General features: G+C 72.8%; 52 protein-coding genes, 1 tRNA gene, 1 other RNA gene and 1 pseudogene (1 of these 55 running past the window's edge). 27 read left to right on the forward strand and 28 right to left on the reverse strand.

The window, feature by feature from the left end; all coding sequences use genetic code 11:
• Positions 1-405: 405 nt before the first annotated feature.
• From BMY04_RS13520 to BMY04_RS23695, 5 genes and pseudogenes are all read left to right on the forward strand, one after another.
• Positions 406-1,176 (forward strand): GAF and ANTAR domain-containing protein, encoded by a 771-nt coding sequence (locus BMY04_RS13520; RefSeq protein WP_091181350.1) that lies wholly within the window; start codon positions 406-408, stop codon positions 1,174-1,176.
• Positions 1,177-1,264: 88 nt separating this feature from the next.
• On the forward strand, positions 1,265-1,972 hold the full coding sequence (locus BMY04_RS13525) for a GAF and ANTAR domain-containing protein (protein WP_091181354.1): 708 nt from the start codon (positions 1,265-1,267) through the stop codon (positions 1,970-1,972).
• A 61-nt stretch (positions 1,973-2,033) separates the two neighbouring features.
• Positions 2,034-2,786 carry a GAF and ANTAR domain-containing protein gene (locus BMY04_RS13530; protein WP_091181357.1) on the forward strand — a complete coding sequence of 251 codons (753 nt, stop codon included), beginning with the start codon at positions 2,034-2,036 and terminating at the stop codon, positions 2,784-2,786.
• 442 nt (positions 2,787-3,228) lie between these two features.
• Entirely contained in the window at positions 3,229-3,375 is a 147-nt protein-coding gene (locus BMY04_RS22800; protein WP_170854132.1) for a hypothetical protein, read from the forward strand.
• Positions 3,341-3,496 (forward strand): annotated as a pseudogene (locus BMY04_RS23695) (WhiB family transcriptional regulator); the annotation flags it as partial. The gene BMY04_RS22800 and the pseudogene BMY04_RS23695, both read left to right, overlap by 35 nt.
• A 276-nt stretch (positions 3,497-3,772) precedes the next feature.
• On the opposite strand, the gene ssrA reads toward BMY04_RS23695, so the two are convergent.
• Positions 3,773-4,139: a transfer-messenger RNA gene (gene ssrA, locus BMY04_RS13540) on the reverse strand.
• Between the two features lie 146 nt (positions 4,140-4,285).
• Entirely contained in the window at positions 4,286-4,900 is a 615-nt protein-coding gene (locus tag BMY04_RS13545; protein ID WP_091181359.1) for a DUF1707 and DUF4870 domain-containing protein, read from the reverse strand.
• A 282-nt stretch (positions 4,901-5,182) separates the two neighbouring features.
• Between BMY04_RS13545 and BMY04_RS13550 the strand changes: the two genes are divergently transcribed.
• Complete coding sequence (locus BMY04_RS13550; RefSeq protein WP_091181362.1) at positions 5,183-5,554, forward strand: FKBP-type peptidyl-prolyl cis-trans isomerase; 372 nt, start codon at positions 5,183-5,185, stop codon at positions 5,552-5,554.
• 17 nt (positions 5,555-5,571) lie between these two features.
• On the forward strand, positions 5,572-8,076 hold the full coding sequence (locus BMY04_RS13555; protein WP_091181364.1) for an AAA family ATPase: 2,505 nt from the start codon (positions 5,572-5,574) through the stop codon (positions 8,074-8,076).
• 3 nt (positions 8,077-8,079) lie between these two features.
• On the opposite strand, the gene BMY04_RS13560 is transcribed toward BMY04_RS13555, so the two are convergent.
• The 7 genes from BMY04_RS13560 to prfB form a co-directional block, all read right to left on the reverse strand.
• Entirely contained in the window at positions 8,080-9,996 is a 1,917-nt protein-coding gene (locus BMY04_RS13560) for a DUF2207 domain-containing protein (RefSeq protein WP_091181367.1), read from the reverse strand.
• A complete protein-coding gene (smpB, locus tag BMY04_RS13565; RefSeq protein WP_091080053.1) occupies positions 9,993-10,472 on the reverse strand; it encodes an SsrA-binding protein SmpB in 480 nt (159 codons plus the stop codon). Before smpB ends, BMY04_RS13560 begins: the two co-directional genes overlap by 4 nt.
• Positions 10,473-10,559: 87 nt before the next feature.
• On the reverse strand, positions 10,560-11,609 hold the full coding sequence (locus BMY04_RS13570) for an NAD(P)-dependent alcohol dehydrogenase (RefSeq protein ID WP_091181388.1): 1,050 nt from the start codon (positions 11,607-11,609) through the stop codon (positions 10,560-10,562).
• A 318-nt stretch (positions 11,610-11,927) separates the two neighbouring features.
• On the reverse strand, positions 11,928-13,448 hold the full coding sequence (locus tag BMY04_RS13575; protein ID WP_091181405.1) for a M23 family metallopeptidase: 1,521 nt from the start codon (positions 13,446-13,448) through the stop codon (positions 11,928-11,930).
• A 494-nt stretch (positions 13,449-13,942) separates the two neighbouring features.
• Positions 13,943-14,857 (reverse strand): permease-like cell division protein FtsX, encoded by a 915-nt coding sequence (gene ftsX / locus BMY04_RS13580; protein WP_091181412.1) that lies wholly within the window; start codon positions 14,855-14,857, stop codon positions 13,943-13,945.
• A gap of 19 nt (positions 14,858-14,876) precedes the next feature.
• Complete coding sequence (gene ftsE, locus BMY04_RS13585) at positions 14,877-15,563, reverse strand: cell division ATP-binding protein FtsE (protein WP_091181418.1); 687 nt, start codon at positions 15,561-15,563, stop codon at positions 14,877-14,879.
• Between the two features lie 163 nt (positions 15,564-15,726).
• Complete coding sequence (gene prfB / locus BMY04_RS13590; RefSeq protein WP_091181419.1) at positions 15,727-16,839, reverse strand: peptide chain release factor 2; 1,113 nt, start codon at positions 16,837-16,839, stop codon at positions 15,727-15,729.
• Positions 16,840-16,908: 69 nt separating this feature from the next.
• On the opposite strand from prfB, the gene BMY04_RS13595 reads away from it, so the two are divergent.
• Positions 16,909-17,844 carry an ROK family protein gene (locus tag BMY04_RS13595; protein WP_232506391.1) on the forward strand — a complete coding sequence of 312 codons (936 nt, stop codon included), beginning with the start codon at positions 16,909-16,911 and terminating at the stop codon, positions 17,842-17,844.
• Between the two features lie 69 nt (positions 17,845-17,913).
• Here the strand turns inward: BMY04_RS13595 and BMY04_RS13600 are convergent, their stop codons facing one another.
• Positions 17,914-18,357, reverse strand: a complete 444-nt coding sequence (locus tag BMY04_RS13600; protein ID WP_091181423.1) for a hypothetical protein — start codon at positions 18,355-18,357, stop codon at positions 17,914-17,916.
• Positions 18,358-18,382: 25 nt separating this feature from the next.
• Positions 18,383-18,685, reverse strand: a complete 303-nt coding sequence (locus BMY04_RS13605) for a hypothetical protein (protein WP_091181425.1) — start codon at positions 18,683-18,685, stop codon at positions 18,383-18,385.
• Between the two features lie 124 nt (positions 18,686-18,809).
• Here BMY04_RS13605 and BMY04_RS13610 point away from each other — a divergent pair.
• Both BMY04_RS13610 and BMY04_RS13615 read left to right on the forward strand, forming a co-directional pair.
• Positions 18,810-18,883, forward strand: a tRNA-Val gene (locus BMY04_RS13610).
• A 136-nt stretch (positions 18,884-19,019) separates the two neighbouring features.
• On the forward strand, positions 19,020-19,250 hold the full coding sequence (locus BMY04_RS13615; RefSeq protein WP_139209853.1) for a hypothetical protein: 231 nt from the start codon (positions 19,020-19,022) through the stop codon (positions 19,248-19,250).
• Between the two features lie 28 nt (positions 19,251-19,278).
• Here BMY04_RS13615 and BMY04_RS13620 read toward each other — a convergent pair whose 3' ends face one another.
• The 3 genes from BMY04_RS13620 to BMY04_RS13630 are packed head-to-tail and all read right to left on the reverse strand — an operon-like array spanning position 19,279 to position 20,658.
• Positions 19,279-19,722: a nitroreductase family deazaflavin-dependent oxidoreductase gene (locus BMY04_RS13620; protein ID WP_091181442.1), complete on the reverse strand. Its 444-nt coding sequence runs from the start codon at positions 19,720-19,722 to the stop codon at positions 19,279-19,281.
• Positions 19,723-19,754: 32 nt separating this feature from the next.
• Positions 19,755-20,222 carry a redoxin domain-containing protein gene (locus tag BMY04_RS13625; RefSeq protein WP_091181445.1) on the reverse strand — a complete coding sequence of 156 codons (468 nt, stop codon included), beginning with the start codon at positions 20,220-20,222 and terminating at the stop codon, positions 19,755-19,757.
• A 10-nt stretch (positions 20,223-20,232) separates the two neighbouring features.
• On the reverse strand, positions 20,233-20,658 hold the full coding sequence (locus BMY04_RS13630) for a DUF3052 domain-containing protein (protein ID WP_091181459.1): 426 nt from the start codon (positions 20,656-20,658) through the stop codon (positions 20,233-20,235).
• 282 nt (positions 20,659-20,940) lie between these two features.
• Here BMY04_RS13630 and aceE point away from each other — a divergent pair, with 282 nt between their 5' ends.
• Complete coding sequence (aceE, locus tag BMY04_RS13635) at positions 20,941-23,742, forward strand: pyruvate dehydrogenase (acetyl-transferring), homodimeric type (protein ID WP_091181485.1); 2,802 nt, start codon at positions 20,941-20,943, stop codon at positions 23,740-23,742.
• A gap of 240 nt (positions 23,743-23,982) precedes the next feature.
• Here the strand turns inward: aceE and BMY04_RS13640 are convergent, their stop codons facing one another.
• Entirely contained in the window at positions 23,983-24,639 is a 657-nt protein-coding gene (locus tag BMY04_RS13640) for a TetR/AcrR family transcriptional regulator (protein WP_091181487.1), read from the reverse strand.
• Positions 24,640-24,693: 54 nt separating this feature from the next.
• Between BMY04_RS13640 and BMY04_RS13645 the strand changes: the two genes are divergently transcribed.
• Both BMY04_RS13645 and BMY04_RS13650 read left to right on the forward strand, forming a co-directional pair.
• Entirely contained in the window at positions 24,694-25,491 is a 798-nt protein-coding gene (locus BMY04_RS13645; RefSeq protein ID WP_091181489.1) for an SDR family NAD(P)-dependent oxidoreductase, read from the forward strand.
• Between the two features lie 65 nt (positions 25,492-25,556).
• The gene (locus BMY04_RS13650; RefSeq protein WP_091181493.1) at positions 25,557-25,847 is read left to right on the forward strand and encodes a hypothetical protein; all 291 of its coding nucleotides are present in this window, start codon (positions 25,557-25,559) and stop codon (positions 25,845-25,847) included.
• A 34-nt stretch (positions 25,848-25,881) separates the two neighbouring features.
• Here BMY04_RS13650 and BMY04_RS13655 read toward each other — a convergent pair whose 3' ends face one another.
• From BMY04_RS13655 to BMY04_RS13665, 3 genes are read right to left on the reverse strand one after another with little or no spacing between them, the layout of a single operon-like run.
• Positions 25,882-26,541 (reverse strand): class I SAM-dependent methyltransferase, encoded by a 660-nt coding sequence (locus BMY04_RS13655; RefSeq protein ID WP_091181495.1) that lies wholly within the window; start codon positions 26,539-26,541, stop codon positions 25,882-25,884.
• A complete protein-coding gene (locus BMY04_RS13660) occupies positions 26,538-27,320 on the reverse strand; it encodes an inositol monophosphatase family protein (RefSeq protein WP_170854133.1) in 783 nt (260 codons plus the stop codon). Before BMY04_RS13660 ends, BMY04_RS13655 begins: the two co-directional genes overlap by 4 nt.
• A gap of 51 nt (positions 27,321-27,371) precedes the next feature.
• Complete coding sequence (locus BMY04_RS13665) at positions 27,372-28,406, reverse strand: PHP domain-containing protein (RefSeq protein WP_232506392.1); 1,035 nt, start codon at positions 28,404-28,406, stop codon at positions 27,372-27,374.
• 52 nt (positions 28,407-28,458) lie between these two features.
• On the opposite strand from BMY04_RS13665, the gene BMY04_RS13670 reads away from it, so the two are divergent.
• The 11 genes from BMY04_RS13670 to BMY04_RS13720 all read left to right on the forward strand — a co-directional run bounded on the left by BMY04_RS13670 (position 28,459) and on the right by BMY04_RS13720 (position 42,063).
• Entirely contained in the window at positions 28,459-29,664 is a 1,206-nt protein-coding gene (locus tag BMY04_RS13670) for a PucR family transcriptional regulator (RefSeq protein ID WP_091181780.1), read from the forward strand.
• A 127-nt stretch (positions 29,665-29,791) separates the two neighbouring features.
• Positions 29,792-30,829: a LacI family DNA-binding transcriptional regulator gene (locus BMY04_RS13675; RefSeq protein ID WP_198410148.1), complete on the forward strand. Its 1,038-nt coding sequence runs from the start codon at positions 29,792-29,794 to the stop codon at positions 30,827-30,829.
• Between the two features lie 44 nt (positions 30,830-30,873).
• Entirely contained in the window at positions 30,874-32,256 is a 1,383-nt protein-coding gene (locus BMY04_RS13680) for an ABC transporter substrate-binding protein (RefSeq protein WP_091181507.1), read from the forward strand.
• 59 nt (positions 32,257-32,315) lie between these two features.
• Positions 32,316-33,272: a carbohydrate ABC transporter permease gene (locus BMY04_RS13685; protein ID WP_091181509.1), complete on the forward strand. Its 957-nt coding sequence runs from the start codon at positions 32,316-32,318 to the stop codon at positions 33,270-33,272.
• A complete protein-coding gene (locus BMY04_RS13690; protein WP_091181512.1) occupies positions 33,269-34,192 on the forward strand; it encodes a carbohydrate ABC transporter permease in 924 nt (307 codons plus the stop codon). Before BMY04_RS13685 ends, BMY04_RS13690 begins: the two co-directional genes overlap by 4 nt.
• A 54-nt stretch (positions 34,193-34,246) precedes the next feature.
• Positions 34,247-36,373, forward strand: coding sequence for a beta-galactosidase (locus BMY04_RS13695; RefSeq protein ID WP_091181515.1), 2,127 nt, complete (start codon positions 34,247-34,249; stop codon positions 36,371-36,373).
• A gap of 284 nt (positions 36,374-36,657) precedes the next feature.
• Positions 36,658-37,878, forward strand: coding sequence for an acyltransferase domain-containing protein (locus BMY04_RS13700; protein WP_091181532.1), 1,221 nt, complete (start codon positions 36,658-36,660; stop codon positions 37,876-37,878).
• Entirely contained in the window at positions 37,875-38,942 is a 1,068-nt protein-coding gene (locus BMY04_RS13705; protein ID WP_198410164.1) for a beta-ketoacyl-ACP synthase III, read from the forward strand. Before BMY04_RS13700 ends, BMY04_RS13705 begins: the two co-directional genes overlap by 4 nt.
• Positions 38,943-39,009: 67 nt before the next feature.
• Positions 39,010-39,255, forward strand: a complete 246-nt coding sequence (locus BMY04_RS13710; protein WP_091181556.1) for an acyl carrier protein — start codon at positions 39,010-39,012, stop codon at positions 39,253-39,255.
• 97 nt (positions 39,256-39,352) lie between these two features.
• Positions 39,353-40,618, forward strand: a complete 1,266-nt coding sequence (locus BMY04_RS13715) for a beta-ketoacyl-[acyl-carrier-protein] synthase family protein (protein WP_091181559.1) — start codon at positions 39,353-39,355, stop codon at positions 40,616-40,618.
• Positions 40,618-42,063, forward strand: a complete 1,446-nt coding sequence (locus BMY04_RS13720) for an acyl-CoA carboxylase subunit beta (protein WP_091181561.1) — start codon at positions 40,618-40,620, stop codon at positions 42,061-42,063. Before BMY04_RS13715 ends, BMY04_RS13720 begins: the two co-directional genes overlap by 1 nt.
• A 47-nt stretch (positions 42,064-42,110) precedes the next feature.
• Here the strand turns inward: BMY04_RS13720 and BMY04_RS13725 are convergent, their stop codons facing one another.
• Complete coding sequence (locus BMY04_RS13725) at positions 42,111-43,028, reverse strand: helix-turn-helix transcriptional regulator (protein ID WP_232506393.1); 918 nt, start codon at positions 43,026-43,028, stop codon at positions 42,111-42,113.
• Between the two features lie 100 nt (positions 43,029-43,128).
• On the opposite strand from BMY04_RS13725, the gene BMY04_RS13730 reads away from it, so the two are divergent.
• A complete protein-coding gene (locus tag BMY04_RS13730) occupies positions 43,129-43,854 on the forward strand; it encodes an SDR family NAD(P)-dependent oxidoreductase (protein ID WP_091181564.1) in 726 nt (241 codons plus the stop codon).
• A 247-nt stretch (positions 43,855-44,101) separates the two neighbouring features.
• Here BMY04_RS13730 and BMY04_RS13735 read toward each other — a convergent pair whose 3' ends face one another.
• The 4 genes from BMY04_RS13735 to BMY04_RS13750 all read right to left on the reverse strand — a co-directional run bounded on the left by BMY04_RS13735 (position 44,102) and on the right by BMY04_RS13750 (position 48,958).
• The gene (locus BMY04_RS13735; protein WP_170854134.1) at positions 44,102-45,484 is read right to left on the reverse strand and encodes a PQQ-dependent sugar dehydrogenase; all 1,383 of its coding nucleotides are present in this window, start codon (positions 45,482-45,484) and stop codon (positions 44,102-44,104) included.
• Between the two features lie 60 nt (positions 45,485-45,544).
• Positions 45,545-46,888 carry a PQQ-dependent sugar dehydrogenase gene (locus BMY04_RS13740; RefSeq protein WP_198410149.1) on the reverse strand — a complete coding sequence of 448 codons (1,344 nt, stop codon included), beginning with the start codon at positions 46,886-46,888 and terminating at the stop codon, positions 45,545-45,547.
• A 42-nt stretch (positions 46,889-46,930) separates the two neighbouring features.
• Positions 46,931-48,310 carry a PQQ-dependent sugar dehydrogenase gene (locus BMY04_RS13745; RefSeq protein ID WP_091181568.1) on the reverse strand — a complete coding sequence of 460 codons (1,380 nt, stop codon included), beginning with the start codon at positions 48,308-48,310 and terminating at the stop codon, positions 46,931-46,933.
• Positions 48,311-48,460: 150 nt separating this feature from the next.
• The gene (locus BMY04_RS13750; protein ID WP_091181571.1) at positions 48,461-48,958 is read right to left on the reverse strand and encodes a DUF3145 domain-containing protein; all 498 of its coding nucleotides are present in this window, start codon (positions 48,956-48,958) and stop codon (positions 48,461-48,463) included.
• Positions 48,959-49,170: 212 nt separating this feature from the next.
• Between BMY04_RS13750 and BMY04_RS13755 the strand changes: the two genes are divergently transcribed.
• Positions 49,171-51,153, forward strand: coding sequence for a prolyl oligopeptidase family serine peptidase (locus BMY04_RS13755; RefSeq protein ID WP_091181573.1), 1,983 nt, complete (start codon positions 49,171-49,173; stop codon positions 51,151-51,153).
• A gap of 117 nt (positions 51,154-51,270) precedes the next feature.
• On the opposite strand, the gene BMY04_RS13760 is transcribed toward BMY04_RS13755, so the two are convergent.
• Both BMY04_RS13760 and BMY04_RS13765 read right to left on the reverse strand, forming a co-directional pair.
• The gene (locus BMY04_RS13760; RefSeq protein ID WP_091181798.1) at positions 51,271-51,969 is read right to left on the reverse strand and encodes a YggS family pyridoxal phosphate-dependent enzyme; all 699 of its coding nucleotides are present in this window, start codon (positions 51,967-51,969) and stop codon (positions 51,271-51,273) included.
• A 12-nt stretch (positions 51,970-51,981) separates the two neighbouring features.
• Complete coding sequence (locus BMY04_RS13765) at positions 51,982-53,100, reverse strand: SDR family oxidoreductase (protein WP_170854135.1); 1,119 nt, start codon at positions 53,098-53,100, stop codon at positions 51,982-51,984.
• A gap of 122 nt (positions 53,101-53,222) precedes the next feature.
• Here BMY04_RS13765 and BMY04_RS13770 point away from each other — a divergent pair, with 122 nt between their 5' ends.
• Positions 53,223-53,936 carry a GAF and ANTAR domain-containing protein gene (locus BMY04_RS13770; RefSeq protein WP_198410150.1) on the forward strand — a complete coding sequence of 238 codons (714 nt, stop codon included), beginning with the start codon at positions 53,223-53,225 and terminating at the stop codon, positions 53,934-53,936.
• On the opposite strand, the gene BMY04_RS13775 is transcribed toward BMY04_RS13770, so the two are convergent.
• The 3 genes in view from BMY04_RS13775 to BMY04_RS13785 are tightly spaced (at most 29 nt apart) and all read right to left on the reverse strand, a layout consistent with a single transcriptional unit that may run on beyond the window.
• Positions 53,933-54,895, reverse strand: coding sequence for a VWA domain-containing protein (locus BMY04_RS13775; protein WP_198410165.1), 963 nt, complete (start codon positions 54,893-54,895; stop codon positions 53,933-53,935). The two genes, BMY04_RS13770 and BMY04_RS13775, sit on opposite strands and share 4 nt — an antisense overlap.
• A gap of 29 nt (positions 54,896-54,924) precedes the next feature.
• Positions 54,925-55,941, reverse strand: a complete 1,017-nt coding sequence (locus BMY04_RS13780) for a VWA domain-containing protein (RefSeq protein ID WP_232506394.1) — start codon at positions 55,939-55,941, stop codon at positions 54,925-54,927.
• A protein-coding gene (locus tag BMY04_RS13785; RefSeq protein WP_091181576.1) for a DUF58 domain-containing protein crosses the window boundary here: on the reverse strand, positions 55,938-56,021 show its final stretch. 996 nt of this gene lie beyond the right edge of the window; the window shows 84 of its 1,080 coding nt (coding positions 997-1,080); the start codon falls outside the window, past its right edge; its stop codon occupies positions 55,938-55,940. The genes BMY04_RS13780 and BMY04_RS13785 overlap by 4 nt, the downstream gene beginning before the upstream one ends.

The raw sequence follows: 56,021 nt of genomic DNA on the forward strand, positions 1-56,021 counted from the left end.
GGCGACGCGCGCGCGGCTCCTGACGCGCGGTCTCTCCGCCGAGGACCCGCCGGCAGCGTCACGATCCGCCTGGTCTGTCATCCGGTCTCCGGCATCTCGTTGTGTCCCCCTGTGCTGCATCCGAGGTGATCGTCGCGGAAGATCGCCGGTGCCGGCAACAGCCCGCCACTCGTGCGGGAGCCCCGCGACCGTGCGCAGAACTCCAGACGGTCCTCCTCGAGTCCCTCACACCGACGTGCGCCGGTCCGGGCGCATCCTTCCGGCCAAGGGATGGCATGATGGGCGCCACGGGTCAAACAGCGGCTCGTCCGGTCGTTCGCGCACCAATGACGGCGGGACTGCAGCCTCACCTCCTGGACGGCACCGCCCCGCAGGTCGCGCGCAGCCCGGGAAGGCGGCACGACGATGACCGACGCCCACCACTCCAGCCCCCAGGGCGAGCCGTCTGCAGAGGACCACGGGACTGCGATCACCAACGTGCTCGCCGACCGCCTGGGCGGGCTCGCTCGGCAGCTCGAGGCCGAGGACGACCCGAGCAGGATGCTCGACGAGCTGGTCACCGCGGCTGTTGCGATCATCCCCGGTGTGGAGCACGCCTCGCTGAGCATGGTCTACGCACGGCGAGAGGTCCGGTCGGAGCACCCGTCGAGCGACCTCCCGGCCGAGGTCGACGCCATCCAGAACACGGTCGGAGAGGGACCCTGCCTGGACGCGATCTACCGGGAGCAGACCGTCCGGGTGCCCGACATGCTCCATGAGCCACGCTGGCCCCTGTTCGCGAAGCGGGCCCACGACGCGGGGGCGGGCAGCATGTTGTCGTTCCAGCTCTACGTCCAGGACGACAACCTCGGCTCGCTGAACCTGTACAACAGCCGCGCGAACGGTTTCGACGACGAGTCGGAGCAGGTCGGTCTGCTCTTCGCCAGCCACGCGGCGGTCGCGTACGCGGACGCCAAGAAGATCTCCGGCCTGACTCGCGCCCTGGCCAGCCGGGACCTGATCGGTCAGGCGAAGGGGATGCTGATGGAGCGCTACCGCCTCGACGCGGACCAGGCATTCGGCGTCCTGACCCGGGTCAGCCAGTCGACCCACCGGCCTCTCCGGGAGGTCGCCGACGAGCTCGTCAGCAGCGGCCGCCTCCCCGAGCTCGGGCTGGGGCAGCAGGCCGAGAGATGAGCGTGCGGGCGAGCACTCCTGGGTCGCCGGTGATCCGACATGGTGCCCGCCGCCTGGCGGTCCGCGCCCCGCGCGTGGCCGGCGCGTGATGTCGATCGAGGCCTCCCTCGTCCAGGCGCTGGACGGCGGACGCGGGGCGGATGCGGCTGATCGGCTGTGCGAGGCGTGCGTCGCCCTGCTGTCGGTCGACGCAGCCGCGATCTCCCTCGTCTTCGACGGCGTCAACTCGGCCACCCTGGGCGGTAGCAGCGACGAGGCGCGGTTGTTCGACGAGCTGCAGTTCACCTTCGGGGAGGGCCCCTGCCTCGAGTCGGTGGCGACCCGTGCGCCGGTGCTCGCGCTGGACCTCGGCGCCGAGGTGGTCGCCGGCCGGTGGCCCGCGTACGGGCCCGCGCTCCTCGACCAGGGCATCGCCGGCGTGTTCGCGATCCCGGTGCTCATCGCCGGGGAGTACGTCGGGGCGCTCGACCTCTTCCGCCGCCAGGTGGTGGCGCTGGACGGCCAGGACCTCTCGGGCGCGCTGGTGGCGGCCGAGCTGGCGGAGATGCCGCTGCTGGACCTGATCGCCGCGACCGAGCAGGACCCGCTCGAACCGGGGACGCCCGCGTGGACGGAGCTCGACAAGATCACCCGCGACGAGGTGAGCCAGGCCACCGGCATGCTCGTGGCCCAGCTCGACGTCGACCCCGCCCAGGCGCTCGTCCGGCTGCGGGCGCACGCGTACGCCACCAACCGCTCCGTGACCGCGGTCGCGCGGGACGTCCTCGACCGCCGGCTCCGGCTCGGTGCCGGATGACTGCACGCACCCCGCGTCTGGCCCCCGGCCGGCCCCACCTCCGCCCCGAAGGGACTTCCTGATGGCCGACGATGCTCGTGAAGCACGCGTGCTCGGCGCCGTGGTCACCCTGGTCGACAACCTGCTGCAGGACTTCGACGTCGTCGAGCTGCTCACCGACCTCACCGAGCAGTGCGCGAACCTGCTCGATGTGTCCTCGGCCGGGCTGCTGCTGGCCGACGCGCGTGGCGGGCTGCACCTGATGGCCGCCACCTCCGACCGCACCGAGGAGATCGAGCTGCTGCAGCTGCAGGCCGACGAGGGACCCTGCCTGGACTGCTACGCGACCGCGCAGCCCGTGTCGATCGCCGACCTCTCCGTCGTGGGCGGACGCTGGCCGCGGTTCGTCCCCGCCGCTCGCGAGGCCGGATTCGCGTCGGTGCACGCCGTGCCCATGACGGCGGCCGGCAGCGCGCTCGGAGCCCTGGGCCTCTTCGGCACCCGACCCGGGGCGCTCAACGAGTCCGACCTCCTGGTCGCCCGCAGCCTCGCGCACGTCGCCAGCGTCGCCATCGTGCAGGGACACCCACCCACCCCGGAGACCGTCCTGCCGCGACTGCGGGCCGCACTGGCCAGCCACGTGGTGGTCGAGCAGGCCAAGGGCTTCCTCCGCGAGCGCCTCGACGTGACCGTCACCGAGGCCTTCGCCCTGCTCCGTCGCTACGCCCGCGAGCACGACACGCACGCGTCCGAGGTGGCGCGCCGGCTCATGTCGGAGCCGGCGGCACGGCCCCTGATCGTCGAGGCCATCGTCAGGCTGACCGCCGCCGTGTGAGCGGTCGGGTCGGCTGCACGGCCCGTCGGTAATCAGCTGCTCGGGCGAGCGTCGTCCGCTGTCCCCTCGACCTCGTGGTCAGCCCCTCGACCTCGTGGTCAGGGCCTCGACGCTCCCGCGACGGTCGAGCCCGACCGTGTCGACCCGCTGTTCGTTCCGTCGCGCACCCGTCGTCACCCCCGCGGGGGTGACGTGATGTGTGCTGCCAGTCGGCCGAAGTGGGGATCGAGGCGCCGCCATCCGAGCCGCGTCCTGCCGATCGAGCGCTCACGACCAACCCAGCGCCCGTCGTGACGGAGCCCCTGTGCCCCACCTCTCTGACGTCCTACCCGTCGGTCCGTCCGCTCCCGGGATCCGGCCTGCCGTCCGGGACCACGAAGCGTCCGAAGCAGCCCGACGACTGCCGCGAGGCGGTCACCCTGACGTCGCGTGCTCGCCGCCGATGCAGATCACCAGGGAGCGCTGGTGGTTGTTCGAGCCGGAGCCCGCCGAGGACGACCTCATGCAGCGCGTCTTCGTCGCATCGGCGGCGCAGCGTTACCGGCTGGACCGCGATGCCGCGACCGCCTCGCCCACGGAGGTGCTCTGACGGGTGGGTCGCTGAGGCGAAGCGCATCGGCGGCGGGTGCGCGGTGCGCACCTCCTGCCTGGAGTGGGTCCTGCGCAGCGGAGCCGCCCACGGGGTCTTCGGCGGGCTCGACGCGGGAGAACGCACGTCGCTACGGCCGGCTCGCAGACGGCGCCGACCGGCACGGTGCACGTCAGCACGACGTCGGCGTAGGTGCGGGCGGTGCGGATGGTGGACCAGCGGCGTCCAGCACGAGGAACCCGTCGAGGGACACACCTCGATCTCGGTGCCGGGAGCGGCCGGACGAGGCTCCGGCAGGCAGGAACGAGCCCCCACGACCAACGGCCGTGAGGGCTCTCATCTCTGTCAGGTCGCCGTCGACAGCTCGCGACGACCTCAGGGGTGGGGAGGGTGGGGTGGGTGGAGGTGGCGGGAATCGAACCCGCGTCCTTGGACAGCGAACCAGGTCTTCTCCGGGCGCAGCTGGCTAGTCGTCTTCTCGGTCCCTGCGCTCGCGCCAGCACGTCGCAGACAGACCCAGTCTCAGAAAAGTCCCGGACGCACCCTGAGACACGGTGCGGCCAGCAAGTCCTCTAGATGAGGCCAGGTTCCGGGGCGAGGACAGCCTCGGTCTGACCCTTCGATCACTGTTTAGACAGCGAGAGCGAAGTCAGTGCGCTTAGAGTTGGCACTTGTTGGTTTCCAAGGGACATTAACGAGTTGACCTTGGATTCTCGGCCCGCTTCTCCTGGGACTACCGACCCAAGTCGAAACCGATCACCCCCTGTTGAGTTGTCCACCCCCTCGGCCGCGGACGGCTTCGGGAGCAAGGAGCCATCCTACCCGTGGGGCGGAGGATTCTGCCAAGGGTAACGCGGACCGGCCGAGAACATTCCCGGCCGGTCAGGCATCCACGGCCTGCGGCGTGCCCCTACTTCTCGGACAGCACCTGCAGCTTGAGCACCCGGGTCACCGGGTTGCGCCACTCCTCGCCCTGCAGGGCCTTGGCGCCGCCGACGATGGTCAGGATGAACCAGCCGAGCGCCATGAAGCCGAGGACGGGGTCGAACCCGTCGCCGGGGAAGATCGCGGAGGCGATCCCCCCGGCGATCACCAGGAAGAACGACAGCAGCTGGAAGTTGAACGCCTTCGCCGCCTCGCGCCGGGCGTACGAGCCGGGCTGCGAGAGGCCGAAGACCAGCAGCGGGCCGAGCAGCCAGAGGGCGAAGACCGAGAAGTGCGCGAAGCCCGCGGCACCGCGGCCGGCCTGCTGGCGCACCTCCGGGCGGACCAGCGGCTGGTAGGCCGGGTGCAGCCCGACGGCCTGCGAGGTCAGCGGCACCGACACGATCCCGTAGAAGGCCTGGTTGAGCTCCCTCCGGTTGTTCGCCTCGAGGACCTGGCCGAGGCGCCAGTCGAGCTCGCTCTCGCCGATGCGGTCCTCGGCGTACGCCTGCTGCAGCCAGGACACCGCCCGGTCACGCTGCTCGGGGGTCACGGACATCTGCAGGCTGGGGTGCGGGTACTCAAACGGCTGCGCGCTCATGCCGTTCAGGATGGCTCTCAGCAGGGCCTCGCCGCCATCAGGAGCGACCCCGGTCCGACCCCGACCTGCGGATGAGAGCGCGCCCTGAGCCCAACCAGGAGAGCGCTCCCTGAGCCCAACCAGGAGAGCGCTCCCTGAGCTTGTCGAAGGGCCCCGGAGGGGTTGGCGCTCGCGCTTCTCGAGGGCGTTCGTGCCGACCTCTTCGAGGCCCTTCGACAGGCTCGGGGAGCGTTCGCCGGGCAGGCTCAGGGCGGGTGCTCGGCGCCGGGATAGGTTGGAACCATGTCTGAGAAGCCCGAGGTCGACGCACCCGACGGTCCCCCGCCCACCGAGCTGCAGGTCACCGACCTCACCGTCGGTGACGGCACGGAGGCCGGCCCCGGCGACACCGTCAAGGTGCACTACGTGGGCGTGGCCTACAGCACGGGCGAGGAGTTCGACGCGTCCTACAACCGGGGCGCCCCGCTCGACTTCCCGCTCGGTGCCGGCCGCGTCATCCGCGGCTGGGACGAGGGCGTGGCCGGCATGAAGGTCGGCGGCCGCCGCCGGCTCGTCATCCCGCCGCACCTGGCGTACGGGGACCGCGGCGCGGGCGGCGTCATCGCCCCGGGCGAGACGCTGATCTTCGTCGTCGAGCTGGTCGACGTCCGCTGACCCCACCGCAGGACCGGGTGCCCCCGGACCGCATCGAGGTCCGGGGCGCCCGCGAGCACAACCTCCGCGATGTTGACGTCGACCTGCCGCGCGACGCGCTGGTCGCCTTCACGGGGATCTCGGGGTCCGGCAAGTCGTCGCTGGCCTTCGCCACGATCTTCGCGGAGTCGCAGCGCCGCTACCTGGAGTCGGTCGCCCCGTACGCGCGGCGCCTGATCCAGCAGGCCGGGGTGCCGCGCGTCGACTCCGTGAACGGGCTGCCGCCGGCCGTGGCCCTGCAGCAGCAGCGCGGTGTCGGCGGCTCCCGCTCCTCGGTCGGCACGCTGACCACGCTGTCGAACACGCTGCGCATGCTGTTCTCCCGCGTCGGCACCTACCCCGACGGCGCGGAGCGGCTCGACTCCGACTCCTTCTCCGCCAACACCCCGGCGGGTGCCTGCCCCCGCTGCCACGGCGTCGGGCAGGTGTACGCGGTCAGCGAGTCCTCCGTCGTCCCGGACCCGTCGCTGAGCATCCGCCAGGGTGCGGTCGCCGCCTGGCCCGGCGCCTGGCTCGGCAAGAACTTCCGCGACATCCTCGCCACGCTCGGTCACGACATCGACCGCCCGTGGCGCGACCTGCCGCAGGGCGACCGTGACTGGATCCTCTTCACCGACGAGCAGCCCGTCGTCACCGTGCACTCCGAGCGCGAGGCCGGACGCATCCAGCGTCCCTACCAGGGCCGGTGGACCGGCGTCCGCGCGTACGTCCTGGAGACGTTCGCCACGACGCGCTCGGCGCCCATCCGGCGCCGGCTGCGCGCCTACCTGGACGCCAGCCCCTGCCCGGTGTGCGGCGGGCGGCGGTTGCGGCCGGAGGCGCTCGCCGTCACCTTCGCCGGCCACGACATCGCCGACCTCACGGCGCTCCCCCTGGACCGGCTCGTCCCGCTGCTGCGCGACGCCGCGGCGGGGCACGACCCCGACAGCGCGGCGGGCCTGCTGCTGGGCGAGCTGCTGGGCCGCAGCGCCCTCGTGGTCGACCTGGGGCTGGGCTACCTGGCGCTCGACCGCGCCCTGCCGACGCTGTCCTCCGGCGAGGTGCAGCGGCTCCGGCTGGCCACGCAGCTGCGCTCGGGGCTGTTCGGCGTCGTCTACGTGCTCGACGAACCGTCCGCCGGCCTGCACCCGGCCGACACCGCCGCGCTGGCGGAGGTGCTGGTCGGGCTACGCGACGCCGGCAACACCGTGCTCCTCGTCGAGCACGACCTCGACCTGGTCCGGGGGGCCGACTGGCTCGTCGACGTCGGCCCGGGCGCCGGGAGCGCCGGGGGCCGGGTGCTGCACAGCGGCCCCGTGGCCGGACTCGCCGACGTCCCCGAGTCGAAGACGCGCCGCTACCTCGACCCGGCGCACCGTCCGTCCGTCCCGGACGCGCCGCGGACGCCCACCGCGCACCTGCGGCTGGGCGGGGTGGTCACCAACAACCTGGACGCGGTGGACGTCACGCTCCCCCTCGGCACCCTCACGGTGGTCACCGGGGTGTCCGGCGCCGGCAAGTCGAGCCTGCTCGGAGTGCTGGCGGACCTGGTGCGCGACCACCTCGGCGTGCCCGCCGACCTGCCGGACGAAGTCGTCGAGACCGGGGAGGACGCCGACCCGGACGACGAGGCGGGGCCGGGCACCGAGGACGCGCCCGCGCCGGACGAACAGTCCCGCGCCGGCGCCCGCGCGGTCGAGGGCCTCGAGGCGGTCACCCGCCTGGTCGTCGTCGACCAGCGGCCCATCGGCCGGACGCCGCGCTCGAACCTCGCCACGTACACCGGGCTGTTCGACGCGGTGCGCTCGGCCTACGCGCGCACGCCCGAAGCCCGGCGGCGGCGCTGGAGCGCGAGCCGCTTCTCCTTCAACGTGGCGGCCGGACGGTGCCCGACCTGCAAGGGCGAGGGCTTCGTGGCCGTGCGGATGCTCTTCCTGCCGGGGTCCTACTCGCCCTGCCCCACCTGCCACGGGTCGCGCTACGCGGCGGAGACCCTCGAGGTGACCCGCGACGGGCGCAGCATCGCCGACGTGCTCGACCTCGACGTCGAGGAGGCGGTCACCGCGCTGGCCGACATCCCGTCCGCGGTCCGCGGGCTCACGGCGCTGCGCGACGTCGGTCTCGGCTACCTCCGGCTCGGCCAGCCCGCGACGGAGCTGTCGGGTGGCGAGGCGCAGCGCATCAAGCTCGCGACCGAGCTGCAGCGCTCACGGCTCGCCGGGACGCTCTACCTCCTCGACGAGCCCACGACGGGGCTGCACCCCGCCGACGTCGAGCGGCTCCTGCGCCTGCTGCAGGGCCTGGTCGGCGGCGGGAGCACCGTCGTCGTCGTCGAGCACGACGCGGCGGTCGCGCTGGCCGCCGACTGGCTCGTGGACCTCGGGCCGGGCGGGGGCGACGCGGGCGGGCGCGTGGTCGACTCCGGCCGGCCGGCCGACGTCGCGGCCCGGGCGCTGGGGCCGACCGGTACGCACCTCGCGCGCCGGCTCACGCCGACGCGCTGAGCCTCACCAGCTGCTGCTGCCGCCTCCGCCGCCACCACCGCCGGAGAAGCCGCCACCGCCGCCGAAGGAGCTGCCGCCGCCGAAGCCGGTCCCGCTGCTGCCCGAGGTCGACGGCACCGGGGTCGCCGCCGTGCTGAGCGCGCCGGTGAGGAAGCCGGTGTTGAACGAGGCCAGGTTGAGGTTGCCGTAGTACCAGTACGGCGTGGTGTCGGGGATGCGGCCCATCGCCACGAGGTCGCCGCACACCTTGGCCCACCGGTCGGCCAGGCCGAACACGATCGCCCAGGGCAGGTAGCGCGAGAAGATGTCCTCGCCCTCCTCGAAGCGGAGCTGGTCGGCCTCGGCCGTCGCGAGGTACTTCTGGAAGCCCTCGACCTGGTCGGTCCAGGCCCGGCCCTCGGGCGTCCGCTGGCCGCGGCGCATCTTGTGGCGCACCACCGCGACGGTGATGATCACGGGCAGCAGGGCCGCCGCGAGCAGCAGCGCCCAGAGCCCGGCGTGGACGATGCCGAAGAAGACGAGGAACACCAGCCCGAACCCGAGCCCCTTGGTGGCCCGGCCGGTGGGGACCTTCGTGAACCACCCCCGGGCGGCGACCTGCTGGCGCACCGCGGAGTCCAGGTCCTGGTGGGCCTGGAGCATGCTGCCCTGGGAGCCGAGGTCGACGACGGTGCCGGGCGGGTCGCCGCGGAAGATCCCGTTCAGCAGGGCCATCTCGTGCGGTGCCGTCGCGACCCGCGGGTCGAGCAGGTCCACGCGGATGTCGCGCGGGTTCTCGCTGATGATCCGCACCCCGCCGCGCACGGCCAGGTCGACCAGCGTCGCCGCCGTCTCCTTGGTGTCGATCACGCCGTCGACGAGCAGACCGGCCTCGGCGACCGGGATCTTGGGCGGCACGAACGCGACCGGGATCTGCAGGTCGGGGTCGCTCAGGACCGTCTCGACCTGCTGCCCGCCGGCCGGGAACGACCCCGGCGGCAGACCCGCGAAGCGCTGGTCGCGCCCGTTGCGGCGGTAGTAGGCGACGCCGAGCAGCGGGGCAGCGATCGCCGCTCCTCCGACCGCCACGCCCGCACCGACGACCGCAGCCGTCTCGGCCGGGGTCCGGGCGTCCGCCCGCGGCTGCAGGTCCGGCGTCACGACGGCCACCGTCCCGGGCTTGATCTTGACGCCGATCGTCATGTTCTCGCCCGCCGGCAGCTCGTCGGTCTCGAAGACGCCCGCGTCTCCCTGCACGGTCGCGGGCTGGCTGCAGGTGTTCTGCGACGTCACGGAACCGGCGTAGCACCGCAGGTCGCCCTCGTAGGGCCCGTCGGGGACCGACGCCTTCACGCGCACCTGCGTGAAGGCCGGGTTGCCGGTCCCGGTGACGTCCCAGTAGAGCTCGTCGTAGGGCGGGCTGGCGGCCGGCGAGCTGCGCAGCGCGCCCTGGACGTCGTAGCTGATGACGTACGTCGCGGTCGGCGCCGTGACGGTCTCGCTGGCGCTGCCGATCTGCAGGGTCGTGGTGACCTCGCGGCCCTTCTGCGACGGCGTGTCCTCGCGCTGGACGTCGGTGTTCGCTCCGGTGGGGCTGGTGACCTTGATGTTGCTGACGGTGTAGACCGCGTCCTGGTCGGTGTCCTTGCCCTGCTCGGCCCACGGCTCACGGGTGACGAGGAAGCGCTTGATGCCGTGCCGGCCCGAGTCGCTGCCGAACTGCCAGACCCAGGTCTCCTTGACGGTGAGGGTCCCGCTGGGGTTGACCGTGTAGTCGACGTCGAGAGAACGGACCAGGTCCGGCGTGGCCGCGTACGCGGGGCGGGTGCCGACGACGAGGCCGGTGAGGACGGCGCCGCAGGCGAGGAGCAGCGCGAGCAGCAGCCGGCTCGCGCGACCGGGCGTCCTGGTCGGCGCCGCGACCGCCGCCCGCGTGGTCACCGGTTCCGCCGGTTCCGTGCGGCCAGGGCGCGCTCGGCCTCGCGCCGGCCCTCGCGCTCGGCGAGGGCGTGGCGCTTGTCGTACTCGCGCTTGCCGGTGCCCAGGGCCAGCTCGACCTTGGCGTAGCCGTCGTTGAAGTACAGCGACAGCGGGATGAGTGTCGCGGCGCCGGTGGAGCCGAGCTCACGGGCGATCTTGTCGATCTCGCGACGGTTCAGCAGGAGCTTGCGCGTACGCCGGGCCGTGTGGTTGGTCCAGGTGCCGTGGCTGTACTCGGGGATGTTCGCGCCGCGCAGCCACACCTCGCCGTCGTCGAGGGTCGCGTAGGCATCGGTCAGGTTGGCGTGGCCGGCGCGCAGGGACTTGACCTCGGTCCCGCTCAGGACGAGGCCCGCCTCCCACGTGTCGTGGATGGTGTAGTCGTGGCGCGCCTTCTTGTTCGACGCGACGACGCTGCGACCCTTCTCCTTCGGCATGGGACCCATTGTCCCTGCTCGCGGGGTCGCTCGCGGTCCCGCCCCGCCCCCGTCACCGGAGGCGGGGCGAGTGGGCTCAGCCCAGGGTCATGCGCCCAGCGTCGCGGTGTCGATGACGAAGCGGTAGCGGACGTCGCTGGCGACGACCCGGTCCCACGCCTCGTTGACCTTGTCGGCGCTGATGACCTCGATCTCGGCACCCAGGCCGTGCTCGGCGCAGAAGTCGAGCATCTCCTGGGTCTCGGGGATGCCACCGATGCTGGAGCCGGCCAGGCTGCGCCGGCCGGGGAGCAGCGAGAACGCCTTGACCGACATCGGGTGCTCCGGGGCCCCGACCTCGACCAGGGTGCCGTCGACGCGGAGCAGGCTCATGTAGGCATCGAGGTCGAGGTTCGCCGAGACGGTGTTGACGATGAGGTCGAACGAGCCGGCGAGCTGCTCGAAGGTGTCGGGGTCGCTCGTCGCGAAGTAGTGGTCGGCGCCGAGGCGCAGGCCGTCCTCCTGCTTCTTGAGCGACTGGCTGAGCACCGTGACCTCCGCGCCCATGGCGTGGGCGATCTTGACCCCCATGTGGCCGAGGCCGCCGAGCCCGATGATGGCCACCTTCTTGCCGGGGCCCGCCTGCCAGTGGTTCAGCGGCGAGTAGAGGGTGATGCCGGCGCACAGCAGCGGAGCCGCCTCGTCCAGCTCGATGCCCTCGGGGATGCGCAGCGCGAAGTCCTCCTCGACGACGATGTGCGTCGAGTAGCCGCCCGCGGTCGGCTTGCCGTCGCGGCCGACGCCGCCGTAGGTGCCGATGTTGCCGTTGAGGCAGTACTGCTCCAGGCCGCGCTGGCAGCTGTCGCACTCGCGGCAGGAGTCGACGAGGCAGCCGACGCCGACCCGGTCGCCGACCTTGTGCTTGCTGACGTCGGAGCCGACCTCGGCCACGACGCCGGCGATCTCGTGGCCGACGACGATCGGCCAGCCGGCGTCGCCCCACTCGCCGCGCGCGGTGTGGATGTCGGAGTGGCAGATGCCGGCGAACTTGATGTCGATCAGGATCTCGGTGGGGCCGACGTCGCGGCGCTCGATCGTGGTCGGCTGGAGCGGCTCGGTCGCGCTGGGGGCGGCGTAGGCGTGCACGGTCAACGGCATGGAGGTTCTCCTCGTGGCTGCGGGAGGCGACGGACGACGGTCGACGGTGGGTCGACACGTGCGTCGCGCGCTCGTGGCCGGACGACGGCGTCGGTGTCCGGGGCGGGTCGCCGCCTCGAGGCGGCGCCCGGTTCATCGTAGGTGGACGCCCCGGGTGCGCACGGTGCCCGAACGGCCGACCGGCGCCGAGAACCCCGACACGCCGGGGCCGGACCCGCTTCCCCTGCGGTCCGACCCCGGCGTGACGCACCGGGGGGTGATCTGGGGGCCGGGACCTGGGTCCCGGCCGTGTCCGTGGGTGAGCCGGCGGCTCCCGGCTCAGTACCAGCTCATCGGGTTCACCATGCCGCCGTTGAGCCACACCATCAGGTGCAGGTGGCAGCCCGTCGAGTAGCCGGTGGTGCCCACGTAGCCGATGACCTGGCCCTGCCGCACGTGCTGGCCGACGCTGACGACGTAGCGGATCGCGTGGTTGTAGCCGGTGGTGACGTACTTCCCGTCGACCCGACCGTGGTCGATCATCAGCCGGTTGCCGTAGCCCGCGTTGTAGTACTTCTCCGAGACCGTGCCGCTGTAGGCCGCGTGGATCGCCGTGCCGCACCCGGCGCCGAAGTCGGTCCCGTCGTGCAGCTTCCAGACGTGCAGCACGGGGTGGAAGCGCATGCCGTACGGCGACGTGATCGGCGCCGACACCGGGTAGATGAAGCCGTGGTGCGCGCCCGACGACGACGTGCTGGCGCTGCTGGAGGGCCGCGGCGGGGCGGAGACGCGCGGGGCGCTCGACCGGGTCGAGCGCGACGCGGACGAGGACCGCTTCGCCGACTTGGCGGCCTTCGCCTGGCGGGCCGCCTCCTTGGCCGCACGCTCCTGCTGGGCGGCGCGCCGTGCGGCCGCCGCCTTCTCGGCGGCGCGGGCCGCGGCCTTCTCCTTGGCGATCCGCACGGCGATGCGGTGCTCGACCGACGAGCGCTCCGCCGTCAGCTGCGCGTACTGCGCCTTGTCCTGAGCGACGTCCTTGGCGGCGACCTGCTGCGCGGCCTGGCGGGCGGCGACCTCGCCGGCGACGGAGGCCGACGCCGCACGGGCCCGGGCCTCGAGGTCGCGGGTGCGGGCCAGCGAGTCGGCGGCCTCCTTGCGGTCTGAGGCCACCTTGGCCTCGGCCTTGGCGAGATCGGCCTGCTTGGCCTTGAGCTGGGCCTCGAGGGCCAGGAGGTCGTCGATCTTGGACTGGGTCGTGTCGAACATCGTGGTCGCCCACTGCATGCGCGTGGCCAGGTCACCCGTGCTGGGACTGGTCAGGACCGCGATCGGCATGAGGTTCGTCTGCTGCTGGTAGGCGCTGCGCACGATGACGCCGACCATCTGCTTCTTGGCGTCGAGCTGCTCCTGGCAGTCGAGGACGGCCGCCTTCGCCTTGGCGAGGTCGGTCTGCGCCTGCTTGAGCTTCTTGGCCAGCCGCGCGTCCTCGGACCGGGCCGCCGCCAGCTGCGACTCCGCGGCCGCCAGCTGGTCCTGGGCGACGGCGAGACGGCTCTGCGCCTCGTCGAGCCGGACGCCGGCGTTGCTGAGCGCCGCGCTCGACTCGCCGAGGTCGGCCTTGGTCCGGCTGATCTGCTGCTTGAGCTCGCTGCGGCGGTCGGTGAGGTCGTCGGCTTGCGCGGAGGCGACCAGCAAGCCGGCGCTGAGCGCGACGGCGAGGGCTCCGGTCGTCAGGACGGCAGGCAGGCGCCGCGCCCCGAGGGCACGGCTCCGCCGATGGCGGTGGTGCTGACGCTGACCGTGGACGGACAGGTCGTCAGCGTCCGGAGCGTCGGTGACGACGCGGGGAAGGTCCGGCACAGCTGTCTCCCACTCGGGTCCGCCGGGAGCCTTGCTCCGACCGTTCGCGGCGGTCCGAGCAGTGACTCTCGACTTGAGATCGAGATTCTGGGGGGAATCCCGGTGTGTCGGTCGGGGTGACCGGCGGCCCGGATGTTAGGCAGACGTCAGACCCCGGTCGCAAGGCCTGACCCTCGAGTCACAGGCGTCCCAGGCGTGACTGCACATAAAGCCTTCATCGAGACTTCATCGGCGAGGTCGAGGCAGCACTGATCGGCGTTCGCGTCAAGCCCCCACGGTTCGAGAGGCCCGTCGCTGACCCTTCAGACGTGCCCGCGCCGGGTCCTCATGAGCAGCGTCGAGCAGCCCCGGGATCGACCAGTTCCCAGCCGTGCCGGCGTCGCGCCGGCCGGGTGGGACAGGCGCAGGACGACACCAGCCCCACCGCTCGGGAGCGGTGGGGCCGGAACGGGCGTACGTCGGCGGCGGGCCTCAGGGCCGCCGCGGGCGGGGACTCAGACGCGCAGGTACTTGCGGGTGGTGACCAGCGTCGGGATCACGGCCAGCACGAGGCCGACGAGGGCCACGCCGAGCATGGCCAGCCCGGTCTGGCTCCAGCCGATCCACGGGATCGACCGGATGGCGGGCTCGGCCTTCTGCATGACGACGAAGTAGACGCCGGCCCCCAGCGTCGCGCAGGCCAGCGCGGCGCCCACGAGGGCCGAGAACACGGCCTCGAAGAGGAACGGCAGGGTGATGTAGAGGTTGCTCGCCCCGACCAGCCGCATGATGCCGATCTCGCGTCGTCGCGCGAACGCGGCGAGCCGGATCGTGTTGCCGATCTGCAGCGCGGCGGCGATGAGCAGCAGCGCGGAGGCGACGATCGTCCCCCACTGCACGAAGTTGAGCGCCTTGAAGAACGGGTCCAGGTACTGGCGCAGGTCCTGGACCTTCTGCACGCCTCGCAACCCCTGGACCGAGGTGACGACGCCCTGGTACTCCTCGGGGTTCTTGAGCTTGACCCGGAAGGACTCCTGCATCTGGTCGACGGTCAGCGAGTCACGGATCGGGCTGCCGGCGTACGCGCGCTGGAACTCGTCGTACGCCATCTGCTTGGTCTCGAAGTATACGCCGTCGGCGGCCACCTCGGGGTTGGACAGCAGCGTCTGCTGGATGACCTGCTTCTGCGCGTCGGTCGCGTCGGTGCCCGGGTCGCAGTTGTCGCCCGAGACGTCGGCGGTGCACAGGAAGATCGAGATCTCGATCTTGTCGTACCAGCGGCCCTTCATGAGGTCGACCTGCTGGTTGGCCAGCAGCCCCGCGCCGAACAGCGACAGGGACACCCACATGGTCATGATGACCGCGAGGGTCATCGTCAGGTTCTGGCGGAGGCCGGCGCCGGTCTCGGAGAAGATGTGGCGGAAACGCATCAACGGTCCTTACTGGGGCTCACTGGTAGCCGTAGACGCCGCGGCTCTGGTCGCGCACGACCTCGCCGTCGTCGAGCTCGATCACGCGCTTGCGCATCTGGTCGACGATCGTCGAGTCGTGCGTCGCCATGAGGACGGTCGTGTTCGCACGGTTGATGCGGTCGAGCAGCTTCATGATGCCGATGCTCGTGGCCGGGTCGAGGTTTCCGGTCGGCTCGTCGGCGATGAGGATCATCGGCCGGTTGACGAACGCGCGGGCGATCGCGACGCGCTGCTGCTCGCCGCCGGACAGCTCCTCGGGCAGCCGGCCGCCCTTGCCGTCGAGACCGACGAGCTCGAGCACCTCGGGCACGACCCGCTTGATCGTGGACGGGGGCTTGCCGATCACCTGCAGGGCGAACGCGACGTTCTCGGTGACGGTCTTGTTGGGCAGCAGCCGGAAGTCCTGGAACACCGTGCCGATCTGGCGGCGCATGGCGGGGATCTTCCAGCTGTGCAGCTTGCCGAGGTCGCGGCCGGCCACGAAGACCTTGCCGCGGGTGGCGCGCTGCTCGCGAAGGATGAGGCGCAGGAAGGTCGACTTGCCCGACCCTGACGCCCCGACGAGGAAGACGAACTCGCCCTTGTCGATGTCGACGTTGACGCGGTCCAGCGCGGCGCGGCGCTGGCCGTCGTAGGTCTTGGAGACGCTCTCGAAACGGATCACTGGCTGGGTCCCGGCCGGGTAGGAGACTCCGTCCCAGCCTCACGCTGGGCCAGACGGCCGCGTCCACTGTAGGTGAGCGCGAGGCCCGCCCGGCTCAGGCGAGGACGAGGCGCGCCGCCCGGACGGTGTCCGGTCCGGGTGGCGCGGGCGCGGCCGGCCGCGCTCACGCGTCGGCGTGCTCGCGCATCCGCCAGCGGATCCCGGAGTCGATGAAGCCGTCGATGTCGCCGTCGAACACCGCGTCGGGCGAGGAGGTCTCGTAGTCGGTGCGCAGGTCCTTGACCATCTGGTAGGGGTGCAGCACGTACGAGCGCATCTGCGAGCCCCAGCTGTTGCCGCCGTCGCCCTTGAGCGCGTTCATCTCGGCCTCGCGGTCGTGGCGGGCCTTCTCGAGCAGCCGGGACTGCAGGACCCGCAGCGCGGCCGCCTTGTTCTGCAGCTGGGACTTCTCGTTCTGGCAGGAGACCACGATGCCCGTCGGCAGGTGGGTCAGCCGCACGGCCGAGTCGGTCGTGTTGACGCTCTGGCCGCCCGGGCCCGAGGAGCGGAACACGTCGACGCGGATGTCGGCCTCGGGGATGTCGATGTGGTCGGTCGACTCGGTGACCGGCAGCACCTCGACGCCCGCGAACGAGGTCTGGCGGCGCCCCTGGTTGTCGAACGGCGAGATCCGCACCAGCCGGTGCGTGCCCTGCTCGACCGACAGGGTGCCGTACGCGTACGGGGCGCGGACCTGGAAGGTCGTCGACTTGATCCCCGCCTCCTCGGCGTAGGAGGTGTCGAAGACCTCGGTGGCGTACTTGTGACGCTCGGCCCAGCGCAGGTACATCCGCTGCAGCATCTCGGCGAAGTCGGCCGCGTCGACCCCGCCGGCCTCGGAGCGGATGGTCACGAGGGCGTCGCGCTCGTCGTACTCCCCCGCCATCAGCGTGCGCACCTCGAGGGCGTCGATGGTCTTGCGCAGCGCGGCCAGCTCGCTCTCGGCCTCGACCATGCTCGCGTCGTCGCTCTCCTCCTGGCCGAGCTCGACGAGGACCGACAGGTCGTCGAGCCGCTGGCGCAGGTTCGTGACGCGGTCGACGTCGGCCTGCAGCGCGGACAGCCGCGAGGTGACCCGCTGGGCGTTGTCGACGTCGTCCCACAGGTCGGGTGCGGCGACCTGCTCCTCGAGCGCCGCGATCTCGACGCGCTTGCCGGCCGGGTCGAGCACGGCCTCGATGGAGGCGAGCGCGCGCTCGAGCTCGGGGATCGCCACGGAGAAGTCGGTACCAGCCACGACGTGCAAGTCTAGGGCGTCCCGCCCGGACCGTCCCCGGCCCGAGGACCAGCGAAGGAGTGCGTGCCCGTGCCCGAGGTCGTCCTGGCCGTCGACGTCGGCGGCACGAAGATGGCGCTGGCCCTGGTCGACGACGAGGGCACCGTGCTGGCCGAGGAGCTGCGGCCGACGCCCGTCGAGGCGGACCCGCTGCGCGTGGTCGCCCCGCTGCTCGAGGCGGTCGCCGTCCTCACGAGGCGGCTCCCCAGCGGGACCGAGCCCGTCCGCGTCGGCATCTCCTCCGCCGGACCGCTCGACGGCCCCCCCGGCACGGTGTCGCCGGTGAACATCGGCGCCTGGCGCGACTTCCCCCTCGTCGCGCAGGTCCGCGACGCCGTCGTCGAGGCCATCGGCCGCCCGGCCGTCGTCGGCCTCGCCAACGACGGCCACTGCTTCACCCTCGGCGAGCACTGGCTGGGCGCCGGCCGCGACGTCGACTCGATGGTCGGCCTGGTGCTGTCGACGGGCGTCGGCGCGGGCGCGGTGCTCGACGACCGCCTCTTCGGCGGCGCCACCGGCAACGCCGTCCACCTCGGGCACATCAGCGTGAACGCCTGGGGCGAGCGCTGCGTCTGCGGCGGGCACGGGTGCGTGGAGATGTACGCCCGCGGCCCGGCGATGGTCGCCGCCGCCCAGGCCCGGGGCTGGACCGGTGGGGACGACGCCAAGGCGCTGACCGCCGACGCCCGCGCGGGCGACCCGGTGGCCCTGGCCGTGGTGGACGAGGGCATGCGGGCGCTGGCCGCCGGCATCGCCACCACCGCGACCGAGCTCGACGTGACGACCTTCGTGCTGGGCGGCGGCGTGTCGAAGGCCGGCGACGTCGTCTTCGGGCCGCTGCGCCGCCACCTGCCCGAGTTCGCGGTGCTGCCCTACGTCACAAACCTCGAGGTGCGCCCGGCCGTGCTCGAGAACGCCGGCCTGCTCGGCGCGGCCGCGCTCGCGCTCCGGCTCGACCTGCCCTGACCCACGCCTCCCGCGCCGCGGGCAAGGTTCCCTGAGCCGCCAGCCACGTTCCCTGAGCCTGTCGAAGGGTCAGCGCAGCGGGCGGCCGTCCTCCCCGGGTTCGTCGGGCTCGTCGGGCTCCTCGGGCTCCGGCTCGCGGAGCTCCTCGATGCGGACGAAACGTTCCGCCGACGCATCCCTGCGCAGCGGCCGGTCTCCGACCCAGATCAGCACGAAGGCGGCGAACGACAGTCCCAGCGCGAGCACGGGCCCGAAGACGAGGACGAAGACCAGCGCGAGCGCGAGGACGTCCAGGCCGAGCACGACGAGCGCGCCGCGCGGGGTGATGCGGCTGCGCCGGGCCCGCCAGGTGACGTACGCGACCCACGGGACCATCGCCACGAGCGTGACCACGAGCGCGAAGCCCGACATCCCCGCCGAAAAGGCTCCGGCGACCAGCCGCAGCATGGCCACGAGCCCGATCGCCCCCGTCAGGACGCCGAGCGCGGTCCGGACGCCGAGCGTGGTGGTCATGGCGCGTCAGCGTACGGCGAGGGGCTCAGAGGTAGCCGAGCTGCTCCTGCAGCGCGCGCACGCGGGCCAGGTCGTCGGCGAAGCCGTCGGCGGAGACGAGGTCGTGCTCGTCGTCGTCGCTCTTGACCACGTACTCGACGGTCGCGACCACGGCGCGCTGCTGGCGGGCGGTGTACTCGTCCCAGTGCGCGAGGATCCGGGTGAGCCCGGCGTGGGCGGCGAAGGCGCGCTCGATGTCGAGCCGGTCGTTGCCGTGCATCGCGCCCAGGAGCATCGACCGGTGGGCCGACAGGGTCTCGCGCAGCACGACGGCCTCGTCCGTGGTCACGCGTCCAGGCTAGGGGCGCGGGCGCCCGCGCCGACCCTGGTTCGTCCCGGGTTCGCGGGACCGCCGCCGATCGGTGCGAGAATGACGCGCCCGTCGACGACCACCTGGTCCGCAGCGAGGGCGCGGGAGCATAGCTCAGCTGGTCAGAGCACCTGCCTTACAAGCAGGGGGTCGGGGGTTCGAGCCCCTCTGCTCCCACCCGTGGGCCACGACCCTGCCCGAGGACGCGCTGTTACAGGTGCGTACCGACCGCCGCGCCGGTGCAACGAAGCGGCCGCGCGGACCGATCCTGCTGGTGACCCGCACGCGTGCCGCACAGCAGGGAGCCGAGCCCATGGCCGTCGTCCACGTCTACCTGATCCCCGGCACCATGACGCGGGTTCCCAGTGGCTGGTGCGACCGGTGCCAGACCCCGTCGGTCTGGACCGGCCCGGTCTGGCGCCTCGCCCCGGCGGGCGTGGACCTGCACGGTCAGGTCACCGGCTGCCCCGACTGCGCGGCCTGGACCACCGTCCCTGCCCGCGCGGCGGTGGCGGCGACCGTCGAGGCCGAGCCGGGAGCCTGACGCCGCAGCGCGCGCCCGGCGGGAGCGGTCAGCGCCGCTCGGCGAGCAGCACGGGGATCTCACGGTCGGTCTTGGTCTGGTACTCCGCGTACGGCGGGTAGGCGGCCACGGCCCGGTCCCACCACTCCTGGCGCTCGGCGCCGGACAGCTCGCGCGCGTGGGCGTCCCAGCGATCCGCGCCGTCCTGAACCATCAGGGCGTCGGGGTCGGCGGTGAGGTTGTGGTACCAGACCGGGTGCTCCGGCGCGCCGCCCTTGGAGGCGACGAGCGCGTACTTCCCGTCGTGCTCCACCTTCATCAGCGCCATCTTGCGGAGCTTGCCCGACCGGCGGCCCCGCGTGGTGAAGATGACGACCGGCATCCCGGTGTCCCCCAGCGTGTTGGCCTCACGCCCGTCGGTCGCCTCGTAGGTCGCGACCTGGTCGCGCACCCACTGCTCGGGGCTTGGTTCGTACTCACCTTCCAGCGGCATGGAGCCAGCCTAAGCAGGTGTCGCGCCCCGGGTCAGCGGGGGCTGAGCGCCGTGCGGACGTGCTCGACGATGTCGCGGGGCTCGCCGATGCCGTGGAGCACCGACCAGGTCACGGTGCCCGAGCGGTCGACGAGGAACGACCCGCGCAGGGCGCAGCCGGCCTCGTCGTCGAACACGCCGTACTCGCGCGCGATCGCGCCGTGCGGCCAGTGGTCGCTCAGCAGGTCGAACGGCAGGTCCTCGGCCTCGGCGAAGGCACGCAGCGTGAACATCGCGTCGCACGACACGGCGACCACGCGTACGCCGGCCGCGGCCAGGTCGGCGTGACCGGCGCGCAGCGCCCCCAGCTCGGAGGTGCAGATGCCCGAGAAGGCCCACGGGTAGAAGACCAGCAGGACGCCGCCCTCAGCAGGACCGAGCAGGTCGTCGAGCGTGACCGTCTCGCCGTGGTGGTTCCGCGCGCGGAAGCCCGGCGCGCGCTCGCCGGTCGAGGGGGTCAGCGTCCGGCCCTCAGCGCCGGGTGCCGCGCGGGCGGACGAGCTTGGTCGCGGCCCAGTCGGTGGAGACCGAGACGCTGACCGTCTGAGCGAGGCCGGCGGTGATGGCCGCCTCGGAGAGGTCGCTCGCGTCGACGTAGCCGTCGCGGCCCACCTTGGGCGTCATCAGCCAGATGTAGCCGGTGTCGGTGAGGTCGGTCAGCGAGTCGACGAGGCCGTCGACCAGGTCGCCGTCCTCCGCGCGCCACCAGAGCAGCACCACGTCGACGGCCTCCACGGCCTCCTCGACGAGCTCGCCCTCGACCGTGTCCTCGATCGCGACCCTCAGGTCGTCGTCGACGTCGTCGTCCCACCCCAGCTCCTGGACGACCTGGCCAGCGGTGAGCCCCAGCTTGCTGGCCACCTGGCTGTCGCCGGAGGCACCTGCCGCCGTGCTCACGCCACTCTCCCCTCGTCGGCCCACCTGCCCGGCCCTCTGCGTCTGGTCGTGCCCCGGGCATCGCCCGGTCGCACCGTGGGGATCACCCTCCCACAGGCGTGCCCCACCAGGAAGGGGAACAGGCGCAGGAGTCGGCGCGTCGGGCCTGGTCAGGGCGCCGGAAGGGCCTCCGGTGCCCACGGCCGTGCGACCTGTCGGTGTCCGGTGACAGGATGGGGGGACGCAGAAGATGGGCGCGCGTGGCACCACCCCTCGCCGCGCGGCCCGGAGTGAGGAGCATCGATGGCGAGCCAGACCGGCCAGACCAGCACCAACGGCGCGATCAGCGGCGGTGGACCCCGGCCGACCCTGACGGCGGAGGGCCTGGTGCACCAGGTCCCCGACATCGACCCCGAGGAGACGCAGGACTGGTTGGAGTCGCTCGACGACCTGCTCGCCGAGAAGGGCAAGCACCGCGCCCGCTTCGTCATGCTGCAGCTGCTGGCGCGCGCCCGCGAGCGCCAGGTCGGCCTGCCGGCCCTGCGCAGCAGCGACTACGTCAACACGATCCCGCCGGAGGCGGAGCCGTGGTTCCCCGGCGACGAGCACATCGAGCGCCGGTTGCGGGCGTACCTGCGCTGGAACGCGGCGATCATGGTCAGCAAGGCCAACCGCAAGGGCCTCGAGGTCGGCGGCCACATCGCCACCTACCAAAGCGCGGCGAGCCTGTACGAGGTCGGCTTCAACCACTTCTTCCGCGGCAAGGACCACCCCGGCGGCGGCGACCACATCTTCATCCAGGGCCACGCCTCCCCCGGCATCTACGCGCGCGCCTTCCTGGAGGGCCGCCTCAGCGCCGACCAGCTCGACGGGTTCCGCCAGGAGGTCTCGCGCGGACCGGGCCGCGGCCTGTCGTCCTACCCGCACCCGCGCCTGATGCCGGAGTTCTGGGAGTTCCCGACGGTCTCCATGGGCCTGACGGGCATCAACTCGATCTACCAGGCCCGCTTCAACCGCTACCTGGCCAACCGAGGCATCAAGGACACCGCCGACCAGCACGTCTGGGCGTTCATGGGCGACGGCGAGATGGGTGAGCCCGAGTCGCTCGGCGCCATCCGCGTCGCCGCGCGCGAGGGCCTGGACAACCTGACCTACGTCATCAACTGCAACCTGCAGCAGCTCGACGGCCCGGTCACCGGCAACGGCAAGGTCGTCCAGGAGCTCGAGTCGTACTTCCTCGGCGCCGGCTGGCACGTCATCAAGGTGCTGTGGGGCCGCGACTGGGACCCGCTGCTGGCCGCGGACGCGTCCGGCGCGCTGGTCAACAAGATGAACACCACGCCGGACGGGCAGTACCAGACCTACCTGGTCGAGGACGGCGCCTACATCCGGCAGAACTTCTTCGGCGACCCGCGTCTGGCCAAGATGGTGGCGGGCTTCAGCGACGAGGAGATCAAGCGCCTCTCGCGCGGCGGGCACGACTACCGCAAGGTGTACGCGGCGTTCAAGGCGGCGTCGGAGCACGTCGGGCAGCCGACGGTGATCCTCGCGCAGACCGTCAAGGGCTGGACGATCGACGCCCTCGAGGGCAAGAACGCCACGCACCAGATGAAGAAGCTGACGACGAAGGACCTCAAGGCCTTCCGCGACCGGCTCTACCTCGACATCCCCGACAGCCAGCTCGAGGACCCGTACAACCCGCCCTACTACCACCCGGGGCAGGACAACGAGGAGATCCAGTACCTGCAGGAGCGTCGTCGCGCGCTCGGCGGCTACATCCCCGAGCGCCGGGTCAACCCGACGATCGTCAAGCTGCCCGGCGACGAGGTGTACGCGCCGCTGATGGAGCCGGCGGGCGGGGCGAAGGTCGCCACGACGCAGGCGTTCGTGCGGCTGCTGCGCGACCTGATGCGCGACAAGGAGATCGGCCAGCGCCTCGTGCCGATCGCGCCGGACGAGTTCCGGACCTTCGGCATGGACTCGATGTTCCCGACGGCGAAGATCTACAACCCGCACGGGCAGACGTACGAGTCGGTCGACCGCAAGCTGCTGCTCTCCTACAAAGAGGCCAAGAACGGGCAGCTGCTGCACGAGGGCATCAGCGAGGCCGGTGCCATGGGGTCGACGATCGCCGCAGGCGCGTCGTACTCGATGCACGGCGAGCCGATGATCCCCGTCTACATCTTCTACTCGATGTTCGGCTTCCAGCGGACCGGCGACTCGATCTGGGCCATGGCCGACCAGATGTCGCGCGGCTTCCTCATCGGCGCCACCGCGGGCCGCACCACGCTCACCGGCGAGGGCCTGCAGCACGCCGACGGGCACTCCCCGCTCCTGGCGAGCACCAACCCGGCCGTCGTGCACTACGACCCGGCGTTCGCCTTCGAGATCGGCCACATCGTCAAGGACGGGCTGCGCCGCATGTACGGCCGCGAGGACCCCGACCACCCGGACGGCGAGAACCTCATCTACTACCTCACCGTCTACAACGAGCCGGTCGACCAGCCGGGCGCTCCGGAGGGCCTGGACGTCGAGGCGCTGCTGCGTGGCCTCTACCGCTACAACACCGCGCCGATCGACGCCGACGGCAAGCCGCGCGCGCAGCTGCTCGCCTCCGGTGTCGCCATGGCCGCGGCGCTGCGGGCGCAGAAGATGCTGGCCGACGAGTGGGGCGTGGCCGCCGACATCTGGTCGGTGACCTCGTGGAACGAGCTGCGCCGCGACGCCGTCGAGACGGCCAAGTGGAACCTCGATCACCCGGGCGAGGACAAGCGCTACCCGCACGTGACGCAGATGCTGCACGGCGCGCAGGGCTCGGTCGTCGCGGTCAGCGACTACATGCGGGCGGTGCAGGACCAGATCGCGCCGTACGTCTACCAGCCGTGGACGTCGCTCGGGACGGACGGGTTCGGGTTCGCCGACACCCGCGCGGCCGCCCGACGGTTCTTCGAGGTCGACGCCGAGTCGATCGTGGTGGCCACGCTGGAGAGCCTGGGGCGTGAGGGTCAGTACGACCCGGCCGCGGCCAAGCGGGCGTACGACCAGTACCGCGTCGGCGACCCGACCGCCGTCGCCGGTGTGGCGCAGGAGGGTGCGGGCGCCTGAGCTCGTCGAACGCCCCCTGAGCCTCAGGTGGCTCAGGGGCGTCGTATCTCCGGCAGCGCCGACGCGGCAACGCCCCCTGAGCTCGTCGAAGGGCCACGAAGTGGTTGGCGTTGATGCCTGCCGAGTGCGTGGCCCTTCGTGCTGCTCGGGTCCTGGACGCCGACCTCTGACGAGGCCCTTCGACAAGCTCAGGGAGCGTCCTGCTTCAGCGAGCTCACGGAGCGTTGCGCGTCGACAAGCTCAGGGAGCGTCCTGCTTCAGCGAGCTCACGGAGCGTTCCGCGTCGACATGCTCAGGGAGCGTCCTGGAGCGGAGGACGTCGAGCAGGGAGTCGAGGGCGGCCTCGAGGGGCCAGCTGCTGCGTTCGGGCTGGCTGAGCATCAGCCCGCCCTGGACGGCCGCGAGGATGGCGGCGGCCATGCGGTCGGCGTCGACGCCGGCCTCGAGGTGTCCGGCCTCGCTCATCCGACGGATCCCGTCAGCGAGCTTGCCCCGCCACAGGCGCATGGCGTCCGCCACGAACCCGGCGAGCGCGGGATCGGTGGCCGCGGCCTCCCACGCCAGCGAACCGATCGGGCAGGCCCAGCGGCCCAGTCGCAGGTAGTAGTCGACGAGCGCGTCGCGCCAGGCGTGCCACGACTCCCAGGTCGACAGGTCGTCCAGCCACGGCAGCTGCGCGTCCAGCAGCTGCTGCCCCTCCCAGGCCGCGACCTCGCGCACCAGCTCGGTCTTGCCGCCGGGGAAGTAGTGGAACAGCTGGCTCTTGCTCGTCAGCGTCGCGGCGCGGACGCCGTCAAGCGTCGTGCCGCCGATCCCGCCGGCGAGGATCTGCTGCCCGGTCGCCTCGATGATGCGCTGCCGCGTCTCCCGGCCCCGCGTCGTGAGGGTTGCTGCCACGCGCTCACCTTACGTTGTGGACCACAGGGTCCAGTCTTGTGCTAGAACTGGACCATGCAGTCCAACGCAGAGGTCCTGTCCACCCTTCCCACCGACGACCGCCTCGCCGGGCGCACGGCCGTCGTCACCGGCTCCAGCGCCGGCATCGGCGAGGCCGTCGCGCGCGTCCTCGCCAGCTCCGGGGCGACCGTCGTCGTCACCGCCCGCGAGGCCGACCGCGCCTCCGGCGTCGTGCGGAGCATCGAGGCCGCGGGCGGCACGGCGCGCGCCCTGACCGTCGACCTCGGCGGTTCGTACGCCGACCTGCGCCGCTTCGCGGCCGAGGCGACCGACGTCCTGGGTGGCCGCGTCGACGTCCTCGTGAACAACGCGGGCATCTACCCCGTCGGCCCGACCGAGGCCCTGGCCGACGACGACCTGGACGCGCTGCTCGCGGTGAACGTCCGCGCCCCGCACGTGCTCGTCGGCGCGCTGGCCCCCGCCATGGCCGAGCGGGGCGACGGCGTCGTGGTCAACATCGGCTCCTGGATGGCCCGGGTGGGCGTGCCGGCGATGGCGATGTACCCGGCGACGAAGGCCGCGATCGAGCAGCTGACCCGCGGCTGGGCGGCCGAGTACGGGCCCCGCGGCGTGCGCGTCGTCGGCGTCGCCCCCGGCGCCACGAGCACCCGCGGCAACGCCGACTACCCCGAGGCGATGGACCAGCTCGCCCGCGCGACCGTCGCCGGCACGCCGGTGCGGCCGGTCGACGTCGCGTACGCGGTCCGGTTCCTGGTCTCCGACGAGGGCCGCTTCGTGCAGGGCAGCTCGGTCGACGTCGACGGCGGCCTCGTCGGCGCCCGCCTCGGCTGACGAAGCGAACCTGAAGATCGCGCCGGCTTGAGGTCTTCTTCAGGCTCGCCTCGCACCCTGGAGCCATGACGCACCTCGGACTCGTCGACCTCGTCGCCCTCGTGCTCGTGGGCTCCTCCGTCGTCGGGGCGCTCGTCGCCCGTCGGGGCCTGCTCCCCGCACTTCTCTCGGGGGCCGGGACGGCCGTCTTCTGCTGGCTGGTCTGCCTCGGGCTGGTCGCGTGGGCGCCCGGGACCCTCGCCCGGGCCGCCTCGTCGAGCGCGCTGCTCGAGCTCGTCCCGGTTCCCCGGCCCGCGCTCGAGCAGGCGCGGGCGCTGGGCGGCTGGCTGGCCGGCCAGCTCGGCACCTGGCACTGAGCCGGCGGACCCGGGCGCTCCCGGGCCGGAGAGGTCAGCCGAGCCGGCGGGCCACGACGGCGTACAGCGGGTCGCCGCGGTAGCCGCGGGCCGGGGTGCGCAGCGAGACCTCGGGCTCGCCGAACCCGCCGGCGAGCCGGACGTACGCCGCCGCGATCGCGCAGCGGGTCGGCTCGTCGGCGTAGAGCCAGCCGGCGACCGCCTTGCTCGGGAAGAGCCGGTTGGAGAAGGTCAGCACCACCGGCGCGCCCGGGCGCAGCACGCGCCCGGCGTCGCGGAGCACCTCGACCGGACGCACGAGGTAGTCGACCGACACGCAGCACAGCGCCGCGTCGAAGGAGGCGTCGGGGAACGGCAGGACCGGGTCGGTGTTGAGGTCCTGCACGACCCGCTCGGTCGCCATCGGGTTGGCGCGCAGCTCGGCGGCGTTCATCCCGAGCACGACGAGCTCCGACGGCGGGGTGCGCAGGTGCGAGACCCACGAGGACATGAGGTCGAGGACCCGGCGCGGCTCCCCCGTCGACCCGTCGACACCGAGCTCGGCGTAGAGGTCCGAGACCGCCGCGATCGCGCCGTCGTCGATGTGCGTGACGAGCCGGGGCGGGCCGTAGAACGTCGCGTCCGGCCGCTCGTCCTCGCGCGCGAAGAAGCCGGGCGGGAAGGGGTCGTCGCCCGTGGGCTCGGACGGGCTCACGCCGCGGCCGCAGCCGCCTCGGTCAGCGCCGCGCGGGTGTCGGCCACGGCCTGCCGGTTGCCGGCCACGAGCCAGCGCTGGGCGCCGATGACGACCTCCTCGGCCACCCCGCCGGCTCCGATCACGAGGGCCGCGCCCGGGAACCAGTCCCACGGGTGCAGGTTCGCCTGCAGGAACACGCCGATCCGTCCGGTCGCCACCCCGGCCAGGTCGACCGAGGCCGACCCGAACATGCGCGTCGTGGCGGCGGCGCCGGTGGCGGCGTTCCACGAGGCGGCCTTGACCTTGTCGCGCAGGTGCGACGCGTTGGAGTAGGTGGCGACGGAGACCTCGGCCAGCGGGCGGTCGGCCAGCGTCGGCAGCTCGCGGCCGTTCAGCGTCGTGGGCCGGCCGCGACCACCCACCCACAGCTCCTCGCGAGCCGGGTAGTAGACGGCGCCCAGCAGCGGGCCCTGGTCGTCGGTGAGGCCGACGGCCGAGCACCAGTACGGGATGCCGGACAGGAAGTTGTAGGTCCCGTCGACGGGGTCGATGTACCAGGTGCGTCCGCTCCCGCCACCGTCCTCCGTCGTGCGGGCGCCCTCCTCGCCGACCAGGCCGTCCTCGTGCCGCTCGGCGGCCAGGCGTCCCGCGACCAGCGCCTCTGCGGCGTGGTCGGCCGCGGAGACGACGTCGGAGATCGAGGTCTTGAAGTGGGTGTCCAGCCCCGAGTCGAGCATCTTGGCAGCCAGGCTGCCCGCCTCTCGTACGAGGTCGGCCGCCAGCGCGTCGTCGTCCACGGGTTCGACCCTATGCGGTGGCGGCCCGCGATCCGGGAGGCCGGGACCCGCTCAGCCCTTGTCGGCCCAGGCCAGCAGCCGGTCGATGGGCCAGGTGTTGACGATGCGGTCGGGGTCGAGGCCGAGCGCCTCGGCCCGCTCGCAGCCGTACGCGAGGAACTCCAGCTGACCGGGCGCGTGGGCGTCGGTGTCGATGGTGAAGAGGCAGCCGGCCTCGATCGCCTGCTGCAGCAGCCGCGTCGGCGGGTCGCGCCGCTCGGGCCGCGAGTTGATCTCGACCGCCACGTCGAAGGTCCGGCACGCCTCGAAGACGACCTCGGCGTCGAAGACCGACTCCGGCCGGGTGCCGCGCGAACCCTCGATCAGGCGACCGGTGCAGTGGCCGAGGACGTTCGTGCGCCGGTTGGCGATGGCGCCGACCATGCGGTGGGTCATGGTCTCGGAGTCCGAGCGCAGCTTGGAGTGCACGCTCGCGACGACGACGTCGAGGCGGGCCAGCAGCGCGTCGGTCTGGTCGAGGCCGCCGTCCTCGAGGATGTCGACCTCGATCCCCTGCAGCACCCGGAAGGGCGCCATCTCCTCGTTCAGGCGTGCGGTGAGCGCCATCTGCTCCTGCAGCCGCTCGGGGCTCAGGCCGCGCGCCACGGTGAGGCGCGGCGAGTGGTCGGTGATCACGCAGTACTCGTGCCCGAGCGCCTGGGCCGTGGCCATCATCTCCTCGACGGGGCTGCCGCCGTCGGACCAGGTGGAGTGGGTGTGCAGGTCCCCGCGCACCTTCGCCCGCAGCTCTGCGCCGCCGGCGACGAGGGGTTCGCGGTCGTCGCGCAGCTGCTGCAGGTAGTCGGGCACCCGCCCGGCCAGGGCCTGGGTGATCACGGTCGCGGTCTTGGGACCGACGCCGGTGGCCTTGGCCCACGAACCGTCGGCCTGCCGCCGCTCGCGCTCCGCCGCCGGCATCGCCGCCACGGCGTCGGCCGCACCCCGGTAGGCCCGTACGCGGTAGGTGTCGGCCCGCGAACGTTCGAGCAGGAACCCGATCTCGCGCAGCACCGCGACCGGGTCGAGCGGCTCCCCCGCCTGCGCCACCTGCGTCCTCCTCCCGGTCGAACGTGCGTGGTCGACCCCTACGCTCGACCTTATGGCGGCGAGCACCAGGGGCATCGCGAGGACCCTGCTCCCCCCACCCAAGTCACGCGCGGCGATGGCCAAGCGCCTCGCCGGCACGACCGCAGCCATGACGACGGCGACGGTGGCGGAGATGGAAGAGCGCCACCCGTGGTTCCGTGAGCTGGACGCCGAGCACCGCTCCTGGGTGGGCGTCGTGGCCCGGGCCGGCATCGACGGCTTCGTGACGTGGTTCGCCGACCCCGACCCGCAGGCGCCGACGACGACCGACATCTTCGGCGCGGCGCCCCGCGCGCTGACGCGCAAGATCTCCCTGTCGCAGACCGTCGAGCTCGTCCGCACCACGATCGACGTGGTCGAGGCGCAGATCGACGAGGTCGCGCCACGCGGCGACCGGCCCGTCCTGCACGCGGCGATCGTCGGCTACAGCCGCGAGGTGGCCTTCGCCGCCGCCGAGATCTACGCGAAGGCTGCCGAGCTCCGCGGCGCCTGGGACGCCCGGCTCGAGGCGCTCGTCGTCGACGCCGTGCTGCGCGGCGAGACCGACGAGACCGTGCTCTCGCGGGCGTCGACCCTCGGCTGGCGCTCCTCGGGCGGCGTCGTCGTCGTGGTGGGCGCGGCTCCGGAGAGCGAGGCCGGACCCGCCGTCGAGTCGGTGCGCCGGACGGCCTCCGCCGCCGGCCTCGACATGCTCGGCGCCGTGCAGGGTGACCGGCTGGTCGTGGTCCTGGGCGGGGCCGCGCTGGTCGAGCCCGGTGCCGCCACCCAGGTGGTGTCCCGCTTCGTCGAGTGCTTCGGGGACGGGCCCGTGGTCGTCGGGCCGCCGGTCGAGCACCTGATGGACGCTGCCGCGTCGACACGGGAGGCGTTCTCCGGGTTCCGGGCCGCGCCCGCGTGGCCCGAGGCGCCGCGACCGGTCGACGCGTCCGACCTGCTGCCCGAACGGGCGCTCTCCGGCGACGGCCACGCCCGTCGCGCGCTGGCCGGCGACCTGTACGACCCGCTCGTCGCCGCGGGCGGCGGCCTGCTCGACACCCTCGTGACGTTCCTCGACCAGGGCCTGCAGGTGGAGGCGGCCGCCCGCGCGCTGTTCGTGCACGCCAACACGGTGCGCTACCGCCTACGCCGCATCCACGAGGTGACGGGCTACTCCCCCACCGACCCGCGCGACGCGTACGCGCTGCGCCTGGCCCTGACCCTCGGCCGCCTGCGGCGCTGAGCGCGCCCTCCTGATCGAGACCCAAGCGTGACCTGAGGAGTCCTTGACGTATCGACGGTGCGACCCGTTGACTACGCAGTCAAGGCAGCCGACGACGACGTCGGCCGCACTGACGGACAGGGTGCGCATGACGGTGCGAGCGGAGGCGAAGACCCAGCGCGGTGCGGTCATGGTCGACGTCGCCCGGCTCGCCGGGGTCTCGCAGAAGACGGTGTCGCGCGTCGTGAACGGCGCCCCTCACGTGCGTCCCGACGTCGCCGAGCGCGTGCACCGCGCCATCGTCGAGCTCGGCTACCGCCCCAACGGCGCCGCCCAGGCGCTGGCCCGGGCCCGCACCCACACCATCGGCGTCCTCGCCCTCGGCACCCCGCTCTACGGACCGTCGCGACGGGTCCACGCCCTCGAGCACGAGGCCCGGCGGCTCGGGTGGACGCTCGCCCTGGCCACCGTGCCCGACCTCTCGGCGCGCGAGGTCTCGCGGGGGATCGAGAGCCTTCTGCAGCGCAACGTCGAGGGACTGGTCGTCGAGGTGCCCAACCACGTCGTCGACATCGACCCGCGCATGCTCCACGGCCTGCCCGTCGTGACGAGCGCGGGGCTCATCCCCGGGCTCCCCCGGCAGGCGCTCGTGGACACCGACCAGGCGGAGATCTCGGCGCAGCTGACCGCCTTCCTGCTCGACCTGGGGCACACGACGGTCTGGCACGTGGGTGGTCCGCGCGACTGGGACGCGGCCGTCAAGCGTCAGGACGGGTGGCGCTCCGCCCTGCTCGAGCGCGGGCGCCGCGTGCCGCCGCCTGCCCACGGGGACTGGACCGCGGCCTCGGGCTACCGCGCCGGGCTGCGGCTCGCCGCGCAGCCGGAGGTGACCGCGGTCTTCGCGGCCAACGACAGCATGGCCATGGGCCTGCTGCGCGCGTTCCACGAGGCCGGGCGGCGCGTCCCGGCCGACGTCTCCGTCGCCGGCTTCGACGACGTGCCCGACGCCGAGTACCAGGTGGTCCCGCTGACCACGGTGGCGATCCGCACCGAGGCCCCGGAGCGACGGATCCTCGCCGAGCTGCTCCACATGATCGAGGGCGCCCCGGCCCCGTCCGGAGCGATCACCGTCGCCCAGCACCGCATCGTCGTCCGCGCCTCGACCGGACCGGCACCCACGCCCTGACCTCCACCACCGCACCCCTCGCACGACCAACCGGAAGGACACCGATGTCTCCGTCTCCGTTCACCCGCCGCAAGTTCCTGCTCACCGGCGCGGCCGCCGCCTCCAGCGCCTGGTTCCTGTCGGCGTGCGGGGGCGGTGACGACTCCCCCGGTCAGGGCAGCAGCGGCTCCGCGGCACCCCAGGTGGCGCAGGCCGACATCGACAAGGCGATGGACACCGCCACCACGCTGACCTTCTGGACCTGGGTGCCGGACATCGGCAACGAGGTCAAGATGTTCATGGCGAAGTACCCCAAGATCAAGGTCGACGTGGTCAACGTCGGCCAGGGGGCCCCGCACTACCAGAAGCTCCGCACGGCCATCCAGTCCGGCCAGGGCGCGCCCGACGTGACCCAGATGGAGTACCAGTACATCCCGTCGTTCACCCTGGGTGACCAGGGCAGCCTGCTCGACCTCACGCCGTACGCGCCCGCCGACCTGCAGAGCCAGTACCCCGAGTGGGTGTGGGGCCAGGTCAAGATCAACAACGGCCTGTGGGGCATCCCGCAGGACACCGGGCCGATGGGCCTGCTCTACCGCGACGACCTGTTCACCGAGGCCGGGCTGAAGGCGCCGGCGACGTGGGACGAGTTCGGCGCGGCCGCCGAGAGCTACCACTCCAAGAACCCGAAGAGCTGGCTCTTCAACGTCGCGCAGAACCAGCCCGGCCAGCTCGTCGCCTACCTGTGGCAGGCGGGCGTGCGCCCCTTCAGCTTCGACGGGCAGCAGACGGTCAAGATCGACCTGGCCAGCGACCAGGCCAAGACGGTGGTCAAGTTCTTCGGCGACCTCGTCAACAGCGGGGCCGCGACCAACGACGCGGACTTCAACGACTCCTGGTACCAGGGTCTGGCCAACGGCAAGTGGGCCTCGCTGCCGATCGCGGCCTGGGGCCCGGTCTTCCTGCAGGGCACGGCCGGCAAGACCTCGGGCAAGTGGCGCGCCAGCACGCTGCCGCAGTGGAAGGCGGGCGACAACGTCTCCAGCAACTGGGGCGGCTCGACCGACGCGGTGCTCAAGCTCAGCAAGAACCAGATCGCCGCGTCGCAGCTGGCGCTGTGGATCAACACGAACAAGGACTCGATGCTCCGCTTCGCCAACGAGCAGTTCCTCTTCCCGCCGCTGAAGTCGGTGCTCAGCGACCCGCAGTTCACCGGCCAGGAGGCGAAGTTCTACGGCGGGCAGAAGGTCAACGAGAAGTTCGCGCAGATCTCCGACACCGTCAGCACCGAGTTCGGGTGGCTGCCCTTCATGGACTTCGTCTACTCGAACTTCAACGAGACGCTCGGCAAGGCCTTCGCCGACAAGTCCGACGCCGTCGCGGGCCTGCAGGCCTGGCAGGACGGCTGCGCCAAGTACGCCAAGGACCAGGGCTTCACGGTCTCCTGAACCCCCGGCGGACGGCCGGGTCCTCCCGGCCGTCCGCCCCTCACCGGAAAGGGAGAGCGATGACCACCACCGTGCCCACCCGGGCCGTCGCACCGCACGGGGCCTCGTCCGCTCCCCGTGCGCGGCGCGGCCTGTCCGCCTCGCGGCGCCGTCAGATCGGGGCGGCGTACGCGCTCGTCCTGCCGTTCCTCGTGCTCTTCGTGGCCATGGTCGTCGTGCCGCTGGTCTACGCGGGCTACCTCAGCTTCTACAAGAAGAAGCTGATCGGCGGCACGTCGTTCGTCGGCGCCGAGAACTACCTGCGCGCCCTGACCGACCCGAGCTTCCTCTCCGGCGTCGGACGGATGGGGCTGTTCCTCTGCGTGCAGGTCCCGCTGATGCTGGTGCTCTCGCTGTTCACGGCGCTGGCGCTGGACAGCGGGATGATGAAGCTGGCCAAGGTCGCGCGCCTCGGGATCTTCGTGCCCTACGCCGTGCCGAGCGTGATCGCGACGCTCATGTGGGGCTACATCTACGGCCCGGACTTCGGCCCGATCGCGCAGATGGCCCGGGGTCTCGGGCTCGGGGTCCCGCCCTTCTTCTCCGGCACCGGGATCTTCTTCTCGATCATCAACATCGTGAACTGGGAGTTCGTCGGCTACAACATGATCATCATGTACGCCGCGCTCCGGTCGATCCCGACGGAGCTCTACGAGGCGGCTCGGGTGGACGGGGCGTCGGAGACACGGATCGCCCTGTCGATCAAGATCCCGCTGATCCGTCCGGCGATCCTGCTGACGGTGATCTTCTCGGTGATCGGGACCTTCCAGCTGTTCAACGAGCCGAACCTGATGCGGACGCTCGCGCCGACCGTGATCGGCAGCGACTGGACCCCGAACCTCTACGCGTACAACATCGCGTTCGTCAACCAGGACGCCAACTACGCCGCCGCGCTCGCCTTCCTGCTCGGCATCGTCATCATGATCATCTCCTACGCCGTGCAGCTGGGCGCCCAGCGGAAGGAGCGGCGCGCATGACCGCCCTCGACGAACCGACCCCGCTCACGACCACGGGGACCCGGACGCCCTCGGTCCACGAGGACGCGGGCGACAAGCCGCGCCGCACGTCCTGGGTGCTGACGATCGTGGTGCTGCTGCTGACCTGCTACTTCCTGTTCCCGCTCTACTGGCTCGTCGTCGCCTCGACGAAGTCGAACGCCGACCTCTTCTCGAGCTTCGGGCTGTGGTTCGCCGACTTCAGCCTCGTCGACAACGTGCGCACGGTGCTGACGTTCCAGGACGGCGTCTACATCCGCTGGTTCCTCAACTCGATCCTCTACGCGGTGGTGAGCGGCGTGGGCGCGGCGTTCCTGGCCACGGCGGCCGGCTACGCCTTCGCCAAGTACGACTTCCCCGGCGGCAAGGCGCTCTTCTCGATCGTGCTCGGCGCGATCATGGTCCCGACGACTGCGCTGGCGATCCCGACGTACCTGCTCTTCGCGCGCGCCGAGCTCACCGACACCTACTGGGCGATCATCCTGCCCTCCCTGGTGAGCCCGTTCGGCGTCTTCCTGATGCGGGTCTACGCCGCCGACGCGGTCGACACGACGTTGATCGAGGCGGCCCGCGTCGACGGCGTCGGCGAGCTGCGGATCTTCTTCACCGTGGCGCTGCGGCTGCTGATGCCGGGCGCGGTGACCGTGCTGCTCTTCGCCCTGGTCTCCACCTGGAACAACTACTTCCTGCCGCTGCTCATGCTGAACTCCGCCCAGCTCTTCCCGCTGCCGGTCGGCCTCGCGCAGTGGCAGGCGACGGCCGCCGGCGGATCGGGCGCCCAGGCGCTCTTCTCGACGGTGATCACCGGTTCGCTGCTGTCGATCATCCCGCTGGTGGTCGCGTTCCTGTTCCTGCAGCGCTACTGGCAGTCCGGCCTCGCCACCGGCGGGGTCAAGGCCTGAGCCCGTCCGAGCGCCGCCCCGCGCGCTCCCCGACCTCCACGAAAGGCTTGCCCCATGGTTTCCCGCGAGCAGGTGCTCTTCGGCGCCGCGTACTACCACGAGTACCAACCCAGCCCGCGGCTGGAAGCCGACCTCGACCTCATGGTCGCGGCCGGCTTCACCGTGATCCGCGTCGGGGAGTCGGTGTGGTCGACCTGGGAGCCGGAGGACGGGCGCTTCGACCTCGAGTGGCTGGCCCCGGTGCTGGACGGCGCGCACGCCCGTGGCATCTCCGTCGTCCTCGGCACCCCCACGTACGCGGTGCCGCCGTGGCTCGCGCGGCGCTACCCCGAGATCGCCGGCGAGCCCGCCAGCGGGCGACGGATGCCGTGGGGCGGGCGGCAGGAGGCCGACTACACGCACCCGGCCTTCCGCTTCCACGCCGAGCGCGTGGTCCGGGCGATCCTGGGCCGCTACGCCGACCACCCGGCGGTGATCGGCTTCCAGGTCGACAACGAGCCCGGGATCATGCTCTTCCACAACCACGGCGTCTTCGAGCGGTTCGTCGACGAGCTGCGCCAGCAGTACGGCACGGTCGAGGCGCTCAACGAGGCGTGGGGACTCGTCTACTGGTCGCACAAGCTCAGCACCTGGGCCGACCTGTGGCGCCCGGACGGCAACTACCAGCCCCAGTACGACCTCGCCTGGCGGACCTTCCAGGCCCGGCTCACCACCGAGTTCATCGCCTGGCAGGCGCAGATCGCGCGCGAGTACGCCCGCGACGACCAGTTCGTGACGACCTGCATCGCCTACGAGCGCCCCGGCGTGGACGACGTGAACCTCACCCGGGCGCTCGACGTCACCGCGGGCAACCCCTACTACGCGATGCAGGACGCGCTCGCGGTGCCGAGCACCGACCAGCACCCCCAGGGCTGGACGACCGCCGGGGCCTGGACGCTCTTCCTCAGCGCCGACCGCATGTTCGCGAGCAAGCAGGCGCCCTACCTGGTCACCGAGACCAACGCTGGCGCGATCGGCGGGCCGGCGACGAACTTCCCCGCCTTCGACGGGCAGTGGCGTCAGGCGGCCTGGGCGTTCGTGGCCCGCGGGGCGGAGATGATCGAGTACTGGCACTGGCACACGAACCACTTCGGCACCGAGACCTACTGGATCGGGATCCTGCCGCACGACCAGCAGCCGGGGCGGGTCTACGACGAGCTCAGCCGGCTCGGCGCGGACTTCCGCGCGGCCGGGCAGCACGTGCTGGGCCTGCGGCCGGACGCGCAGGTCGGCCTGCTCTACTCCGCGCGCTCGAAGTGGGGGCTCGCGTTCCAGGCACCGTTCAGCCACGTCCCGGGGGTGGCGACGAGCCCCGCCGACCACGACGAGCGCTCGTACCACCGCATCTTCGACGCCTTCTACCGCGGCACCTTCGACGCCGGCACGCCCGCGCGGCTCCTGCACGACGTGCAGCTGGTCGACGCCGATGGGCGGACGCTGCAGGAGCCGGCGACGGTGGCGGCCGAGCTGCCCGTGCTGGTCGTGCCCGCCCTCTACGTGGCCGACGACGCGCTGCTCGACTGGCTGCGGGCGTACGCGGCGGCCGGCGGCCACCTCGTGCTCGGCCCGAGGACGGGCTACGGCGACGACGAGGGTCGCGCCCGCACGGACGTGAAGCCGGGTCGCCTGGCCGACGCCGCCGGGGTGCGCTACCAGGAGTTCTCCAACCTGCACGCGCCGCTGCCGGTCACCGCCGAGAGCGATGCGTTCGACCTCTCGCCCGGCGCCGCCGGCCGTGACTGGGTGGACGGCCTGATCGGTGAGGGTGCCAAGGTCGTGCTCGGCTACGAGCACCCGCACTTCGGGCGCTTCCCGGCCGTCGTCACCCACGACCACGCCCAGGGCCGCATCACGACGGTCGGCACGCTGCCGACCCCGGAGCTGGCCGCCGACCTGGTGCGCTGGCTCGTGCCGTCGCAGCAGCGGCCGTGGGCCGACCGGCCGGCGTCGACCACCGTGCACTCGGCGACCAACGCGATCGGCGAGCGGGTGCACGTCGTGCACAACTGGAGCTGGGAGCCGGCCACCGTCGCGCTGCCGACGCCGATGCTCGACCTGCTGGTCGAGGGCTCGACGGAGCGGCTGGAGTCGTTGCGGCTCGGCCCCTGGGACGTCCGCGTCCTGCGCGAGGCTCTGTCCTAGGTCCTCGCTCCGCTCGGACGCAGCCGGCGCTCTGGTCCGACGCCTTCCTCCCTCCCTCGGACGCCGGAGGTCCTGATGCCTGCCGCATCCACCGCGGCGGCGTCCTCCTCCGGTCGTCCAGGCGCCGGCGCGCCGGCAGGCGGTGGTCGGGAGGTCGCCCGACAACGCGCCGGGGCGAAACAGAGATGCGCACCACACGTTTGTCAGAACCGAACAATCGGATGTCCGAAGATTCGTGGTGTCCCTGCGCGACTTCGCGGGCAAGGTCACGAAAGAGTAAAGGGGTGCTGGCAGTCGTCGCGCCCGGTCAGGGCGCTCAGTCCCCGGGCTTCCTGGGTCCCTGGGTCAAAGAGTCCTCCTTCTCCGACCGGCTGACCTGGTTCAGCGCCGTCAGCGGCCTCGACCTCGAGCACTACGGCGTCCACGCCGACGCCGAGACGATCCGGGACACCGCGGTCGCGCAGCCGCTGCTCGTCGCCGCGGGGCTGCTGGCGGCCCTCGAGCTCTTCCCGCACCCCGCCGACGCCTACCCCCTGGTCGGCGTCGCCGCGGGCCACTCGGTCGGCGAGGTCACCGCTGCGGCAGGCGTGGGCGTCTTCTCCGCCGAGTCGGCGATGGTCTTCGTGCGCGAGCGCGGCCGGGCCATGGCCGCGGCGAGCGCCGCGCGGCCGACGTCGATGACCGCGGTCGTCGGTGGGCAGCCGGAGGAGGTCCTCGCCGCGCTCGAGGCCCAGGGCCTTACCGCCGCCAACCACAACGGGACCGGGCAGGTCGTCGCCGCCGGCACCGTCGAGCAGCTCGCGGCGTTCGCCGAGCACCCACCGGCGCGGGCGCGGCTCGTGCCGCTGAGCGTCGCCGGCGCCTTCCACACGGTGCACATGGAGCCCGCCGTGGAGCGCCTCGGGCAGCTCTCGCGGGCCATCTCCACGCACGACCCCCGCACCCGCCTCTTGTCGAACCTCGACGGACAGGTCGTCCACGACGGCCGCGACGTGCTGCGCCGGCTGGTCGGCCAGGTGGCCTCCCCGGTGCGCTGGGACCTGTGCATGGCGGCCATGGCCGACCTCGGCGTGACGGGCCTGCTCGAGCTGCCGCCGTCGGGCACCCTCACCGGGATCGCCAAGCGCAACCTCAAGGGTGTCGAGCTCTTCTCGCTGAACACCCCCGACCAGGTCGGCGACGCCATGGAGTTCATCACCAAGCACGGCGGGCAGCCCGCGTCGTCCACCCCGATCACCGCCAACCCGACGTGGCGCCTCGTCGTCTCGCCGGGCAAGGGCCTGTTCAGCCGTACGGAGGACGTCGAGGCCGGGACGCTGCTGCCCGCCGACAGCACCGTCGGCCTCGTCCGGAACCGCCGCGACGAGATCCCCGCGAGCGCCCCGTACGGCGGCATCGTCGTGGAGTGGCTCGTCGAGGACGGCGACCCGGTCTCCCCCGGCCAGCCCCTGCTCCGCCTGCACCCGACCGTCGAGTCGGCCGACGCCACCGAGGTGACCCGCTGATGGCTCTTCGCACCTCCTCCGGAGCGCAGTACGCCCGCCTGATGGGCGTCGGCGGCTACCGCCCGCGCCGCGTCGTCGACAACGCCGAGATCGTCACCTACATCGACTCCTCCGACGAGTGGATCCGTACGCGCTCGGGCATCACGGAGCGCCGCTGGGCCTCGCCCGACGAGACGATCCAGATGATGTCGGTGGCCGCCGCCCGCAAGGCGATCGAGCGGGCGGGGATCGAGCCGGGCCAGGTCGACACCGTCATCGTCTCGACGGTCACCCACCTGATCCAGACGCCGGCGATCGCCACGACGATCGCGACCGAGCTGGGCGCGCAGGGCGCCGCCGCCTTCGACATCAACGCCGCGTGCGCCGGCTTCTGCTACATGGTCGCCATGGCCGACGCTCTCGTGCGCGCGGGCTCGTCGAAGTACGTGGTCGTCATCGGCGTCGAGCGGCTGACCGACCTGACCGACATCCACGACCGGTCGACGGCGTTCATCTTCGCCGACGGCGCCGGCGCGGCCGTGATCGGCCCGAGCGACGTCCCGGCCATCGGCCCGGTCGTCTGGGGCTCCGACGGCGAGCAGGCCGACCTGATCACGCAGACCGAGCCGTGGGACACCGCGATCCCCCGCCACGAGCGCGGCGGCCCGGACCCGGTGGCGCAGGCGGCCGCGGTCGCCGACGACCCCGAGGGTTCTGCGGCCGCCACCTGGCCTGTCCTGCGGATGAACGGCAACCCCGTCTTCAAGTGGGCCTCGTACGCGATGGCCAAGACGGCCGCCGAGGCGATGGACGCCGCGGGGATCACGCCCGAGGAGCTCGAGGTCTTCGTGCCCCACCAGGCGAACAACCGGATCACCGACGCGATGTTCCGCGCGCTCAAGCTGCCCGAGGGCGTCGTCATCGCCCGCGACATCGTCCACCACGGCAACACCTCCGCCGCCTCGATCCCCCTGGCCATCGAGACCCTGCTCGAGTCCGGCGAGGCGAGGTCCGGCCAGACGGCGCTGACGATCGGCTTCGGCGCCGGCCTCGTCTACGCCGGTCAGGTCATCACGCTGCCCTGACCTCCCGGTCCGGCGCAGCACCCCCTGGTTCACCCGCACCACCCGACAAGAAGGAGCCCTCAGCCCGATGCCCACCACCGAAGAAGTCCGTTCCGACCTGGCCGAGATCGTCAACGAGGTCGCCGGCGTGCCGGTCGACGACGTGCAGCTCGACAAGTCCTTCACCGAGGACCTGGACGTGGACTCGCTGTCGATGGTCGAGATCATCTACGCCGCCGAGGAGAAGTTCGGCGTCTCGATCCCGGACGAGGAGTCCAAGAACCTCAAGACCGTGGGCGACGCCGTCGCCTACATCGAGCGCGCGGCTTCCTGACGCAGCGCCGGCCCGGGACCGCACGGTTCCGGGCCGGCAGCGCACCCCGAGCCGTACGCGCTCGACCGACCTCCCGCAGACCCGAGGAGCACCTGTCATGTCCCGCACCCGTGTCGTCGTCACCGGCATCGGCGCCACCACCCCGCTCGGCGGCACCGCGCCCGAGACGTGGGCCGCGCTGCTCGAGGGCCGCTCGGGCGTACGCCCCACCCCGGACTCCTTCCCCGACGACCTCGCGACCAAGATCGCGGCGCCCGTGGCCGTCGACCCGTCGGAGGTGCTCGAGCGCGTGGAGGCCCGGCGCCTCGACCGCTGCGCCCAGCTCGGGGTCGTCGCGGCGATGGAGGCCTGGGCGGACGCCGGCTTCGGCCTCAAGGACGACAACCCCGTCGAGCGCGAGCGGCTCGCGGTCGCCGTCGGCACCGGCATCGGCGGCCTGCACACGCTGCTCGGGCAGTGGGACATCCAGAAGGAGAAAGGCGCCCGGCGGGTCAGCCCGCTCGCGATCCCGATGCTGATGGCGAACGCCACCGCGGCCAACATCGGGCTCCGCCTCGGCGCCCAGGCACCGGTGAGCACGGCGGTCTCGGCCTGCGCGTCCAGCAACGAGTCGATCGCGCAGGGCCTGGACATCCTCCGGCTCGGGCGCGCCGACGTGGCGCTCGTCGGCGGCGCCGAGGCGTGCATCCACCCGATGCCGATGGCCTCGTTCTCGCAGATGCAGGCGATGAGCCGGCGCAACGACGAGCCGCAGCGGGCTTCACGCCCCTGGGACGTCGACCGCGACGGCTTCGTGCTCGGCGAGGGCGCGGCGATGCTGGTCATCGAGACCCTGGAGCACGCACAGGCCCGCGGGGCCCGCATCTACGGCGAGCTCGCCGGCGCCGGCATCACCGCCGACGCGCACGACATGGTCCAGCCGAACCCGGCCGGCGACACCCAGGCCCGCGCCATCACGTACGCGCTGCGCGAGGCCGGGCTGTCCGCCGCCGACGTCGCGCACGTCAACGCCCACGCCACGTCGACCCCGACCGGCGACATGACCGAGATCAGCTCGATCCACCAGGCGCTCGGCGCCGGCACCGAGGCCATCGTCACCGGCACCAAGTCCATGACCGGCCACCTGCTCGGCGGGGCGGGCGCGCTGGAGACCATGGCGACGCTGCTCGCGCTCCACCACCGCCAGGTCCCGCCGACCATCAACCTCGACAACCCCGAGCCCGAGCTCGACGTCGACGTCGCCACCAAGGTCCGCGACCTGCCCTCGGGCGACCTGGCCGCGATCAACAACTCCTTCGGGTTCGGTGGCCACAACGTGGCGGTCGCCCTCACCAACGCGTACGCCAACCGCCAGGAGGTCTGATGACCACCACCGCCCCGCCGCCCGCCGCTGCTCCCGCCGCGCCGAAGAAGGAGAAGCTCCCCCGCGAGCTCGACCCCCGCAACCCGAACCACCGGCTGGCCGCGCTGCTGGACGAGGGGTCGGTGGAGCTGATCACGCCCGACGACGACTCGGGCATGCTCGCCGCCGTCGGCACCGTCAACGGCTCGCGCGTGGTCGCCTTCTGCTCCGACGCCACCGTCATGGGCGGCGCCATGGGCATGCAGGGCTGCGACGTGGTCGTGCAGGCGTACGAGCGGGCGATGCGCGACCGCGTGCCGATCATGGGCATCTGGCACTCCGGCGGTGCGCGCCTGGCCGAGGGCGTGCTGTCGCTGCACGCGGTCGGGCGCATCTTCCACGCGATGACACAGGCCTCCGGCAAGATCCCGCAGATCTCGATCGTGCTCGGCTTCGCCGCCGGCGGTGCCGCGTACGGGCCCGCCCTCACCGACCTCGTGATCCTCGCCCCCGAGGGCCGCATCTTCGTGACCGGGCCGGACGTCGTGCGTTCGGTGACCGGCGAGGACGTCGACATGCTCCGCCTCGGCGGGCCGGACACGCACGGGCGCCGTTCCGGCGTCGTGCACCTGGTCGCCGAGGACGAGGCGGACGCGCTGGCCCAGGGCCGTGCGCTCACCACGCTGCTGGCCGACCAGGGCACCACCGCCGCGGAGGTCGTCGACACCGACCTCGCCGCGCTGCTGCCCGAGTCGCCCAAGCGCGCCTACGACGTCCACCCGCTCATCAACGGCGTGCTCGACGAGGGTTCGAGCGTCGAGCTGCACGCCCGCTGGGCCCCGAACGTCACCATCGCGCTCGGCCGCCTCGGCGGCCGCACCGTCGGCGTCGTCGCCAACAACCCGCTGCGCCTCGGCGGCTGCCTCGACTCGCTCAGCGCGGAGAAGGCGGCGCGGTTCGTGCGGATGTGCGACACCTTCGGGGTGCCGCTGGTCGTGCTCGTCGACGTCCCCGGCTACCTCCCCGGCGTCGGCCAGGAGTGGGACGGCGTCGTGCGCCGCGGCGCCAAGCTGCTGCACGCGTTCGCCGAGGCGACGGTTCCGCGCGTCACGCTCGTCACCCGCAAGGCGTACGGCGGCGCCTACATCGCCATGAACGCCCGCTCGCTCGGCGCCACCAAGGTGTTCGCCTGGCCGGGCGCCGAGGTCGCCGTCATGGGCCCGGTCGCCGCCGTGCGCATCCTGCACCGGCGCAAGCTCGCCGCCGTGGCCGACGACGTCCGCCCGCAGCTCGAGGCCGAGCTGGCCGCCGAGCACGAGCGCATCGCCGGCGGGGTCGAGAAGGCCGTGGAGATCGGCGTGGTCGACGAGATCGTCACGCCGCAGGTCACCCGCTCCGCGCTCGCCACCGCCATCCGCGACGCCGACACGGGTACGCGGGGGGACCACACGAACATCCCGCTCTAGCGCGGAACGGAACGCCCCCTGAGCCTCTCAGGGGGCGTTTCGCGCGTTCAGCCCTCGATCCGCTCCTGGGCGTGCGCCGGGAGGGCCGCCTGGTCCACCGGCTCGCAGGCCGGGAGGTCGGCGCCCGGCCAGCCCGGGGCCTGCTCGGCACCGACGGTGCGCAGCAGGTCGAACCGCGAGGCGTCGGCGCTGCCGGGGACGGCGGTGTACGCGACGATGCGCAGGTCGGTCCCGGCCGCGGTGAACACGTCGCAGTCGAGGGTGATCGGACCGACCACGGGGTGCACGAACGTCTTCGGCTCCGAGCGGTGCTCGACGATCCGCGCCTCCGCCCACAGCGAGGCGAAGACCGGGCTCACCCGGTGCAGCTCCTCGACCAGCCCGGTCACGCCCGGGTCGTCGGGGTAGCGGATCGCGGCGCGCCTCAGGTCGGACACCAGCGCGCACTCGAAACGCCGTTCGTCGGCCTCGCCGCGCAGCACCCGCACCCCGCTGCGCGTGAACTGCAGCAGGACGAGGTTGCGGCCCGGGTCGATGGGTCCGAGGAGCGCCGACCAGGCGTCGTTCGCGGTGAGCAGCGTCCACGTGGCCGTGTAGACGCCGATCGCGACGTCGGGCAGCCGCGCGAGGAGGCGCTGGACGCTGCCGGGGATGTGGGTCGGCACGAGCCCGGCCGACGGCGCGGCGAGCCCGGCCGCCGCGTACAGCTGGTCGCGCTCGGGGTCGGAGAGCTGCAGCACGCGGGCCAGCGAGGCGACGACCTGGGCCGACGGACGCTCCGCGCGGCCCTGCTCCAGGCGGACGAGGTAGTCGACCGACAGCCCGGCGAGCAGCGCCACCTCCTCGCGCCGGAGGCCGGGCGTACGCCGCTGGCCCACGGGGAAGCCGACCGCAGCCGGCGCGAGCCGGTCGCGCCACGCGCGGATCAGGCCGGCGAGGTCGCCGCGGTCGGGAGGCGTCGTCACCCCTCCAGTGTGCGGCGCGGGTGGCGGACCGGGTGGTACTGCCGTTCCCAGGGAAGACGCTCCTACCCGGACCCGTCGTTCCGCTGGCACCGTCGAGGACATGACCGAGAACGCCACCACCGACACCACCACCACGACCACCCTGATCACCGGCGGCAACAAGGGCCTGGGCTTCGAGGCGGCCCGTCGCCTGAAGGAGCACGGCCACCGGGTCGTCATCGGCGCCCGCGACGCGGAGCGGGGACGGCAGGCGGCCGAGACCCTCGGCGTCGACTGGGTCGAGCTCGACGTCTCCTCCGACGCCTCTGTCGCGGCAGCCGCCGCGGAGGTCGAGGAGCGCTTCGGCGGCCTCGACGTCCTCGTCAACAACGCGGGCATCTCCGGCCCGTTCGTCGGGGTCGAGGAGGTCGACGCCGCGATCATGACCTCGGTCCTCGACACGAACACCGTGGCCCCCGTACGGATGATCCACGCCTTCCTGCCGCTGCTGCGCCGCTCGGCCCACCCCGTGGTCGTGAACGTCAGCTCGGGCCTCGGCTCGTTCGCGGTCCGCAGCGACACCGACCGCATCGAGAGCACCCTGCCGACGCTCGCGTACTCCGCCAGCAAGGCCGCGCTCGACATGGTGACGACGGTCTACGCGCAGTTCCTGCCCGAGCTCCGCGTGAACGTCGTCGACCCCGGCTACACGGCCACCGAGTTCAACGGCCACTCCGGCCCGCAGACGGTCACCGAGGGCACGGACGCCGTCGTGGCCATGGCGACCATCGGCCCGGACGGCCCGACCGGGACGTTCAGCGACCGGCACGGCGTCGTCGGCTGGTGACGCTCGGCTGATCGCCCGCCTCCCCGCCTCCCCATCTTCCCGCCTCCCCACCTTCCCGCCTCCCCACCTTCCCGCCGAGCGGTAGGTTGCGGCGCCGATTGCGGCCCTGAAGGCGCGGCAACCTACCGCTCGACGGATGGGGAGGGCGGCTGGGCGAGGGGGCGGGGCGAGGGGGCGGGGCGAGGGCGGCTGGGCGAGGGGGCTGGGCGAGGGGGCTGGGCGGAGAGAGGGCTGAGCGAGGCGGCGCCTACGCGGGCGGGGTCATCCGGTAGATCGCCCCGGCGGCGTCGTCGCTGACGTAGACGTCGCCGTCCGGGCCCTGGACCGCGGCGACCGGGCGTCCCCAGCGGTCGCCGTCCGCGCTCTGGAACCCGGTGAGGATCGTCTGCTGGTCGCCCATCCGGCCGTTCGCGTAGGAGAAGAACGACACCTCCGGCGCCCGCGGCGGGGTCCGGTTCCAGGAACCGTGGACGCCGACGAGGGCGCCCGCGCCGTACGGGGCGGGCAGGCCGGCGCCGCTGGTGAAGCTGAGGCCGAGCGGCGCGGAGTGCGCCCCCATCCCCTGCTCGACGGGCGCGAGCGTCGAGCAGTCGAGCTTCGAGCCGTCGGCGTTGGTCTCCACGTCGCGGACGAACGGGCGGTCGGAGTAGTCGAGCGCCGTCCCCGGCACGCCGGGCTCGACGTCGGGGTCGGGGTTGCAGTAGGGCCAGCCGAGGTCGCGACCCTGGGTGAGGTGCGCGAACGGCTCGAGCGGGTGGTCGCCCACGTAGGCCGGGAGGAGGTCGCCCTGGTCCGACCGCCCGTCGCCGTCGAAGTCGCGGTCGTACGGGTACTCGATGTTGTCGCGGTTGTTGACCGCGGTCCAGACCTCGCCGTCGGGCGCGACGGCCAGGCCGGTGCCGTTGCGCACCCCGCGCGCGAAGACCTCGGCCTTCCCGCCGCCCGGCGGCACCCGCAGGATCGTCGCGCGCTGCGGGTCGGCGTCGCGGTCCTCGGCCGAGATGTTGCCGGTCGAGCCGACCGAGACGTAGACGGCGCCGTCCTCGCCCACGGCCACGCTCTTGAGGGCGTGCGCGTACGCCCCGCGCAGGTCGGGGCTCTTCGCGTCGGGCAGGCCCGTCACCACCGGCTGCGGGTCGCTCGCACGCCCGTCGGCGTACGTGTAGGCGTCGACCCGGTCGCTCTGCGCGACGTAGAGCCGGCCGTCGTGGAAGGCCAGCCCGTGCGGCTGGTCCAGCCCGCTCAACAGCGTCTCGGCGACGGGCGAGGCCTGCGGGTCGCTGGCGGCGGGCGAGATCACGTCGACCTCGCCCGCCTTGGGTCGGGACACCAGCAACCGTCCGTCCGGCGTCCAGGCCAGCAGCCGGGCGGCGTCGACGCGCGCGAACACGCTCACCGTCCAGCCCTTCGGGGCCTGCACGGTCCGCGGCTCGTCGAGAGGCGCGCCGGTCAGGTCGGCCGGGACGACCAGGTCGACCGTCGCCAGCGGGGACGACGCGGACGCGGCGCTCGTCGCCGCGGTCGACGGGGCGCTCGAGGGCCCAGCCGCCGGCGACGTGCTGCAGCCGGTCACCCCGACCAGCAGCAGGCTCGCGGCGGCCAGGGTGAGTCGGGCTCGACGGGTCGGCACGGCGACGTCCTCTCCTGCGGGCGGCTGGGCGTCCAGCCTGCCGACCACCCCCAAACGGCCTCAGGCGGGCGGCACGAGCCGGTAGATCGCGTCGGCGATGTCGTCGCTGACGTAGAGCGCGCCGTCCGGCCCCTGCACCGCGGCCACCGGCCGCCCCCACCGCGAACCGTCGCCCGCCTGGAACCCACCCATGAGCGTCTGCTGCCCGCCCATCCGGCCGTCCGCGTACGCGAAGAAGGCGACCTCGGGCGCCCGCGGCGGGGTGCGGTTCCAGGAACCGTGCACGCCGACGAGCGCACCGGCGCCGAGGCCCGGCAGGTCGTCGTGGGTGAAGCTCAGCCCGAGCGGCGCCGAGTGCGCCGGCAGCCCCTGCTCGACGGGCGGCAGGGTGGAGCAGTCCATCTTCGTCGAGGCCGGGTTGAGCTGGACGTCGCGCACGAAGCCGCGCTCCTCGTAGCGCAGCGCCGTGCGGGCGACGCCGCGCCGCTCGTCCGGGTCGGGGTTGCAGTAGGGCCAGCCGAGGTCGCGGTCGGGCGTCAGCTTCGCCAGCGGCTCCAGCGGGTGGTCGTTGACGTAGTCGGTGATGAGGTCGCCGAGGTCCTCGGTGCCGTCGCCGTCGTAGTCGCGGGCGTAGGCGTAGCGGACGTTGTCGCGGTTGTTCACGGCGGTCCACAGCGCGCCGTCGGGGGCGACGGCGAGGCCGGTGCCGTTGCGGATGCCGTGCGCGTAGGTCGTGTACTTCCCGGTCGCGGGGTCGACGCGCAGGACCGCCGCCCGCTCCGGGCTCTCGTCCCGGTCCTCCGCGGAGGTGTTGGTCGTCGAGCCGATGGACACGAAGAGCCGGTGGTCGGGGGCGAGCGCCACGTTCTTGAGCGCGTGCGCGTACGCCCCGTGCAGGTCGGGGCTTTCGGTGTCGGGCAGGCCGTCCAGGACCGTGGTGCGCGGGCCGACGGCGCCGTCAGCGTAGGCGTAGCGGTCGATCCGGTTGCTCTCGGCGACGTAGAGCGTCGAGCCGTCGAAGGCGAGGCCGTGGGGCTTGCGCAGGCCGGTGAGCAGCGGCGTCGACGTGGGACGGCTCCCCGCCTGCGGGGTCAGGAGCGTCACGACCCCGTCCGCCGGCCGCGACACCAGGAGCCGGCCGTCCGGGGTCCAGGCCTCGAGCCGTGCCTTGGTCGGGCGCGCCCAGACGCTCGCGGTCCAGCCGAGCGGCAGCGTGACGGAGCGCGGCTGGTCGAACGGCGCCCAGGACAGGTCCGTGGGCACGGCGAGCACCACGGCGCCGGCCCCGGTCTCGGGCGGCCGGACGGGGGCGGCCGACGCGGGAGCACCGGCGGCGGGCAGGAGCCCGGCGGCGAGCAGGGCGGCGGTCGCGGCGGCGAGCAGCGGGCGGGAGGGACGAGGCACGGGGGGCTCCTCGGGATCAGGCGTGCGGGGGGGACAGAGGGTTCAGCGCGGTGGCGCGACCCGGTACACGGCGCCGGCCACGTCGTCGCTCACGTAGACCGCGCCGTCCGGGCCCTCGACCGCGGCGACCGCACGGCCCCAGCGCTTGCCCGACGACGACTGCCAGCCGGTCACCAGCGTCTGCTGGTCGCCGAGCCCACCGTCGTCGTACGGGAAGAAGGCCACCTCGGGCGCCCGCGGCGGCTGACGGTTCCACGAGCCGTGCGCGCCGACGAGCGCCCCCGCGCCCAGGTCGGCGAGACCGGCGGTGAAGCTGAGGCCGAGCGGGGCGGAGTGGGCTCCCAGCCCCTGCTCGACCTTCGGCAGCCGCGAGCAGTCGAGCCGGGAACCGTCCGCGTTGGTCTGGACGTCACGCACGAAGCCACGGTCGGAGAAGTCGAAGGCGGTGCCCCGGACACCGCGCTGCACGTCGGGGTCCGGGTTGCAGTAGGGCCAGCCGAGGTCGCGGCCGGCGGTGAGCCTCGCCAGGGGCTCCATGGGGTGGTCGTTCACGTAGGCCCGCAGGACCTTCTTGTAGTCGTCGCTGCCGTCGGTGCCGTAGTCACGGTGGTACGGGTAGGCGACGTCGTCGCGGTTGTTGACCGCGGTCCACAGCGCCCCGTCCGGGGCGACGGCGAGCCCCGTGCCGTTGCGGACGCCGCGGGCGAACACCGTGTGCGCGCCCGTCCTCGGGTCGACCCGCAGCACGCTCGCACGCTGCAGCCGGGCGGTGCGGTCGTCCGGTGACACGTTGGCGCGCGAGCCGATCGAGACGTAGAGGGCGTGGTCGCGGCCCACCGCGACGCTCTTGAGGGCGTGCGCGTACGCGCCCCCGAGGTCCTTGCTCTTGGCGTCAGGCAGGCCGCCCAGCACCGTGCGGCGCCCGGTGGCCCTGCCGTCGGCGTAGCGGTAGGCGTCGATGCGGTTGCTCTCGGCGACGTAGAGGGTGCTGCCGTCGAAGGCCATCCCGTGCGGCTGCCGCAGGCCCTTGAGCAGCGTGCTGGAGGTGGGCCGGCCCCGCTTGTTCGGCGTGAGGCGCGTGATGGTGCCCGAGGCCGGGCGCGAGACGAGGATCCGGCCGTCGGGGGTGGGCGTGAGCAGGCGGGCCTTCTTCGGGCGGGCCCACACGCTGACCGTCCAGCCCTCGGGAACCTTCAGCGTGCGCTTCCGGTCGAGCGGCTTGGCGTCGATCGCGGACGGCACGGCGACGGTCACCGAGACCAGCCTCGGCTGCTTCGGAGCGGCGGCCGGGGCGAGCGCGGGGGCGAGGGTCGGAGGGCCGAGCGCGGTCGCGGTCGTGCTCGGGACCGCGCAGAGGGCCACCGCGGCCAGACCGGCCAGCCCGGTCAGCGCCACGACGGGCAGGGATCGACGTGGAGACATCGGCGGCTCCTCCGCTCGGGCCACCGCGGGGGGACGGGGCCTCTGCGGGGATCGTACGTCGCCGGCAGCGTCCCGGCGAGCACCCGCGCGCAGCTCGTCCGCGGCCGGCGCGCCCGGTTCGGCGCCGGAGAGCCGGCAGGCGGGAGCGGGTCAGACGACCTCGTGGAGCCAGCGCACGGGGGCCCCGTCGCCGGCGTGGCGGAACGGTTCGAGCTCGTCGTCCCAGGCCCGGCCCAGCAGCTCGTCGAGGGAGTCGGCCAGGCCGCGGCCGCCGGCGGAGGCGCCGAGCATCGCGGCGCGGATCCGGTCCTCCGGGATCATGATGTCGCCGTGCAGCCCGGTGATGGCGTGGAAGACGCCGAGGCTGGGCGTGTAGGAGTAGCGCTCGGCCTCGGAGCCCGAGCGGGCCTCCTCGGTCACCTCGAAGCGCAGCCGCTGCCAGCCGCGCAGCGCGCTGGCCAGCCGGGCGGCCGTGCCCACCGCGCCGACCCACGAGTACTCGGCGCGGTACGCGGCACGCTCGGCCGGCTGCGGTGTCCAGTCGAGCCGTACGGGCATGCCGAAGAGACCGCCGACCGCCCACTCCACGTGCGGGCACAGCGCCGACGGCGACGAGTGGACGTACAGGACTCCACGGGTCGTGCTCATACTGATCCTCCACGGGTGGGACCTCGGCAGCGTGAGGGCTGCCTTCCCCGACATCCTTCGCACCGGGTCCCGCGTGGCGTCATGATCAGCGTCTTCGGTTGTGCCGTTTATTCTGCCTCATGAGTCCCAGACGCACCAGGCGTCCGCTCACCTCGAGCGGACCAGCGGGGCGTGGGCCCCGGCCGCCGGGCGCCCCTTCGTAGGGTGGGCGGATGCCATCGCAGACCTCTCCCACCGTCGCCCCGTACGGTTCCTGGCGCTCACCGGTCGGCGTCGACGACCTGACGGCCGGGACGGTGCGGCTCGACGCGGTGCGCGTCGACGGTCCCGACCTCTACTGGCTCGAGTCGCGACCCGACCAGGGCGGTCGGACGAGCCTGTGGACGCGGCCCCTCGCCGGCGGCGAGCCGGTCGAGCTGACCCCGTCGCCGGTGAACGTGCGCACGCGGGTCAACGAGTACGGCGGCGGCGAGTACGGCGTCCGCGACGGCGTCGTCGTCTACTCCGACCTGGCCGACAGCCGGCTCTGGCGCCGGGACCGCGACGGTTCGCTGACGGCGCTGACCGCGGCCGGCGACGTCTGGTTCGGCGACCCTGACGTGCACCCGGATCGCGGGGTCGTCGTCGCCGTGCGCGAGGACCGGCGTGAGGACGTCGTCGCCGCGGACGGACAGGCCCGCACCACGCTGGTCGCCGTCCCGCTCGACGGTTCCGCGGCGCACGACCTCGACGCCGTGACGGTGCTGGCCGAGGGCGCGGACTTCTACTCGACCCCGCAGCTGTCCGCCGAGGGCCGCCTCGCCTGGGTGCAGTGGGACCACCCGGCCATGCCCTGGGACGCGACCGCGCTCCGGGTCGCGCGCCTCGGTCCGGAGGGGCTGAGCGGGCACGGCACCGTGGCCGGCGGCCCCGAGGAGTCGGCCGTCCAGCCGCGCTGGCGCGGCGAGGACCTGCTGTTCGTCTCCGACCGCACCGGCTGGTGGAACCTCTACCTCTACGCCGCCGCCTCCCAGGCCCAGTCCGTGCGGGCCGTGCACGAGGAGGAGGCCGAGTTCGCCGAGCCGCAGTGGGTCCTGGGCATGACCCCGTACGCGCTGCTCGGCCCCACCGATCCCCGGAGCCGGCTGCTCTGCCAGCGGATCACCGAGGGCGAGGCGAGCCTCGTGGTCGTCGACGTCGAGACCGGCGAGGTGACCCCGGTGGCCGAGCCCGGCGTCGGGGCGAACGCCCTCGCCGCCGGCAGCGGCGGCGCCGCAGCGGTGCTGACCAGCCCGGACGCCCCGACCTCGCTGGCCGTGCTCGGCGCGGACGGTTCCTGGTCGACCGTGCGGACGGCCACCCAGCAGACGCTGGCCGGGGACCTCGTCTCGATCCCGCGCGACGTCACCTGGCCGGGCACAGAAGGCGTGGTGCACGGCTGGTACTACCCGCCCACGAACGCCGCGTTCGTCGCGCCGGAGGGCGAGGCGCCGCCGCTCATCACGCTGTCGCACGGCGGGCCGACCTCGCAGTCCCCCGCCGTGTTCACGCTGTCGATCCAGTACTGGACCACCCGCGGCTTCGCCGTCCTCGACGTCAACTACGGCGGCAGCACCGGCTACGGCCGGCCCTACCGCGAGCGCCTCAAGCCGCGCTGGGGCGTCGTCGACGTCGAGGACTGCGCGAACGGTGCGCTCGCCATGGTCGAGCAGGGCCTGGCCGACCGCCGCCGGCTCGCGGTCAAGGGCGGCAGCGCCGGCGGCTACACGACGCTGCGCGCGCTCACGGCGACCGAGGTCTTCACCGCGGGCATCAGCTCGTACGGCATCGGCGACCTCGAGGTCCTCGCCCGCGACACGCACAAGTTCGAGTCGCGCTACCTCGACGGGCTGGTCGGGCCCTACCCGGAGGCCCGCGACGTCTACGTCGAACGTTCGCCCATCCACCACGTCGACCGGCTGTCCTCGCCGATCCTGCTGCTGCAGGGCCTGGAGGACAAGGTCGTCCCGCCCAACCAGGCCGAGGCCATGGCCGACGCCGCCCGGGCCAAGGGGCTGCCGGTGGCGCTGATCCTCTTCGAGGGCGAGGGCCACGGGTTCCGGCGCTCCGAGACGATCGTGGCCTCGTACGAGGCGCAGACCAGCTTCCTCGCCCAGGTCTTCGGCTTCACCCCGGCCGACGACATCCCGGTCCTGGCGGTCGAGAACCTCTCCTGAGGCCTGAGGCCTGAGGCCTGAGCCCCCTCACCTCTTCCCGCGAGTGGTCGCTCCGGCCCGGTTCTGTGGCCCGCAACCGCCCCGGAGCGACCACTTTCCGGGGAGGGTGGGTCCCGCTCAGCGCGTCTCGCGCGCCCCGAAGACCGCCTGCCCGACACGGACGGTCGTGGCCCCGTGGGCGATCGCGAGGGCGAGGTCGCCGGACATGCCCATGGAGAGCTCGCGGCCGCACAGGTGCTCCGGGAGCGACTCGCGCAGCTCGACCATCCGCTCGAAGCAGGCGGCGACCTCGCGCTCGCCGGCGCCGTCGACCCCCTGCTGCACGGCCACGGTCATGAGCCCCCGGACGCGCAACGTGGGCAGCTCAGCCAGACCGGCCACGACGTCGGCGACTTCGCCCGGCGCCAGGCCGGACTTCTGAGCCTCGCCGGAGGAGTTCACCTGCACGAACACGTCGAGCGACCGGTCGAGGTCGTGCAGCCCCTTGTGCAGCGCGCGGGCGATCTTCAGCGAGTCCAGCGCGTGGAACTCGTCGGCGAAGGCGGCGACCTGGCGCGCCTTGTTCGTCTGCAGGTGGCCGATCATCGCCCAGCGCAGGTCGGGTCGGTCGGCGAAGTGGTCGGCCTTCTCGGCCGCCTCCTGGACCCGGTTCTCCCCCAGGAGCCGCACGCCCGCGTCGTACGCCGCCTGCAGCAGCTCGGGCGGGTGCGTCTTGCTCACGGGCAGCAGCCGCACCTCGCCCGGGTCCCGCCCGGCCGCCGCGCAGGCCTCGTCGACCTGCCGGCGGACGCGGGCGAGGTTCGCGGCGACGTCGATCACGCCACCAACCTAGGCGGCGCGCACGGGCGCGGGAGGCACGAGCCGCTCCGCGCGGTAGCGGTCGAAGAGGTCGGTGAACGCCCGCTCCGTACGCCGGTAGGACAGGAAGCCCGCCTCGCGGCTCTTGCTCATGTCGGTGACGACCTCCATGGGGCGGCCGAGGTCGGCGTCGGTGTGCCACCAGGAGGCCAGCCGGGTGATGTCGGCCTCGACGAGGCCGTGACGCTCGGCGATGTCGGCCCACGCCCCCTCGTAGCGCGTCAGCTGCTCCTCGAACGGCTGCGGCTCACCCTCGGGCCCCTGGACGCGCGCCGCGTCGACGCCCAGGTGGGCAGCGAGGCGCGGCCACATCCAGCGCCAGCGGAAGACGTCCCCGTTGACGATGTTGAACGGCTCGTCCGCGCCGGCGGGGTCGGTCGAAGCCCAGACCATCTGCTCGGCGAGCAGGCCGGCGTCGGTCATGTCGGTCAGGCCGTTCCACTGCGCCTCGCTGCCCGGGAACACGAAGGGCAGGTCGAGCTCGTTCGTGAGCGTGGCGGCGACGGCGATGGTCAGGCCCATGTTCATGGCGTTGCCGACCGCGTAGCCGATGACCGTGTGCGAGCGGTGCACCGACCACGTGAAGCCCTGCCGCTCGGCGGCGGCGAAGAGCTCGTCCTCCTGCGCGTAGTAGAAGTTCGGGGTCTCCAGGCGGGGCTCGTCCTCGTGGAACGGCGTGTCGGGGACCTTGCCCTGCGCGTACGCCTCGAACGGGCCGAGGTAGTGCTTGAGCCCGGTCACGAGGGCCACGTGCTGCAGCGGTGCGTGGGCCAGCGCGGCGAGCAGGTCGCGGACCATGCCGCCGTTGACCGTGATGTTCTCCGCCTCGGTGTCCTGGCGCTGCCAGGCGGTGAAGAAGACGTGCGTCGGGCGGTGCTCCGCGAGCGCCGTGCGCAGGCTCTCGACCTCGCGCAGGTTCGCCGCGACACCGGTGACGCCGGTCCGCGCGGAGCCACCCCGCGACAGCGCCAGGACCTCCCAGCCCTCGTCGAGCAGCTGGTCGACCAGGGCGGTGCCGGTGATGCCGCTAGCCCCGACGACCAAGGCGGTGCGGGGCTCGGCGGGGGCGGTCTGCTGGAGTTCGCTCACCCCTGCCCAACCGGCGCCCGGCACGCGGCATTCCACGCCGGCCGCGGTTAAGGTGCTCGCAACCCGGCGCGGAACCGTCCGTGCGGGCCCGACGACGCGCTCGACGAAGGAGCACCGCGGCCTTGTCCGACCTGCGCACGCTGCACGAGGAGCTCGTGGCCGTCGTCCTCGTGGGACGCGACCTCGACCAGGTCCTCGCCGAGATCGTCGGGGTCGCCCGGCGCGGGATGCCCGGCGCCGAAGCGGTGTCGATCACGCTGATCCGGGGCGACGAGCCGTACACCGCCGCCCACGACGGCCAGATGGCGCTCGACGCCGACGAGCTGCAGTACGAGCGCGGCTACGGCCCCTGCATGGACGCGGGCCGGTCGGGCCAGGTGTTCCTCGTCGAGGACATGGCCGCCGAAGACCGCTGGCCGGACTACAGCCGCCACGCCGCCGAGCACGGCGTCGGGAGCTCGCTGTCGGTCCCGCTGCCCTTCCAGGGCACCCGGATCGGCGGCCTCAACACCTACTCGTCGCGACCGCACGCCTTCGGCGAGGAGGACGTGGAGGTCGCCGAGGAGATCGCGCTGTGGACGGCGTACGCGATCGGCACGGCCGCGGCCGCTGCGGTGTCGGTCGACGACGCCGCTCAGATGCGCTCCGCGATGCTGCACCGCTCCGTCATCGAGCAGGCCAAAGGCATCCTCATGGAGCGGTACAAGATCACCGCCGACCCGGCCTTCACCCTGCTGTCGCGCTCGTCCCAGCGCACCGGGACCAAGCTCCGCGCGGTGGCCGACGCCCTCGTCCGCACCGGCACCCTGCCCGGGACCGAGGACCAGCCCCGCTAGGGCCAGCGGGCCCCGAGCGACACCATCCCGAGCGCCGCGAGGATCGCGAACGCGAGGCCCAGGCCGGCGTAGCGCGAGGTGACCTCCTTGTCGATCTTCTCCGTGCCGACCGAGCTGCCGATGTCGCGGTAGACGTCCTTGAGCTGGCCGGCGGACGTCGCCGTGTACGCGGTGCCGCCCGAGATCCGCGACACCCGGGCCAGCTCGGCCCGGTCGACCGGGACGGGCTCGCGCCGGCCGCCGATGTCGATGTAGCCGTCGGGGGTGCCGTACGCGATCGTGTAGATCGGCACGCTCTGGGCCTTGGCCTGCTGGGCGGCCTCGTCGGACGGGCGGCCGATCTGGGTCTTGCCGTCGCTCAGCAGCACGATGCGGGCCGGGGCGACCGAGTTGGGGTCTCCCGGGTCCGGCGGGACCTGGGCCAGCGCGGCCAGCGAGGTGTAGATGCCCTCGCCGATCGCGGTCGACGCCTTGGGCTGCAGGCTCTGGATCGCCGCGGTCGCCGCGCCCCGGTCCTGCGTCGGCGGCACGAGGGTGGTCGCGGTGCCCGCGAAGGACACGACCGACACGTTGAACTTCGGCGGCAGCGAGTTGACGAAGCCCTCCGCCGCCGACTTGGCCGCGTCGAGCCGGTTCGGCTGGACGTCGGTCGCCTCCATCGACAGCGAGACGTCGATCGTGACGACGATCGTCGCGCGCTCGCGCGGCACCGACACCTCGCCCTTCGGCTTCGCGTACGCGATCGTCAGCGTGAGCAGGCTCAGGATCGACAGGCCCACGGCGACGTGGCGCAGCCAGGTGCGGTCGCGCGGGATCACCAGGTCGAACATCGTGCGCGCGATCCGGGCGTTGCGCTTGCGCTTGCGGTTGACCAGGAACAGGTAGAGCCCCACCAGCGCCGGGATGAGCAGCAGCCACCAGAGCCGGACCGGCTCCAGGAAGGAGAGCAGGGGGGTCAGCAGCGGGGTCAGGGCGAGCGGTTGGAGGATCACGGCCACTTCGCCCCCAGCGAGATCGCGCCGAGCGCGGCGAGGACGGCGAAGGCGAGGCCGAAGCCGGCGAACTGCGCGGTCACCTCGCGGTCGGCCTTCTCGTAGCCGACCTCGGAGGAGATGTTCTCGTAGACGGTGCGCAGCTGGTCGGGCGTCGCCGCGGTGAAGTACTGCCCGCCGCTGATCTGCGCGATCTGCTGCATCTGCTCCTTGTCGACCGGCACCGGGTTGCGCTGGCCGTCGAGGTCGACGTAGCCGTTCTCCGTGCCGTACGCGATCGTGTAGACCGGCACGCCGGCCTTCTTGGCGTCGGCCGCGGCCTGCTGCGGGGCGCGCCCCTGCTGGTTGGTGCCGTCGCTGAGCAGCACGATCGCGCCGGGCGCGGGCTCGTCGGGGTGGTCGGGGTCCTTCGGCGCCTGCTGCAGGGCGGCCATCGCGGTGTCGATGCCCGCGCCGATGGCCGTCGAGTCCTGCAGCTTGATGCTGTTGATCGCGTTGGCGACCGTGCTGTGCTGCAGCGTCGGCGGCACGAGGATCGACGTCGCCCCGGCCATCGAGACGACCGAGACGTTGTACTTCTCGGGCAGCTCGTTCACGAAGCCCACCGCGGCCTGCTTGGCCGCGTCGAGCCGGTTCGGCGGCACGTCGGTCGCCTGCATCGACAGCGACGCGTCGATGACGAGCACGACGGTCGCGCGCTCGCGCGGCACGTTGACCTGGGTCGTCGGTTGCGCGAACGCGGTGGTCAGCGTGATGAGGCTGAGCAGCGACAGCGCAACCGCCAGGTGGCGGCGCCACTGCGACTGCCGCGGGATGACCACGTCCAGCATCGACGTGTTCGTGAAGCGCATGCCGCGACGGTTCTTGCGCCGGGTCGCCAGCACGTACGCCGCGACCAGCACCGGGATGGCCGCCAGCCAGGCCAGCCGCCGCGGCACCTCGAAGTCGATCTTGCTGAAGAAGGTCCAGACGTCGGTGAAGACGTTCAGGCCGACGAGCTCGAGCGGCGTCACTTCGTCACCCCCGTGGGCGGCGCGTGCAGCATGCTCGCCACGCGGCGGTAGGCCAGCACGAAGCGGGCGATGTCGGCGAC

It is taken from the genome of Microlunatus flavus (genome assembly GCF_900110855.1).
In the GTDB taxonomy this organism is placed as follows: domain Bacteria; phylum Actinomycetota; class Actinomycetes; order Propionibacteriales; family Propionibacteriaceae; genus Microlunatus; species Microlunatus flavus.

Bases quoted from the DNA above. Each gene is read 5' to 3' on its own strand.
- BMY04_RS13520 (WP_091181350.1), top strand. From the start codon at position 406: ATGACCGACGCCCACCACTCCAGCCCCCAGGGCGAGCCGTCTGCAGAG.
- BMY04_RS13525 (WP_091181354.1), top strand. From the start codon at position 1,265: ATGTCGATCGAGGCCTCCCTCGTCCAGGCGCTGGACGGCGGACGCGGG.
- BMY04_RS13530 (WP_091181357.1), top strand. From the start codon at position 2,034: ATGGCCGACGATGCTCGTGAAGCACGCGTGCTCGGCGCCGTGGTCACC.
- BMY04_RS22800 (WP_170854132.1), top strand. From the start codon at position 3,229: ATGCAGATCACCAGGGAGCGCTGGTGGTTGTTCGAGCCGGAGCCCGCC.
- BMY04_RS13545 (WP_091181359.1), bottom strand. From the start codon at position 4,900: ATGAGCGCGCAGCCGTTTGAGTACCCGCACCCCAGCCTGCAGATGTCC.
- BMY04_RS13550 (WP_091181362.1), top strand. From the start codon at position 5,183: ATGTCTGAGAAGCCCGAGGTCGACGCACCCGACGGTCCCCCGCCCACC.
- smpB (WP_091080053.1), bottom strand. From the start codon at position 10,472: ATGCCGAAGGAGAAGGGTCGCAGCGTCGTCGCGTCGAACAAGAAGGCG.
- BMY04_RS13570 (WP_091181388.1), bottom strand. From the start codon at position 11,609: ATGCCGTTGACCGTGCACGCCTACGCCGCCCCCAGCGCGACCGAGCCG.
- ftsX (WP_091181412.1), bottom strand. From the start codon at position 14,857: ATGCGTTTCCGCCACATCTTCTCCGAGACCGGCGCCGGCCTCCGCCAG.
- BMY04_RS13600 (WP_091181423.1), bottom strand. From the start codon at position 18,357: ATGACCACCACGCTCGGCGTCCGGACCGCGCTCGGCGTCCTGACGGGG.
- BMY04_RS13615 (WP_139209853.1), top strand. From the start codon at position 19,020: ATGGCCGTCGTCCACGTCTACCTGATCCCCGGCACCATGACGCGGGTT.
- BMY04_RS13620 (WP_091181442.1), bottom strand. From the start codon at position 19,722: ATGCCGCTGGAAGGTGAGTACGAACCAAGCCCCGAGCAGTGGGTGCGC.
- aceE (WP_091181485.1), top strand. From the start codon at position 20,941: ATGGCGAGCCAGACCGGCCAGACCAGCACCAACGGCGCGATCAGCGGC.
- BMY04_RS13645 (WP_091181489.1), top strand. From the start codon at position 24,694: ATGCAGTCCAACGCAGAGGTCCTGTCCACCCTTCCCACCGACGACCGC.
- BMY04_RS13650 (WP_091181493.1), top strand. From the start codon at position 25,557: ATGACGCACCTCGGACTCGTCGACCTCGTCGCCCTCGTGCTCGTGGGC.
- BMY04_RS13670 (WP_091181780.1), top strand. From the start codon at position 28,459: ATGGCGGCGAGCACCAGGGGCATCGCGAGGACCCTGCTCCCCCCACCC.
- BMY04_RS13675 (WP_198410148.1), top strand. From the start codon at position 29,792: ATGACGGTGCGAGCGGAGGCGAAGACCCAGCGCGGTGCGGTCATGGTC.
- BMY04_RS13680 (WP_091181507.1), top strand. From the start codon at position 30,874: ATGTCTCCGTCTCCGTTCACCCGCCGCAAGTTCCTGCTCACCGGCGCG.
- BMY04_RS13685 (WP_091181509.1), top strand. From the start codon at position 32,316: ATGACCACCACCGTGCCCACCCGGGCCGTCGCACCGCACGGGGCCTCG.
- BMY04_RS13690 (WP_091181512.1), top strand. From the start codon at position 33,269: ATGACCGCCCTCGACGAACCGACCCCGCTCACGACCACGGGGACCCGG.
- BMY04_RS13695 (WP_091181515.1), top strand. From the start codon at position 34,247: ATGGTTTCCCGCGAGCAGGTGCTCTTCGGCGCCGCGTACTACCACGAG.
- BMY04_RS13710 (WP_091181556.1), top strand. From the start codon at position 39,010: ATGCCCACCACCGAAGAAGTCCGTTCCGACCTGGCCGAGATCGTCAAC.
- BMY04_RS13715 (WP_091181559.1), top strand. From the start codon at position 39,353: ATGTCCCGCACCCGTGTCGTCGTCACCGGCATCGGCGCCACCACCCCG.
- BMY04_RS13720 (WP_091181561.1), top strand. From the start codon at position 40,618: ATGACCACCACCGCCCCGCCGCCCGCCGCTGCTCCCGCCGCGCCGAAG.
- BMY04_RS13730 (WP_091181564.1), top strand. From the start codon at position 43,129: ATGACCGAGAACGCCACCACCGACACCACCACCACGACCACCCTGATC.
- BMY04_RS13745 (WP_091181568.1), bottom strand. From the start codon at position 48,310: ATGTCTCCACGTCGATCCCTGCCCGTCGTGGCGCTGACCGGGCTGGCC.
- BMY04_RS13750 (WP_091181571.1), bottom strand. From the start codon at position 48,958: ATGAGCACGACCCGTGGAGTCCTGTACGTCCACTCGTCGCCGTCGGCG.
- BMY04_RS13755 (WP_091181573.1), top strand. From the start codon at position 49,171: ATGCCATCGCAGACCTCTCCCACCGTCGCCCCGTACGGTTCCTGGCGC.